Source organism: Inquilinus ginsengisoli (assembly GCF_050434925.1).
Lineage (GTDB): Bacteria > Pseudomonadota > Alphaproteobacteria > DSM-16000 > Inquilinaceae > Inquilinus > Inquilinus ginsengisoli_B.
The window spans coordinates 4470589-4527259 of the sequence record NZ_JBNDJK010000001.1 but is presented as its reverse complement, the minus strand read 5'-3'; the positions used below and the strand labels follow the sequence as shown (position 1 = coordinate 4527259).

The 56671-nt window shown below is 69.6% G+C and carries 52 protein-coding genes and 1 riboswitch (2 of these 53 running past the window's edge); of the genes, 28 read left to right on the top strand and 24 right to left on the bottom strand.

Translation table 11 applies throughout. The features are described 5' to 3' along the window. The 9 genes from uvrB to QFZ27_RS21580 form a co-directional block, all read left to right on the top strand. Nucleotides 1-1046, top strand: partial view of an excinuclease ABC subunit UvrB gene (gene uvrB / locus QFZ27_RS21620; protein WP_429228507.1) — the end only. The gene continues 1195 nt to the left of window position 1, outside the view; only the last 1046 of its 2241 coding nucleotides appear in the window; its start codon lies beyond the left edge, outside the window; its stop codon occupies nt 1044-1046. Between the two features lie 4 nt (nt 1047-1050). Further along, entirely contained in the window at nt 1051-1848 is a 798-nt protein-coding gene (locus tag QFZ27_RS21615; RefSeq protein WP_429228506.1) for an SDR family oxidoreductase, read from the top strand. Nucleotides 1849-2358: 510 nt separating this feature from the next. Continuing rightward, the gene (uvrC, locus tag QFZ27_RS21610; protein WP_429228505.1) at nt 2359-4302 is read left to right on the top strand and encodes an excinuclease ABC subunit UvrC; all 1944 of its coding nucleotides are present in this window, start codon (nt 2359-2361) and stop codon (nt 4300-4302) included. Nucleotides 4303-4350: 48 nt separating this feature from the next. Continuing rightward, the gene (gene pgsA / locus QFZ27_RS21605; protein ID WP_429228504.1) at nt 4351-4968 is read left to right on the top strand and encodes a CDP-diacylglycerol--glycerol-3-phosphate 3-phosphatidyltransferase; all 618 of its coding nucleotides are present in this window, start codon (nt 4351-4353) and stop codon (nt 4966-4968) included. 7 nt (nt 4969-4975) lie between these two features. Further along, nucleotides 4976-5476 carry a molybdopterin-guanine dinucleotide biosynthesis protein B gene (mobB, locus tag QFZ27_RS21600; protein ID WP_429228503.1) on the top strand — a complete coding sequence of 167 codons (501 nt, stop codon included), beginning with the start codon at nt 4976-4978 and terminating at the stop codon, nt 5474-5476. Further along, the gene (locus QFZ27_RS21595; RefSeq protein ID WP_429228502.1) at nt 5476-6732 is read left to right on the top strand and encodes a molybdopterin molybdotransferase MoeA; all 1257 of its coding nucleotides are present in this window, start codon (nt 5476-5478) and stop codon (nt 6730-6732) included. The genes mobB and QFZ27_RS21595 overlap by 1 nt, the downstream gene beginning before the upstream one ends. A gap of 183 nt (nt 6733-6915) precedes the next feature. After that, nucleotides 6916-7167: a molybdopterin converting factor subunit 1 gene (moaD, locus tag QFZ27_RS21590; protein ID WP_429228501.1), complete on the top strand. Its 252-nt coding sequence runs from the start codon at nt 6916-6918 to the stop codon at nt 7165-7167. A gap of 1 nt (nt 7168) precedes the next feature. Continuing rightward, nucleotides 7169-7618 (top strand): molybdopterin synthase catalytic subunit MoaE, encoded by a 450-nt coding sequence (gene moaE / locus QFZ27_RS21585; RefSeq protein ID WP_429228500.1) that lies wholly within the window; start codon nt 7169-7171, stop codon nt 7616-7618. Between the two features lie 105 nt (nt 7619-7723). After that, nucleotides 7724-9130, top strand: coding sequence for an MFS transporter (locus tag QFZ27_RS21580; protein WP_429228499.1), 1407 nt, complete (start codon nt 7724-7726; stop codon nt 9128-9130). Here the strand turns inward: QFZ27_RS21580 and QFZ27_RS21575 are convergent. After that, nucleotides 9127-10260 (bottom strand): ABC transporter substrate-binding protein, encoded by a 1134-nt coding sequence (locus QFZ27_RS21575; RefSeq protein WP_429228498.1) that lies wholly within the window; start codon nt 10258-10260, stop codon nt 9127-9129. The two genes, QFZ27_RS21580 and QFZ27_RS21575, sit on opposite strands and share 4 nt — an antisense overlap. Before the next feature lie 123 nt (nt 10261-10383). On the opposite strand from QFZ27_RS21575, the gene QFZ27_RS21570 reads away from it, so the two are divergent. Beyond that, on the top strand, nt 10384-12543 hold the full coding sequence (locus QFZ27_RS21570) for a TonB-dependent siderophore receptor (protein ID WP_429228496.1): 2160 nt from the start codon (nt 10384-10386) through the stop codon (nt 12541-12543). 172 nt (nt 12544-12715) lie between these two features. Here the strand turns inward: QFZ27_RS21570 and QFZ27_RS21565 are convergent, their stop codons facing one another. Next, the gene (locus QFZ27_RS21565; RefSeq protein WP_429228495.1) at nt 12716-13609 is read right to left on the bottom strand and encodes a branched-chain amino acid aminotransferase; all 894 of its coding nucleotides are present in this window, start codon (nt 13607-13609) and stop codon (nt 12716-12718) included. A 77-nt stretch (nt 13610-13686) separates the two neighbouring features. Here QFZ27_RS21565 and QFZ27_RS21560 point away from each other — a divergent pair, with 77 nt between their 5' ends. Genes QFZ27_RS21560 through QFZ27_RS21545 form a run of 4 tightly spaced genes read left to right on the top strand, consistent with a single transcriptional unit; the run spans nt 13687 to nt 16663 of the window. Next, nucleotides 13687-14202 carry a MarR family winged helix-turn-helix transcriptional regulator gene (locus QFZ27_RS21560; protein ID WP_429228494.1) on the top strand — a complete coding sequence of 172 codons (516 nt, stop codon included), beginning with the start codon at nt 13687-13689 and terminating at the stop codon, nt 14200-14202. Nucleotides 14203-14208: 6 nt separating this feature from the next. Further along, entirely contained in the window at nt 14209-14907 is a 699-nt protein-coding gene (locus tag QFZ27_RS21555) for a response regulator (protein ID WP_429228493.1), read from the top strand. Next, a complete protein-coding gene (locus QFZ27_RS21550) occupies nt 14904-16262 on the top strand; it encodes an ATP-binding protein (protein ID WP_429228492.1) in 1359 nt (452 codons plus the stop codon). The genes QFZ27_RS21555 and QFZ27_RS21550 overlap by 4 nt, the downstream gene beginning before the upstream one ends. A gap of 17 nt (nt 16263-16279) precedes the next feature. Then, on the top strand, nt 16280-16663 hold the full coding sequence (locus QFZ27_RS21545; RefSeq protein WP_429228491.1) for a VOC family protein: 384 nt from the start codon (nt 16280-16282) through the stop codon (nt 16661-16663). Nucleotides 16664-16907: 244 nt separating this feature from the next. Here the strand turns inward: QFZ27_RS21545 and QFZ27_RS21540 are convergent, their stop codons facing one another. The 6 genes from QFZ27_RS21540 to QFZ27_RS21515 form a co-directional block, all read right to left on the bottom strand. Next, the gene (locus QFZ27_RS21540) at nt 16908-18125 is read right to left on the bottom strand and encodes a serine hydrolase domain-containing protein (protein ID WP_429228490.1); all 1218 of its coding nucleotides are present in this window, start codon (nt 18123-18125) and stop codon (nt 16908-16910) included. 75 nt (nt 18126-18200) lie between these two features. Then, on the bottom strand, nt 18201-24143 hold the full coding sequence (locus QFZ27_RS21535; protein WP_429228489.1) for a hypothetical protein: 5943 nt from the start codon (nt 24141-24143) through the stop codon (nt 18201-18203). 312 nt (nt 24144-24455) lie between these two features. After that, nucleotides 24456-26054 (bottom strand): D-alanyl-D-alanine carboxypeptidase/D-alanyl-D-alanine-endopeptidase, encoded by a 1599-nt coding sequence (locus tag QFZ27_RS21530; RefSeq protein WP_429228488.1) that lies wholly within the window; start codon nt 26052-26054, stop codon nt 24456-24458. A 44-nt stretch (nt 26055-26098) separates the two neighbouring features. Continuing rightward, a complete protein-coding gene (gene dacB, locus QFZ27_RS21525) occupies nt 26099-27673 on the bottom strand; it encodes a D-alanyl-D-alanine carboxypeptidase/D-alanyl-D-alanine endopeptidase (protein ID WP_429228487.1) in 1575 nt (524 codons plus the stop codon). 46 nt (nt 27674-27719) lie between these two features. Next, entirely contained in the window at nt 27720-29375 is a 1656-nt protein-coding gene (locus QFZ27_RS21520) for a ShlB/FhaC/HecB family hemolysin secretion/activation protein (protein WP_429228486.1), read from the bottom strand. 641 nt (nt 29376-30016) lie between these two features. Further along, nucleotides 30017-31216: an ROK family protein gene (locus tag QFZ27_RS21515; protein WP_429228485.1), complete on the bottom strand. Its 1200-nt coding sequence runs from the start codon at nt 31214-31216 to the stop codon at nt 30017-30019. A gap of 156 nt (nt 31217-31372) precedes the next feature. On the opposite strand from QFZ27_RS21515, the gene QFZ27_RS21510 reads away from it, so the two are divergent. The 5 genes from QFZ27_RS21510 to QFZ27_RS21490 all read left to right on the top strand — a co-directional run bounded on the left by QFZ27_RS21510 (nt 31373) and on the right by QFZ27_RS21490 (nt 36321). Beyond that, nucleotides 31373-32386, top strand: a complete 1014-nt coding sequence (locus tag QFZ27_RS21510) for a substrate-binding domain-containing protein (RefSeq protein ID WP_429228484.1) — start codon at nt 31373-31375, stop codon at nt 32384-32386. 62 nt (nt 32387-32448) lie between these two features. Continuing rightward, complete coding sequence (locus tag QFZ27_RS21505; RefSeq protein WP_429228483.1) at nt 32449-33441, top strand: ABC transporter permease; 993 nt, start codon at nt 32449-32451, stop codon at nt 33439-33441. After that, on the top strand, nt 33438-34244 hold the full coding sequence (locus QFZ27_RS21500; RefSeq protein ID WP_429228482.1) for an ATP-binding cassette domain-containing protein: 807 nt from the start codon (nt 33438-33440) through the stop codon (nt 34242-34244). The genes QFZ27_RS21505 and QFZ27_RS21500 overlap by 4 nt, the downstream gene beginning before the upstream one ends. A gap of 37 nt (nt 34245-34281) precedes the next feature. Next, nucleotides 34282-35304 (top strand): hypothetical protein, encoded by a 1023-nt coding sequence (locus QFZ27_RS21495; protein ID WP_429228481.1) that lies wholly within the window; start codon nt 34282-34284, stop codon nt 35302-35304. A gap of 3 nt (nt 35305-35307) precedes the next feature. After that, nucleotides 35308-36321, top strand: a complete 1014-nt coding sequence (locus QFZ27_RS21490; RefSeq protein WP_429228480.1) for a carbohydrate kinase family protein — start codon at nt 35308-35310, stop codon at nt 36319-36321. 138 nt (nt 36322-36459) lie between these two features. On the opposite strand, the gene QFZ27_RS21485 is transcribed toward QFZ27_RS21490, so the two are convergent. The 7 genes from QFZ27_RS21485 to proC form a co-directional block, all read right to left on the bottom strand. Beyond that, a complete protein-coding gene (locus QFZ27_RS21485; protein ID WP_429228479.1) occupies nt 36460-37731 on the bottom strand; it encodes a serine hydroxymethyltransferase in 1272 nt (423 codons plus the stop codon). Between the two features lie 53 nt (nt 37732-37784). Further along, nucleotides 37785-37868: riboswitch (ZMP/ZTP riboswitch) on the bottom strand. A 62-nt stretch (nt 37869-37930) separates the two neighbouring features. Beyond that, the gene (locus tag QFZ27_RS21480; RefSeq protein WP_429228478.1) at nt 37931-38266 is read right to left on the bottom strand and encodes a tRNA-binding protein; all 336 of its coding nucleotides are present in this window, start codon (nt 38264-38266) and stop codon (nt 37931-37933) included. Nucleotides 38267-38363: 97 nt separating this feature from the next. Next, the gene (locus QFZ27_RS21475; protein ID WP_429228477.1) at nt 38364-38798 is read right to left on the bottom strand and encodes a phasin family protein; all 435 of its coding nucleotides are present in this window, start codon (nt 38796-38798) and stop codon (nt 38364-38366) included. Between the two features lie 110 nt (nt 38799-38908). Next, nucleotides 38909-39550 (bottom strand): TetR/AcrR family transcriptional regulator, encoded by a 642-nt coding sequence (locus tag QFZ27_RS21470; protein ID WP_429228476.1) that lies wholly within the window; start codon nt 39548-39550, stop codon nt 38909-38911. Nucleotides 39551-39665: 115 nt separating this feature from the next. After that, the gene (locus tag QFZ27_RS21465; RefSeq protein ID WP_429228475.1) at nt 39666-40037 is read right to left on the bottom strand and encodes a VOC family protein; all 372 of its coding nucleotides are present in this window, start codon (nt 40035-40037) and stop codon (nt 39666-39668) included. Further along, nucleotides 40034-40528, bottom strand: coding sequence for a YbaK/EbsC family protein (locus tag QFZ27_RS21460; protein ID WP_429228474.1), 495 nt, complete (start codon nt 40526-40528; stop codon nt 40034-40036). Before QFZ27_RS21460 ends, QFZ27_RS21465 begins: the two co-directional genes overlap by 4 nt. Further along, entirely contained in the window at nt 40528-41322 is a 795-nt protein-coding gene (gene proC, locus QFZ27_RS21455) for a pyrroline-5-carboxylate reductase (protein WP_429228473.1), read from the bottom strand. The genes QFZ27_RS21460 and proC overlap by 1 nt, the downstream gene beginning before the upstream one ends. Before the next feature lie 212 nt (nt 41323-41534). On the opposite strand from proC, the gene QFZ27_RS21450 reads away from it, so the two are divergent. Further along, complete coding sequence (locus QFZ27_RS21450) at nt 41535-42029, top strand: superantigen-like protein SSL4 (protein WP_429228472.1); 495 nt, start codon at nt 41535-41537, stop codon at nt 42027-42029. 4 nt (nt 42030-42033) lie between these two features. On the opposite strand, the gene QFZ27_RS21445 is transcribed toward QFZ27_RS21450, so the two are convergent. Next, on the bottom strand, nt 42034-42402 hold the full coding sequence (locus QFZ27_RS21445; protein WP_429228471.1) for an antibiotic biosynthesis monooxygenase family protein: 369 nt from the start codon (nt 42400-42402) through the stop codon (nt 42034-42036). 100 nt (nt 42403-42502) lie between these two features. Between QFZ27_RS21445 and QFZ27_RS21440 the strand changes: the two genes are divergently transcribed. The 3 genes from QFZ27_RS21440 (at nt 42503) to QFZ27_RS21430 (ending at nt 44856) form a co-directional block, all read left to right on the top strand. Continuing rightward, entirely contained in the window at nt 42503-42973 is a 471-nt protein-coding gene (locus QFZ27_RS21440; RefSeq protein WP_429228469.1) for a MarR family winged helix-turn-helix transcriptional regulator, read from the top strand. 261 nt (nt 42974-43234) lie between these two features. Further along, a complete protein-coding gene (locus QFZ27_RS21435; protein WP_429228468.1) occupies nt 43235-44287 on the top strand; it encodes a catalase family peroxidase in 1053 nt (350 codons plus the stop codon). Then, nucleotides 44284-44856 carry a cytochrome b gene (locus tag QFZ27_RS21430; protein ID WP_429228467.1) on the top strand — a complete coding sequence of 191 codons (573 nt, stop codon included), beginning with the start codon at nt 44284-44286 and terminating at the stop codon, nt 44854-44856. Before QFZ27_RS21435 ends, QFZ27_RS21430 begins: the two co-directional genes overlap by 4 nt. A 19-nt stretch (nt 44857-44875) precedes the next feature. Here the strand turns inward: QFZ27_RS21430 and QFZ27_RS21425 are convergent, their stop codons facing one another. The 6 genes from QFZ27_RS21425 to QFZ27_RS21400 form a co-directional block, all read right to left on the bottom strand. Continuing rightward, the gene (locus QFZ27_RS21425) at nt 44876-45907 is read right to left on the bottom strand and encodes an aldo/keto reductase (protein WP_429228466.1); all 1032 of its coding nucleotides are present in this window, start codon (nt 45905-45907) and stop codon (nt 44876-44878) included. 205 nt (nt 45908-46112) lie between these two features. Then, nucleotides 46113-46694, bottom strand: coding sequence for a dienelactone hydrolase family protein (locus tag QFZ27_RS21420; protein ID WP_429228465.1), 582 nt, complete (start codon nt 46692-46694; stop codon nt 46113-46115). A 39-nt stretch (nt 46695-46733) separates the two neighbouring features. Next, the gene (locus tag QFZ27_RS21415) at nt 46734-47198 is read right to left on the bottom strand and encodes a cupin domain-containing protein (protein WP_429228464.1); all 465 of its coding nucleotides are present in this window, start codon (nt 47196-47198) and stop codon (nt 46734-46736) included. Nucleotides 47199-47298: 100 nt separating this feature from the next. Then, entirely contained in the window at nt 47299-48591 is a 1293-nt protein-coding gene (locus QFZ27_RS21410) for a DUF445 domain-containing protein (RefSeq protein ID WP_429228463.1), read from the bottom strand. Between the two features lie 404 nt (nt 48592-48995). Further along, nucleotides 48996-49505, bottom strand: coding sequence for a type III secretion system chaperone family protein (locus QFZ27_RS21405; RefSeq protein WP_429228461.1), 510 nt, complete (start codon nt 49503-49505; stop codon nt 48996-48998). Between the two features lie 181 nt (nt 49506-49686). Continuing rightward, nucleotides 49687-50067, bottom strand: a complete 381-nt coding sequence (locus QFZ27_RS21400) for an accessory factor UbiK family protein (protein WP_429228460.1) — start codon at nt 50065-50067, stop codon at nt 49687-49689. Nucleotides 50068-50189: 122 nt separating this feature from the next. Here QFZ27_RS21400 and lgt point away from each other — a divergent pair, with 122 nt between their 5' ends. From lgt to QFZ27_RS21375, 5 genes are all read left to right on the top strand, one after another. Further along, on the top strand, nt 50190-51023 hold the full coding sequence (gene lgt, locus QFZ27_RS21395) for a prolipoprotein diacylglyceryl transferase (RefSeq protein ID WP_429228459.1): 834 nt from the start codon (nt 50190-50192) through the stop codon (nt 51021-51023). After that, entirely contained in the window at nt 51020-52102 is a 1083-nt protein-coding gene (locus tag QFZ27_RS21390) for a class I SAM-dependent methyltransferase (RefSeq protein ID WP_429228458.1), read from the top strand. Before lgt ends, QFZ27_RS21390 begins: the two co-directional genes overlap by 4 nt. A gap of 52 nt (nt 52103-52154) precedes the next feature. Further along, nucleotides 52155-52910, top strand: coding sequence for a peptidoglycan editing factor PgeF (pgeF, locus tag QFZ27_RS21385; RefSeq protein WP_429228457.1), 756 nt, complete (start codon nt 52155-52157; stop codon nt 52908-52910). A gap of 188 nt (nt 52911-53098) precedes the next feature. Then, on the top strand, nt 53099-54031 hold the full coding sequence (locus QFZ27_RS21380) for a ribose-phosphate pyrophosphokinase (protein ID WP_429228456.1): 933 nt from the start codon (nt 53099-53101) through the stop codon (nt 54029-54031). A gap of 61 nt (nt 54032-54092) precedes the next feature. Continuing rightward, nucleotides 54093-55139 (top strand): cysteine hydrolase family protein, encoded by a 1047-nt coding sequence (locus tag QFZ27_RS21375; RefSeq protein ID WP_429228455.1) that lies wholly within the window; start codon nt 54093-54095, stop codon nt 55137-55139. A gap of 2 nt (nt 55140-55141) precedes the next feature. Here the strand turns inward: QFZ27_RS21375 and bioB are convergent, their stop codons facing one another. Next, complete coding sequence (gene bioB / locus QFZ27_RS21370) at nt 55142-56134, bottom strand: biotin synthase BioB (RefSeq protein ID WP_429228454.1); 993 nt, start codon at nt 56132-56134, stop codon at nt 55142-55144. After that, nucleotides 56131-56671, bottom strand: partial view of a biotin transporter BioY gene (locus tag QFZ27_RS21365; protein ID WP_429228453.1) — the 3' portion only. It continues 17 nt past the right edge of the window; 541 of the gene's 558 nt are visible here — the last part of the coding sequence; its start codon lies off the right edge, out of view; it ends in the stop codon at nt 56131-56133. Before QFZ27_RS21365 ends, bioB begins: the two co-directional genes overlap by 4 nt.

Here is a 56671-nt window from a genome sequence, read left to right as displayed (position 1 = left end):
GCCTGCCCTCCTGCCGCGACAACCGGCCGCTGAAGTTCGAGGAATGGGACGCGATGCGGCCGCAGAGCGTGTTCGTCTCCGCCACGCCAGGCCCCTGGGAGATGGAGCGCACCGGCGGCGTCTTCGCCGAGCAGGTGGTGCGGCCGACCGGGCTGATCGACCCGATCGTGCTGATCCGGCCGACCGCGACCCAGGTCGACGACGTCATGGCCGAATGCCGCGAGGTCATCGCCCGCGGCATGCGCATCCTGGTCACCACCCTGACCAAGAAGATGGCCGAGGCGCTGACCGAATACATGACCGAGGCCGGCATCAAGGTCCGCTACCTGCATTCCGACGTCGAGACGCTGGAGCGGATCGAGATCATCCGCGACCTGCGGCTGGGCGTGTTCGACGTGCTGGTCGGCATCAACCTGCTGCGCGAGGGGCTGGACCTGCCCGAGGTCGGGCTGGTCGCCATCCTCGACGCCGACAAGGAAGGCTTCCTGCGCAGCCGGACCTCGCTGATCCAGACCATCGGCCGCGCCGCCCGCAATATCGAGGGCCGCGCCATCCTCTATGCCGACACCATGACCGGCAGCCTGACCGCGGCGCTGGAGGAGACCAACCGCCGGCGCGAGAAGCAGCAGGCCTACAACGCCGCCCACGGCATCACGCCGGAGAGTGTGAAGAAGCAGATCGGCGACATCCTCGACAGCGTCTACGAGCGCGGCGACCGGGTCACCGTCTCGACCGGCGACAGCGGCGCCAAGCACCTGACCGGCAAGTCGCTGAAGGAGCATATCGGCGACCTGGAGAAGCGGATGCGCGAGGCCGCCGCCAACCTGGAGTTCGAGGAGGCCGCCCGGATCCGCGACGAGCTGCGCCGGCTGGAGGCGGCCGATATGGGCCTCGGCGCCGGGTCGGGAGACGGGGGCGCCGGCATCATCGTCCATGCCCGCGTCGGCTCGCATGGCCATGCCGCGGCGCTGGAAGGCGTGCCGCTCTCGATCGCCAAGCCGACCGAGCGGCCGCGCAAGGGCGGCCGGCGCCGCAAGGGACCGTGAGCCGATGAGCGAACGTCCCATGCCGCCGACCGGCAAGGCCGAGCCGCGAATCGCCGTGGTCACCGGCGCCGCCAAGCGGATCGGCCGCGCCATCGCGCTCGACCTCGCCCAGCATGGCTGGCGGGTCGCGATCACCTGGCACAGCTCCGCCGACGAGGCGGCGCAGACGGCGCGCGACATCGAGGCGGCCGGCACCCGGGGCTTGGCGATCCGGGCCGACCTGACCGACGAGGCCCAGGTCGAGGCGGTGATGCCGCAGGCGGCCGAGGCCCTCGGCGGTCCGGTGTCGCTGCTGGTCAACAACGCCTCGGCCTTCCGCATGGACACGGTAGCGACGGCGACGCGGGCGAGCTGGGACGAGCACGTCGAGACCAATCTGCGCGCCCCCCTGGTGCTGACCCAGGCGCTGGCCCGGCAGCTGCCGGCGGACTGGCCAGGCAACGTGATCAACATGCTCGACCAGCGGGTGTGGAACCCGACCCCCTATTTCCTGTCCTACACCGTGGCCAAGATCGGGCTGTGGACCCTGACCCGCACTCTGGCCCAGGCGCTGGCGCCGAAGATCCGGGTCAACGGCATCGGCCCCGGCCCGACGCTGAAGAGCGACCGCCAGAGCGAGGAGCATTTCGCCAGGCAATGGGACGCCGTGCCGCTGCGCCGGCCGACCGCGCCGCAGGAGATCTGCGACGCCATCCGCTTCATCCTGTCGGCCCCGGCGATGACCGGGCAGATGATCGCGCTGGACGGCGGCGAGCATCTCGGCTGGGCCCAGCCCAGCCGCGGCATCGTGCCGATGGAATGAGCAGCGGCTCGAGCCACGCCGGCATTCGCATCGAAATTATCCCAAACTTGAGAGCGATCCGCCTTGACCGGACATCCCTGGCCAAGGCAGCGACGCGATCCCTCCGCACTGCGCCCGGACGCCGCAGGGGACCGCTCTGCGGTAGCCGCTATAGCCTTGGATTTCCTGGCCTCGCCGCGTCGCTACGGCCGCAAGTTGTGCACAGGCGAAATCCGAATCGGAGACGTCCGCAATTTTCCGGCTCGCGCATGGTGTGTGATGCTTGTGTTTCAACTTGACTTGGAATTTATCTCGATTTCTCAGAAGCTTAGCGTTTTTGCACATTTTTTGAGCAACAACGATGACACTTAGGCTGCGCCTCGGTTGCCGCAGCCTCAGGGCCGGTTCCCCACAAAGTTATCCACCGATTCGGTGGATATCACCGAAGCGTCATCAGGCCGTTCCGCCGACTCGCCCGGGCGTTCACGATCCGGTCTTGAAGCGGCGCCCGGACCGGCCGACATTGCCGCCATGAGCGACACCGTCACCGATCTTCCGCCCGATGGCCCACCCGGCGGCCCGCCACCCGAGCGCCCGAAGCCCGCGGGCCGTGCGAAGGCTCGGGCGCACAGCGTCGCCGACGGGGTCGCCGTGATCCAGGCGCATCTGCGCACCCTGCCCAGCTCGCCCGGTGTCTACCGGATGCTCGACGAGGCCGGCAACGCCCTCTATGTCGGCAAGGCGCGCAACCTGAAGAAGCGGGTCTTCGCCTATACCCAGACCGGCAAGCAGCCGGCGCGCCTGCTGCGCATGATCGCCGACACGGTCGCCATGGAATTCGTGGTGACCCGGTCCGAGGTCGAGGCGCTGCTGCTCGAAGCCAACCTGATCAAGCGGCTGAAGCCCCGCTTCAACGTGGTGATGCGGGACGACAAGACCTTCCCGCACATTATGATCTCGGGCGACCACACCTTCCCGCGCATCGCCAAGCATCGCGGCGCCACGGGCCCGAGCGGCCAGTTCTTCGGCCCCTTCGCCTCGGCCGGGTCGGTCAACCGCACCATCACCGCGCTGCAGCGCGCCTTCCTGCTGCGCAACTGCTCGGATTCGATCTTCGCCACCCGCAGCCGGCCCTGCCTGCAGTACCAGATCAAGCGCTGCACCGGTCCCTGCGTCGGCTATGTCACCGAATCGCAATATGCGGAACAGGTGGCGAGCGCGGTCGACTTCCTGAGCGGCCGCAGCCAGGGCGTGCAGGCCCGCTTCGCCGAGCAGATGATGGCGGCCAGCGAGCGGCTGGATTTCGAGCAGGCGGCGCGCTGGCGCGACCGCATCCGGGCCCTGACCAATGTCCAGTCGCATCAGGACATCAATGTCGAGGGCATCGGCGACGCCGACGCGCTGGCGATCCACGAGGCCGGCGGCCACAGCTGCATCCAGGTCTATTTCTTCCGCGGCGGCCGCAACTACGGCACCCGCGCTTATTTCCCGAGCCATGACAAGTCGGCGGAGCGGGCCGAGATCCTGGCCGCCTTCCTGAGCCAGTTCTACGACAGCCATCCGCCGCCGCCCCTGGTCCTGCTCAGCGACGAGGTCGCCGAGTGCGAGCTGCTGGCGGAGGCCCTGACCCTGAAGGCCGACCGCAAGGTCGAGATCGCGGTGCCGAAGCGCGGCGACAAGCGCCGGCTGATCGAGCATGCGCTGAACAACGCCCGCGAGGCGCTGGGCCGCCGCATGGCCGAGAGCGCATCCCAGGCGGTGCTGCTGGAAGGCGTGGCCCGGGCGTTCGGCCTGGACGCACCGCCGCGGCGGGTCGAGGTCTACGACAACAGCCATCTGGGCGGCACCAACGCGCTCGGCGCCATGATCGTCGCCGGGCCGGACGGCTTCATCAAATCCGCCTACCGCAAGTTCAACATCAAGGGCCCGGTCACGCCCGGCGACGACTACGCGATGATGCGCGAGGTGCTGACCCGCCGCTTCGCCCGCGCCCTGAAGGAAGACCCGGACCGCGAGCAGGAGGGCTGGCCCGACCTGGTGCTGATCGACGGCGGCCAGGGCCAGCTCGGCGTCGTCCGCGAGGTCTTCGCCGAGCTCGGCCTGACCGAGATCGCTTTGGTCTCGATCGCCAAGGGGCCGGACCGCGACGCCGGGCGGGAGCGCTTCTTCATGGCCGACCGGCCGCCCTTCAGCCTGGAGCCGAAGGACCCGGTGCTATACTTCCTGCAGCGGCTGCGGGACGAGGCCCACCGCTTCGTCATCGGCGGCCAGCGCACGCGCCGCGCGGGCGATATCACCCGCTCGCCGATCGACGAGATCCCGGGCATCGGCCCGCGCCGGAAGAAGGCGCTGCTGCTGCATTTTGGCTCAGCCCGCGCGGTCAGCCGCGCCAGCCGGCAGGATCTCGAGGCGGTCGACGGCATCAGCGAGGCGGTCGCGGGGCTGATCTACCGACATTTCCACCCCGACGCCTGAGGCACCTTGTGCTAGCGTTTGGAAGCCCCTGAAGTCAGTGTCGTCGCCATGGTTACCAGCCTGCCGAACCTTCTGACCTACTCGCGCATCGCGGCCATTCCCGTGCTGATCGCGCTGTTCTACGTGCCCGCCTCCTGGGCGTCGTGGACCTGTCTTGCGATCTACGCCGCCGCCGCCATCACCGACTATCTCGACGGCAAGCTGGCGCGGGCCTGGAACGAGACCTCGCCGATCGGCCGGCTGCTCGACCCGATCGCCGACAAGATGCTGGTCACCGCCGTGCTGTTCATGCTGGCCGCGTTCGGCCGGCTGCAGGGCTGGTCGATCATTCCGGCCGTGATCATCCTGCTGCGCGAGGTGCTGATCTCCGGCCTGCGCGAGTTCCTGGCCGGGATGAATGCACGTGGCCTGCCGGTCACCGCCCTGGCCAAGTGGAAGACCACGATCCAGATGCTGGCAATCGGCTTCCTGATCGTCGGCGACGCCGGCACCCGCGCCTTCGACGGCAGGGTGCCGGTGACCGAGATCGGCATCGCCGGGATCTGGGTGGCCGCGGTGCTGACCCTGGTGACCGGCTGGAGCTATCTGCGCGAAGGCGTGCGCCAGGCCATCACCGAGGACCCGCGCGGCCCGCCTCCGGCCAAGGCCGCCGGGACCTTCGGCTAGCGCCACAATGCGCGTCCTCGGCATCGCCGGCTGGAGCGGCAGCGGCAAAACCACGCTGCTGGCGAAGCTGATCCCCGCCCTGATCGGCCGCGGCCTGACCGTCTCCACGGTCAAGCACGCGCATCACGATTTCGATGTCGACCAGCCGGGCAAGGACAGCTGGCGGCACCGCGAGGCCGGGGCGACCGAGGTGCTGGTCTCCTCCGATCAGCGCTGGGCGCTGATGCACGAGCATCGCGGCGCCGCCGAGCCACCGCTGGCAGCGCTGCTGGCGAAGCTGCAGCCGGTCGACCTGGTGCTGGTCGAGGGTTTCAAGCGCGAATCCTATCCGAAGCTGGAGGTGTGGCGGGCCGGGACCGGCAAGACGCCGCTCCACCCCGAGGATCCGAGCATCGTCGCCGTGGTCAGCGACGGCCCGATCGCCGACCCCGCCCGGCAGCGGCTCGACATCGACGACATCGAGGCGATCGCCGATTTCGTCGCCGATTTCGCCCGCAAGGCCGGCTGATGGGCCGTCTCGCCGACGACTGCTTCGCCCTGGGCGACCGGCTGCTGTCGGTCGACGAGGCGGTGGCCGAGTTCCGCTCCCGCTTGGCCGTGGTCACGGAGGCTGAGAGCGTGCCGCTCGCCGCGGCGGAGAACCGGTTCCTGGCCGAGGATCTGGTGGCCGACCGGTCGGTGCCGCCGCACGCCAACGCCGCGGTCGACGGCTACGCCGTCCATTTCGGCGACCTGGCGCCCGGCGCCCCGACCACGCTGCCGGTGGCCGGCCGGGCCGCCGCGGGCCATCCGCTGGGCCGCCCCGGCCGGCGGGGCGAAGCGATCCGCATCTTCACCGGCGCGCCGCTGCCCGCCGGGCCGGACACGGTGGTGATGCAGGAGGACTGCTCGGCCGCCGGCGATTGCGTCACCCTCCCGCCCGGGCCGCGGCGCGGCGCCCATGTCCGGCCGGCCGGCGACGACATCCGTGCCGGCGACACCGTGCTGACCGCCGGGCGCCGGCTGGGTCCGGCCGAGATCGGCCTCGCCGCCTCACTCGGCCGCCCTGCCCTGCCCGTCCGCCGGACGCTGCGGGTGGCGGTGCTGTCGACCGGCGACGAGCTGCGCGCGCCGGGCACGCCGGTGGCCGAGGGCCAGATCTACGACGCCAACCGTTACCTGCTGATGGCGCTGCTGCGCCGGCTGGGCTGCGATGTCGCCGACTGTGGCATCGTGCCGGACCAAGCCGATGCGGTGCGCTCGGCGCTTACCGCCGCTGCGGCCGATGCGGATGCGATCGTCACCTCCGGTGGCGTTTCGGTCGGCGACGAGGACCACGTCAAGGCGGCGCTGGAGGCCGCGGGCGGCCGGCTGCATCACTGGCGACTGGCGATCAAGCCGGGCAAGCCGGTGGCGCTGGGCCAGATCGGCGGCGTGCCGCTGCTGGGCCTGCCGGGCAACCCGGTCGCGGCGATGGTCACCTTCCTGCTGGTAGCCCGGCCGCTGCTGCTGCATCTGGCCGGCGCCGAGCCAGTGCCGCTGCGCCGCTTCCCGGTCGCCGCCGGCTTCGCCCACGACAAGAAGCCGGGGCGGCGGGAGTTCCTCCGCGCCGTGCTGGAGACCGGCCCGTCCGGCGCACTGGTCGCCCACCGCCACGGCCGCGAGGGCGCCGGCATGCTGAGCTCACTTGCCGGCGCCGAAGGGCTGGTCGAGCTGCCGGAGGACGTGACTGCCGTGGCGCCGGGCGATCCGGTTGCCTATATCCCGTTGAGTACGTTGATCTGAGCGTTGGTTCTGCCGATAGGATCCATACCCAATGTCGTCATGGCGAGCCCCGGAGGGGCGTGGCCATCCAGCGGCCTAGTTCTTGAAAATGGGCCCCCTGGATCGCCACGTCGCTTCGCTCCTCGCGATGACGGTCCGGGGTCGGCGCGGACCGCACCAGCGAACCCTGATCTGAGAACCGGCATGAAGCTCCTGTATTTCGCCTGGGTCCGCAGCAAGATCGGCACAGCCGCCGAGACGGTGTCGCCGCCGGAATCGGTGCGCGATGTCGCCGGGCTGCTGGACTGGCTGCGCGCCCGCGGCGCCGGCTATGCCGATGCCCTGGCCAACCCGGCGGTGGTGCGGGTCGCGGTCAATCAGCGCTTCGCCAAGCCGGCCGACCCGGTGGCGCCGGGCGACGAGATCGGCATCTTCCCGCCGGTCACGGGGGGCTGAGATGGCGGTTCGCATCCAGGAGGCCGATTTCGATGCGGGCGCCGAAATGGCGGCGCTGTCGGACGGCCGCACCGATGTCGGCGGTGTCGCCTGCTTCGTCGGGCTGGTGCGCGACATCGCCGGCGGCGCCACGGTCACGGCGATGACGCTGGAGCATTATCCCGGCATGACCGAACGCCAGCTGGAGGAGATCGAGGCCGAGGCGCGCGGCCGCTGGCCGCTGCTGGAGGTGCGCATCGTCCACCGAATCGGCCGGCTGGGGCCGGGCGACCGGATCATGTTCTGCGGCGTCGCCTCGGCCCATCGCGGCGCCGCCTTCGAGGCATGCGCCTTCCTGATGGACTGGCTGAAGACCAAGGCCCCCTTCTGGAAGAAGGAGGAGACGCCGGAAGGCGAACGCTGGGTCGAGGCTCGCGCCGAGGACGACGAGGCCGCTTCGCGCTGGCGCTGACGGCCGTCGCCGATGGCAGTCCCTGACTGCTGTCCTGCCGATTCCCCGCTTCTCATCGTGCCGGCGGCGGTGTAGCCGGGCTGGAGCGAAGGGGGAAACGCAAGAATGGCGCAGGCATCGGCGCAACCGGCGACCGGCTGGGCGGATCTGCTCGCCGAAGGGCGGCTGCCGCAATTCGCCATGGTCTGCCTCGGCATCTGGCTGAACGCGGCCGATGCCCTGGTCACCGCCACCATCATGCCCAGCGTCGGCGCCGATCTGGGCGGCTATGCCTATTTCAGCTGGGCCACGGCCGGCTTCCTGGTCGGCGCCATCCTGGCCGGCGCCAGCGCCGGGCGGCTGTCGGAGCGGTTCGGGCTGCGCTGGGCCTCGGCCATCGCCGGCCTGGCCTTCGCGCTGGGCTGCGTGCTCAGCGCCGCCGCGCCCACCATCGGCATCTTCCTGGTCGGGCGGGTGCTGCAGGGCGTCGGCAGCGGCTGGGTCGCCGGCTTCTCGATGGTCGCGATCGCCGTCCTGTTCCCCGAACGCCACCTGGCCCGCATGTTTGCCGTCGCCTCCGGCATCTGGGGCATCGCCACCATCCTGGGGCCGCTGGTCGGCGGCCTGTTCGCCCAGGCGGGCGATTGGCGCGCCGTGTTCTGGCTGTTCACGGCGCAATCGTTGATCTTCGCCGCCGCCTCGCCCTGGCTGCTGAAAGGCACGGTCCGCAGCGGCGGCCAGCCGGGCGTTCCCTGGCTGCAGATCGGCGGGCTGGCGCTCGGTGTCGGTGCCATCGCCATGGCGGATGTCAGCCCGAACCCCGCGATCGCGTTGGCGCTGGTCGCCGCCGGCCTGGGCATCCTGGTGCTGGTGCTGCGGATCGACAGCCGCGCCCATATACGGCTCCTGCCGCGCCAAGCGGGAAACCTGCGCACGGTCTGCGGCACCGCCTATGCCGCCCTGTTCGCCATGATGGCGACCTCGATGGCGCTGAACGTCTACGGCCCCGCCATCCTGCAGACGCTGCACGGCCTGTCGCCGCTGTGGGCCGGCTATGTCGTGGCGGGAATGGCGCTGGCCTGGACCCTCGCCGCCTTCGTCGTCGCCGGCGCCACCGGCACGGGCGAGTTGCGCTGGCTGCTGCGCGGCGCTGGCTGCATCCTGGCCGGCGCGGTGCTGCTGGTGCTGGTGATGCGCGACGCGCCGCTGATCTGGGTCGTCGGCGCGTCCCTGCTGATGGGCGCGGGCTTCGGCTTCTCCTCCAGCCTGCTGAACCGGCGGCTGATCGGCGTGCTGGCCGATGACGACAGGGCGATCGGCAGCTCGGCCCTGATCGCGGTGCGCCAGACCGGCGGCGCGGTCGGCGCTGCCATCGCCGGGGCGACCGCGAACCTGGTCGGCTTCGGCTCGGGCCTGACGGTCGAGACCGCCCGGGCGGCGGCGCTGTGGGTGTTCGTCACCGCCCTGCCGCTGGCCCTGTTCGGCGCCTGGGCCGCCTGGCGGCTGACCGTGGCGGCCCGCCGCCCCGGCTAGCGCGATCCGTCGGCGGCCGGGTCGAGGCTGATCCACAGCGCACCCTCGAACGGCATGGCGGCGAAGCGGCTGTTGATCTCGGCCAGGGTGGCGGCGGGGTCGAGATCGCCGAAGATCTCCGGCCGCACCCAGCGCGCCACCGCCTCGACCGCCACGATGTTCAGCGGCACGGCATTGAAGAAGTTCCACAGCCCGTGGGTGCGGCCGTCGCGGGCCGCGAGGCCGGACAGGCCGGGCGTAGCAAGCACCGATGCGAGGCTCCGCCGGGCCGCTTCGGCCGGAACGCCGGGGCCGACAACGAAGCCGTGCGCATCCTCCGCCTGCGGCAGGCCGGTGGCGATGGTGACCTGCGGGTCCTGCCCGATCACATATTCGAGGCTGAGCACCCCGCCGCCGACATCCGGGAACCGATCCGCGGCGATGTTCCGGCCGCCGACCAGCGACACCAGCTCGCCCAGCCCGGTCTCACCGATCGCCCAGCAGCAGTCGTCCGGCTGCGGATAGGCATGCATGAGCACGGTCGGTCCCGGCTCCGGATGCGCCGCCATGCGCCGGCGGATGCGGTCCAGCCGCGCCTCCCAGAAATCGGCGAAGGCGTTGGCCCGGTCCTCGCGGCCGAGCACGCGGCCCAGCAGCCGCATGCCCGGCGCCGTGTTCGCCAGCGGCCGGTGGTTGAAATCGACCACCACCGCCGGCACCCCGGCCGCGGTCAACCGGTCCAGGATCTGGCGTCCCTGCTCGGTCTCGGCCTGCCAGGCGCCGAAGATCGCCAGATCCGCCCCGACCGTCAGCGCCTTTTCCAGCGAGAAGCTCTCGTCGGTGCCGCCGCCCACCACCGGCACTTCTGCCAAGCGCGGGAACTTCGCCAGGAAGGCGGCATAGAGACCGGGATCGTATTGCCGCGTGTCGTCGGCCCAGCCGGCCAGCAGCGACACCGGCTCGGGATCCAGCAATGCCAGCGCCACCAGGTTGATGCCCGCGCCCAGCAGCACCGCCCGCGGCTGATGCGGCACGGTCACCTGCCGGCCGGCGGCGTCGGTCACCGTCACCGGCCACTCCGCCCGGGCTGGCGAGGCGAGCAGGCAGGTCAGCAGCAGAAGGGCACAGGCCAGCGCCTTGGAGCGGTTCATGAATCGTCCTGGTCACGTTCCCAAAACGACCTAGACGAGAATGAGAATTAATGTCAATAAGCCGGCCGTTTGAATCCGGCGGGTTCTCAGCCGGGCTTCCCGTGACCGGAGCCGACCTTACCGATGCGACATCGACCAGGACCCCGCGCCTGCCTTCTGCTCGGGCTGCTTGCCACCACGGCGCTCGCGCCGAGACCGATCCTCGCCCAGGCCGAAACACAGGGGCCGGTCCCGGCCGCCGACACGGGAACCACCCTCGCCCCGATCGTGGTGCAGGGCAGCGCCGAGACGCCGACGACCGAGGTGCGGGGCTTCACTGCCACCACCAGCGCCAGCGCCACCAAGACCGACACGCCGCTGCTGGAGACGCCGCAATCGATCTCCGTCATCACCCGTGGGCAGCTGGATGCCCGCAACGTGCAGACCCTGCAGGAGGCCCTCGCCTATACCCCGGGCATACTGACCGGCCTCTACGGCTTCTCGCCGCGGCTCGATCAGTTCTGGATCCGCGGCTTCGACGCCGCCTATTTCGGCATCTTCCGCGACGGGCTGCGGCAGCCGACCGGCCAGGTCTTCGCCGGCATCCGCACCGAGCCCTACGGCCTGGCGGCGATCAACGTGCTGCGCGGCCCCGCCTCCGCCAATTACGGCCTGTCCTCGCCGGCCGGCCTGGTCGACCTGGTGACCAAGCGGCCGCCGGACCAGCCGCTGCGCGAGGCCGAGCTGCAATTCGGCAACCATGACCGCTATCAGGGCCAGTTCGACGTCGGCGGGCCGCTGGATGAGGAGAACCGCTTCTCGTGGCGCCTGACCGGGCTGTTCCGCGACAGCGACACCCAGATGCCGGCGGTGCCGGACGACCGCGCCTATATCGCGCCGGCCCTCACCTGGCGGCCGAACGAGGACACCACCGTGACCTTCCTCGGCGCCTACCAGAAGGACAAGAGCGGCGGCAGCCTGTTCAACCACTACTCGCCGGCCACGGGGCTGCTCGACATCCGCACCGCGGACCCGGCCTGGAACGACCTCGACATGGAGAGCGTCCGCGCCGGCTATCAGATCGAGCACCGGGTCGACGACGCCCTGACGCTGCGGCAGAGCTTCCGTTACGCCCATGTCGACGCCAACACCCGCTACGTCTACATCACCGGCCTCTCCGACGACGGCAACACCGTCTTCCGCCGCGCCGGGCAGGACCGCGAGAGCCTGGACACGGTGTCGGTCGACAACCAGGCGCAGTTGCGCTTCGACACCGGGCCGGTGCAGCACACCCTGCTGGCCGGGCTCGACTACACCTTCGCCGACACCACCAACATCGCCGGCGACGGCGCGGCCCCGGACCTCGACCTGACGACGCAGAACTACGGCAAGCAGCATATCGACATGCCGGCGGTCTATGCCCGCAGATCCCAGCAGCAGGATCAACTCGGCGTCTATCTGCAGGACCAGGTGCGCCTCGGCGGTTGGCTGCTGACGCTGAGCGGCCGGCACGACTGGGTCGACACCTCGACCAGGGAGCGCATCGCCGGCACCGAACAGGACGTCTCCGACAGCGCCTTCAGCGGCCGCGTCGGCCTGACCTATGTCACCGATTTCGGCCTCGCCCCCTATGTCGCCTACGCCACCTCGTTCAACCCGAATCTGGGCACGGATTTCCGAGGGCGCGCCTTCGAGCCGACCACGGCGGAGCAGATCGAGGCGGGCGTGAAATACCAGCCCGAGGGGCTGAGCAGCCTGATCACCGCCTCGGTGTTCCAGATCACCCAGGACAAGGGGCTGATTGCCGACGCCGGCAACATCAACTTCAAGGCCCAGCGCGGCGAGATCCGGGTCCGCGGCCTCGAGCTGGAGGGCCTGGCCGATCTCGGCGACGGCCTGAGCCTGCAGCTCGCCTACACCTATCTCGACCCGGAGGTCACCGAGGGCACCGCGGCGACCCAGGGCAAGGACCCGTCCGGCATCCCGAACCACATCGTCTCCGCCTGGGCCGACTACCGGGTGCCGGATGCGGTCGTGCCGGGGCTGAGCCTGGGCGCCGGCCTGCGCTATATCGGTTCGAGCTACCGCGACGACGACAACAGCACCGGCCGGAACGAGGCGGTGACGCTGTTCGACGCCGCGATCCGCTATGACCTGAGTGAGATCGAGTCGCGGCTGGACGGGGTGCAGCTGGCGGTCAACGCCACCAACCTGTTCGACCGCGACTATTCCACCTGCGCCCAGGGCTACTGCTACCAAGGCCAGGGGCAGACGGTGATCGGCAGCATCCGTTATCGGTGGTGAGGCGGGGTAGTGCCCCCCAAACTGTCATCGCCGGGCTTGACCCGGCGATCCAGGGGCCAGTCAGAGCGGCTTCAACATCTCTGGATGCCCGGGTCAAGCCCGGGCATGACAGGAAGAGCGGAAAGCGGAAAGGGCGCAGCTATCCAACCGCGCCCTTCGTCATTCCGTTAGCCTACGCAGCAGCGGCCTTCGGCTCCTTGCGGACCTCAGCCGAATAGGCGTCCATCACGGTCTTGCAGATCTGCGCCGGGGTGAAGCGGTGCGGGCCGATCTCGCCGACCGGGGTGATCTCGGCCGCGGTGCCGGTCAGGAACACCTCGGTCGCCTTGGCCAGCTCGTCCGGCTGGATGTGGCGCTCGATCACCTCGATGCCGTTGCGCCGCGCCAGATCGATCGCGGTCTGGCGGGTGAGGCCGTTCAGGAAGCAGTCGGCGGTCGGCGTGTGCAGCTTGCCGTCGATAGCGATGAAGACGTTGGCGCCGGTCGCCTCCGCGACATAGCCGCGATAGTCGTACATCAGCGCGTCCTGGTAGCCCGCCGCCTCGGCCTTGTGCTTGGCCAGGGTGCAGATCATGTACAGGCCCGCCGCCTTGGCGTGCACCGGGGCCGAGTCCGGCGACGGCCGGCGCCAGTCGGACAGGGTCAGGCGGATGCCCTTCATCTTGGCCTCGGCCGAGAAGTAGCTCGGCCATTCCCACACCGCGATGGCGACATGGATGGTGTTGGCCTGGGCCGAGACGCCCATCATCTCCGACCCGCGCCACGCCACCGGGCGGATATAGGCGTCGGTCAGGCCATTCTTCTCGAGGGTCAGCTTCTTGGCCGCATCCAGCTCCGCAGTGCTGTAGGGCAGCTTCATGCCCAGCGTGGCGGCGGAGAACTCCAGCCGCTTCGAATGCTCCGTGCCCCTGAAGATCCGGCCGTTGTAAGCCCGCTCCCCTTCGAATACAGAACTGGCGTAGTGTAGCCCGTGAGTCAGGACGTGGATGTTGGCGCTACGCCATTCGACCAGCTTGCCGTCCATCCATATCCAACCGTCACGGTCATGGAAGGGAGTCGTCGACATGATGGGCCTTTCCCGCATTGTCGTTTGTGTCGCCGTCGGACCGTGAGCGGTAACATTCGGGGTCAAAACAAGTCAACATGGCTGACATAAAATCGCCCGTAAACCCGCTCTTCCTCCGCGAGGAGGAGATCCGCCAAGGCATCGAACTGCTATTCTACGCCTATCGCGGCTTCACTGCCGAGCCCGACGCGCTGCTCGCAACCCTGGGTCTCGGCCGAGCCCATCACCGTGCGCTTTATTTCGTCGGACGGCATCCGGAGATCACGGTCAGTGCGCTGCTGGCCATCCTGCGCATCACCAAGCAGAGCCTGGGCCGGGTCCTGAACGACCTGGTCGAGCGCGGCTATGTCGAGCAGCAGCAGGGCCAGCGCGACCGGCGCCAGCGCCTGCTGACCCTGACTGACAAGGGGGCCGCGCTGGAGCGCCAGCTGTTCGAGAGCCAGCGCCGATTGATCGGCCAGGCCTACCGCAGTGCCGGGGCCGATGCTGTGGACGGCTTCCGCAAGGTGCTGGAGGGGTTGATCGCCCTGAGCGAGCCGGCGGCCCTGGACGAGGAGCCGGAGGCGCCGGCCCCCCGCGTCGCCAGCCGGTAGCCGCCCATGACCACGACCGCCGACGAGCCCGCCCACATCCTGGTCGTCGAGGACGACCGCCGGGTCCGCGAGCTGCTGCGCAAATACCTGATCGAGAACGGCTTCCTCGTCACCGCCGCGGTCGATGCGGCGGACGCACGGGAGAAGCTGGCGGCCATCGCCTTCGACCTCCTCGTGCTGGACGTGATGATGCCGGGCGAGACCGGGCTGCAGCTGACCGCCGATCTGCGCCAGCGCATGAGCACGCCGATCCTGCTGCTGACCGCCCGCGGCGAGCCGGAGGACCGCATCGCCGGGCTGGAGAGCGGCGCCGACGATTACCTGCCGAAGCCGTTCGAGCCGCGCGAGCTGGTGCTGCGCATCAACAGCATCCTGCGCCGCCTGGCGCCCCCGCCGCCGCGGGCCGCCGGCACCATCCGCCTCGGCGCCTTCACCTTCGACATCGAGCGCTGCGAATTGCTGCAGGAGGGCGAGCGCGTGCGCCTGACCACCGGCGAGGAGAACCTGCTGCGCATCCTGGCCCAGCATGCCGGCGAGACCGTGTCGCGCGAGGCCCTCACCGAATCCGGCACGATCGACGGCGGCGTTCGGGCGGTCGACGTGCAGGTGACGCGGCTTCGGCGTAAGATCGAGCCCGACCCGCGCCTGCCTCGCTATCTCCACACCGTGCGCGGCGAAGGCTATGTGCTGAGACCCGACGGATGATGCCCTCTCCCGCCCTGCGCCGGCTGTCCACACCCCTTGGGCTGCGGGCGCGGATCAAGCGGTTTCTGCCACGGACCCTGTTCGGGCGGGCGCTGGTGATCATCGTCACCCCGATGATCCTGGCCCAGGCGATCTCCACCTATGTCTTCTTCGGCCGGCACATCGACGTGATCACCACGACGATGGCCCGCACCGTCTCCGGCGAGATCGGCCTGACCATCGACGAGATCTCCGGCGGCATGTCGCCCATTGCCCGCGGCGCCGTGTTCCTGCGGGCGCAGCGCAACACCGGGCTGATCTACGGCTTCGATCCCGGCGTCGAGCTGGGGTCGACCAGCAGCGACGCGCTGGACGAAGGCCAGCGCGCCCTCTCCCGGGCCATGCGCGCGTCGCAGCCCTACGACTTCACCATCCGGTCCAACCGGGACGACGACACCGATGTCGTCCGCATGCAGCTGCCGGAGGGCGTGCTGACGGTGGAAGTGCCGTCGAAGCGGCTGTCCAGCTTCACCACCAACCTGTTCTACCTGTCGATGATCGGGTCGACGGTGATCCTGTCCGCCGTCGCCATCATCTTCATGCGCAACCAGCTGCGCCCGATCCGGCGCCTGGCGATCGCCGCCGACCGCTTCGGCAAGGGCCGCGACATGCCCGGGTTCCGGCCGCATGGGGCGGAGGAGATCCGCCAGGCCGCCGAGGCCTTCATCGAGATGCGCGACCGCATCCGCCGCCAGATCCAGCAGCGCACCGAGATGCTGGCCGGCGTCAGCCACGACCTGCGCACGCCGCTGACCCGGATGAAGCTGCAGCTCGCCATGCTCGGCGACGGGCCGGACATCGACGAGCTGCGCACCGATGTCGAGGAGATGCGGCAGATGATCGACGCCTACCTCGCCTTCGCCCGCGGCGAGGGCACCGAAGAGGCGACGCCGACCGACCTCGCCGCCTTCCTGGAGGAGGTGGTGGTGGCCGCCCGGCGGGAGGGCGCCGACATCGCCTTCGATGCGCCGGAGAGCCATATCCTGCCGCTGCGGCGCGAGGCGATGCGGCGCTGCCTGGCGAACCTGCTGTCCAATGCGCGGCGGCATGCGCAGCACATCCGGCTGTCCGTGGTCCAGGACGACACCGCCGTCGCCCTGGTGGTCGACGATGACGGCCCCGGCATCCCGCCGAAGCAGCGCGAGGAGGCGATGAAGCCCTTCGTCCGGCTGGACGAGTCGCGCAACCAGGAGACCGGCGGCACCGGCCTGGGTCTCGCCATCGCCCGCGACGTGGCGCGCCGGCATGGCGGCGACCTGGTGCTGTCGACCTCGCCGATGGGCGGGCTGCGCTGCACGGTGCGGCTGCCGCTCTGAGCCTCAGGAGGCGCCCGATGGGACGGCTGCGGGAGATCGTGTTCGAAAGCCGGTCGGCGCCTACCCTGGCCCGGTTCTGGGCTGCGGCGCTCGATGGCTATGCCGTGCGGCCCTATGATCAGACCGAGATCGACCGGCTAGCCGCGCTGGGCCTGACACCGGAGACCGATCCCGTCGTCCTGGTCGACGGGCCAGGGCCGAGCCTATGCTTCCACCAGGTGCCGATGCGCGACTACACCAACAACCGCGTCCACCTCGACATCGCCGCCGCCGACCGAGCAACCGAGGTCCGGCGCCTGCTGGCCCTCGGCGCCAGGCTCCAGCGCGAGGCCGAAGGCTACACGGTGCTGCTCGATCCGGAAGGCAACCAGTTCTGCGTCGCCGAGAAGCCGGCGGAGTAGCACCTGCGCAGCTGGGAGGCCGAATTCGACCCCTGAGCGGCGCTTCCAGCCAGAGCGCTCGAAGTGTTGTTTCGTCCCCATTGCCGACGTTGGGAGGACTTTCAGGCTCCTTCGAACCGGACTTCCGGCTCGACCAGGCTGGTCCAAAACCAGACCTTCGATCATAGGCAGTGCGTTGCCGGGCCAATCGGCTCGACGTCCCCCATCCATTCGAGAACCCCTCATATAACTCGCAATCTCGCATCTAGTCGGCTTTCGATGCCTTGACGATTTGGTAAAGGGCGGCGACAGCCTCGTTGAGTTTGCTGGTGCCCTCCGGCGGCTGACTGTTGGTCTGGACCGTGATCATCAAGTCCTCGGCGGCGATCCATACGTAAAGCGTCCGATAGCCGAGGGTCTCGCCTTGGTAGAACCACTGCGCGCCCATGGGGCCCAGGATGCGGTTGCCCAATCCCAGAGAGAAGCCGGCCGGATCATCATCGGAAACAGCGGCGATCGGTTCGCCCGTCTTCATCGAAACGAGCTGCATCCACTCCTGCTGCTGCTTCGGCGGCACCACCTTCCCGTGGAACACTGCGCGCATCCAGCGATCGACGTCGCGGGCGCTGGAAATCGCGCCGCCGGCTGCTTGTGCCCAGGAGGTGCTGGCCTCGCGCATGTCCCGTCCGATGATCGGCAGGTTCCACGATTCCTTGCAGCCAGGTTGGTAGTCGGCACACGCCTGGTTCTCGAAGTAGCCATGCGATAGCCGGTTGATCACCGATTCCGGGTAGGTCCCGGCTTCATAGAATGTCGAGTACAGACCATGCGGCTCGATGATGAGATCATGGACGAGGTCGCGATAGCGCTTGCCGCCGGCTTTTTCGGCGATCATCCCGGCGAGAACATAGTTGGTATTGGAATAGAAATAACCGCTGTTTTCTGAAAGGCGGTTGGTCGCGCTCGGATACGCGGCGGCGACAAGCTCTTTCATCGTGAAGTCCCGTTTGGGCTGGTCCGCCCAGGCACGGGACATCCATTCGGTCTCGGAGTAATTGGGAATGCCGCTCGTCATGTTGAGGAGGCGGCGGATGGTAACGTCCTGCCACGCCGGATACTCAGGCAGCCACTTGCCGAGCGGGTCGTCGATCGAGAGTTTTCCCGCCGCTTCGAGCTTGAGGATCACCGCGACGGCGAATGATTTCGACGTGCTCCCCATCTGATAGAGGGTGTCCTGGTCAACCGGGCCGGCGCCCGGGTCGCGGCCCACTGTCCCGGCGAAGGCTTCGATTGCCGGTCCGCCATCACCGAAGCTGATGTACGCGGCGATGCCGGTGACCTTTTCGATCGGCGCTCGCGCCTCCAGCCAGGCGGCGAGCGCAGACTGGACCTTCTCGACCTGGGTCGGCTCAGCCGCCAGACAGAGATTGGCAGCCAGGGCAATGCCGGCTCCCAAGAGGACCGAAAGCATTCCATTCTTCATCTCGCACTCCCGACTGTCGTCACGACGATGCTCCCAAAGGCCGCCATCTGCGCGCACCGGTTCCGGCGCAAGGGTTCAGAACCGGTAGGCCAACCGCCCCAGGCCGGCATGTGAGGCATAGCCGTCGCCGACCTCGGCGCCGTACTGGAGCCGGAAGTCCCAGCTCGTGCTGCTCAGCACCTCGGCGCCGAGAGTGAACTTGCCCAGCACGTCCGGGATGGGCGTCGTGGCGCGGAAGCCGCGGCTGCCCGGCTGATCGGCGAAGCGCGCTGTCGCCGCCCAGTCGCCATTGGCGTTGAGCTCGAGGCCGGCGCTCGCGAACGGACGCAGCACCACGGTCTCGCCGATGGCGATGCGCCCGCCCACGTCCACCGCGGGAATCGCCGTGAAGGCCGTGGCGCCCTCGGACTCGACGGCAAGGTCGAACGGGCCGGCCCCCGTCTCGGTGTAGCTGTTGCCATGCACATAGGTCAGGTGCAGGTCGAGGCGGGGCTGCACGTACCAGTCCGCGATCGGCGCCTGATAGGCGAGCCGCGCATGGGCGCCGACATGCCAGATGTTCGGCGAGGCATCGGCGGTCGCCCGGAAGCTGCCGGCTTCTACCGAACGCCGGCTGTCATACCAGCCATAGCCGAAGTCGAGCGCACCCGCGGCCTGCCACGGCCCGGTCTGGTAGCGGAGCGTCGCGCCGAGCAGCACGCTGTCGCCGCTGACCTGCGAGCTGCCGCCGTCGCCGCGGAAGCTGCTGCTCTCGTACCCGATCGATCCGCCGAGGAACCAGGCCGGTGCGATCTCGCGCTGGCCGCCGGCCTGCAGCGTCCAGGCGGTCGTGTGGTAGCCCAGCGCGTCGCGGGTGCTGTCCTGGTCGGTCACGCCGCCGAAGGCGCGCGACCAGACGCAGCTGGCCTCGTCCTGCGTCCGGCCGGCGCCCTCGAAGGTCGCGCATTCGTCCAGCATGTTGGTGACGAAACCCCGGCTCGAGCTGTAGCGGAGGGCTGCGACCGCCCCGACCGTCTGCCCGGAGAGGCTGTTCAGCGCCCGCGCGTAATCGCTTCCGTCCCCGACTCCGGCGAGCGCCGTGAAGCCGTCATCGAGCGCGGCGCCGTCGTCCCAGAGCCGCTGCAGATGCGCCGCCACCCGACGCTGGTTCCGGCCCAGCGCACCGGCCGCCGCGCTGAACTCCGCCACCGGCTGCACCTGCAGGCTGCCGCCGGATTGCTGCATGTCGAAGCGGTAGAGATGGGTGCGGCTGGCCGTGAAGCCCGGATCGACCGCCAGCCCCCCGGTTGCGCTCAGCACCGTCACGGGGCGGTTGGCGAGCGACACCGGATGCACCTCCACCACCCCGCCCAGGCGCGCATGGCCCTGCACGTCGAGGAGATCCGACGTGCCGGTGCTGTGGTTCGTCTCCACCACCAGATGGCCCGTCGCGCCCTGGACGAGGTCGCCTGTGACGGTCGTCCGGCCGATCGCCCCGGCGCCGCCGACCTGCAAGGTGCCGGCGTTGCGGAGCTGGCCGCCGTTCAGGTCGATGGCCGTGAACGCCTCGATCACGCCGCCGGGACGGTTGTCCACGACATTCCCGGCCCCGCCGTTGAAGACGATGTCGCCCGAGATCGTTCCCGTGTTCGCGACGTAGGTGTTGCCCGCCGCCGTGTCGGTCAGGATCGCCAGGCGATTGAGCGATGAGATGGTCCCCGCATTGTCGATCTCGTTCTCGGCGCCGCCCATCAGCCGAATGCCCGCCACGTCGCGCTGTGTGGGGTCTTGACCGCCGGGGAAGGCAGCGTCGGTCTGGCCGCCCTGAACGCTCGACTTGCCATCGATTGAAATCTGGATCTGGCCTGGCGACGATCCATCGCCATCGCTCTGGGCGAAGATGCCCGGCGACCCCGCCCCCGCCGCCGAGACGAGGCTGCCGGTGAGCGAGATCGCAATATCTCCGCCGCTGCCGGCGCCACCGGCGGTGCCGCGCGCCTGGATCTTGTCCTGGGAGCCGTTGGCGTTGTTATAGTTGACCAAGCCGCCACCGCCGCCGATGCTCTGGGCGAAGATGGCCGGGGCATAGTCGCCCGTGGTCTGGATGCGGGCGAGATTCGCACCGATCGAGATCTGTCCGCCATTGCCGGCGTTGGACGTCACGGCCGGCGCCGTGCCGGTCTGGTACAAGTGAACCGAGGACGGATCGCCGGCGAAGCCGCCGCCGCCGCCGATGCTCTGGGCAATGATGCCATAGGCGCCTTTGCCGGCTGTGAGAATCGCCGTGCCCGTTTCGAGATCAACGTCGACATTGCCGCCGTCGCCGGTGGCGCCGCCGGGCCCGCCCGGGCCGCCCCGCAGGATGACCTGCCCCCCGACGGCCATCCCGCCGCCACCCCCGATCGACTGCGCCAGGATGGCATGCGCGTCCAGGCCGGATGTGGTGATCGGGCCGCCCGTGGTGACGGCGACGTCCCCGCCGTCGCCGGCGATGCCGTTCCGGCCGCCCAGCGTCAACGTCAGCCCATGGACGTCGGCAAGACGCCCTTGCGGGTTGATGACGATCTTGGAGGGATCGAAGGTCTGGTCGGTGGTCATCGTCCGGACCAGCCCGCCGCCGCCGCCGACACTCTGGGCAAAGATGGCGATGCCGTGCTTGCCGGTGGTGGTGATCGCGCCGTCCGTCGTGACGCCGACGGTGCCGCCATCCCCTCCGGTGCCGCCATTGCCGCCGACCCCGACGGAGAGGCTCTTCAGCGAACCGCTGACGGTGCCGGCCAGCGATCCCTCGCCGCCGCCGCCGCCGATGCTGTGCGCCAGGATGCCGAACGCGGCCACGCCCTGCGTCAGGATGTGGCCGCCCGCCTGGTTGACGACCGTCACGGAACCGCCTTTGCCGCCGCCACCACCCGCGCCGCCCACCCCGATCGCGGTCTGGATCGGCGTGTCGTCGGCGGCGGCGCTGGTCGACGTTGCGCCGCCGCCGCTGCCGCCGCCGCCGCCGACGCTCTGCGCATAGATGCCGTCCGATTGGGCCCCATAGGTCGCGATTCCCCCGGTGTTGGTCGCATTGGCCGCGCCGCCGTCGCCCGCGGCCCCGCCGCTGCCGCCGACCGACACCGAGACGTTCATCTGCTTCGCGGTGCCGTTCTCCGGATCACCCGCCTGCGGCTGCGAGAAGATGCCGTTCAACTCGTCGTATGTCGCCTTGATCTCCTCGCCGATATGCCCGATCCGCAGGATGCCGTCGCCGAGATTGGTGACCGTCCGATTGAGGCCCAGGCCGCCTGCCAGGATGTCGAACAAGGCCTTCGCATTCGAGAAGTCGGGTGATCCGCCGGCGGTGGCGCCGCCTTTGCCGCCCTTGCCGCCGCCGCCGCCGATGCTCTGCACGGACAGGCCGATCGCATCGGTGCCGCGGGTCACGATGCTGCCGCCATTCGTGACCGTGGCGGTGTTGCCGTCTCCGCCCGCACCGCCGCTCCCGCCGACCCCGACGGCAAGGCTCAGCGTGCCGCCGCCGGCCGTCGCCACCCCACCCCCGCCGGCGCCGCCGCCCCCGCCGACGCTCTGGGCGAACACGCCATCGGACCCGTCGCCCACCGTCGTCACCGCGCCGGTGTTGGTGACGCCGACGGTGTCGGCGTGGCCGCCGGTGCCGCCGGTCCCGCCCACGCCGATAGAGGCGGCGAAGCTGCCCTTTGCCTTGCTCGCCGCCGACGAGGCATCACCGGCGCCGCCAGCCCCGCCGCCGCCGCCGACGCTCTGGGCAAACACGCCATAGGCATCCTGGCCCCGCGTGGCCACGAGACCGTCATTCCACACCGTCACCGCGCCGCCGGTCCCACCGGTGCCCCCGGCGCCGCCGACCGCCACCGCGAGCGAGATCGTGACGCCGGCCTGGGGGCCGCCGGAATAGGACGCCGCCGTGCTGTCGCCACCCGTGCCGCCGCCGCCGCCGACCGACTGCGCCATCACCCCGATGGCGCCGTCGCCGGCCGTGGCGATCAGCCCGTTACTGTCGAGTTCGACCTGGCCGCCGGTGTTGCCCGCCCCGCCCTGGCCGCCCGTCGCCACCGAGATCGAGATGGCGGGGACCTCCTTGCTCGGCGAGAGGTCGACCGCCCGTGCCGCCGCCGCCCCACCCGTTCCACCCCCGCCGCCGATGCTCTGGATCAGGATTCCGGTGGCATCCGCGCCATAGGTCGTGACCTGGCCGGTGTTGCTGACGGAAACGTTCCCCGCCGGGCCGCCGCTGCCGCCGCGGCCGCCGACCGCGACCGCCGCAGTCGGAAGGGCGTTGGCGGCAAAGGTGAACGCCGCGCCCCCCTTGCCGCCACCACCGCCGATGCTTTGCGCCTGGATGCCGGCCGCGTGATCGCCATAGCTGGTCATCAGCGACTTGTTGGTGACGTTGACCAAGCCGCCGCCGCCGCCGCCGCCGGCGTCGCCGCCGACCGTCATCGAAAAGAAGCCGACGCCCGTCGAGGCCGCGCTGCCGCCGGCCCCGCCGGACCCGCCGATGCTCTGGGCCAGGAGGCCCGCGCCGCCGAGCGTGCTGGTGGAGGCGAACACACCGTTCGTCAGCTCGACATTGACCGCTCCGCCATTGCCGCCGAGACCGCCATTGCCGCCGATGGCAACCTGGGTGCCGATCGAGATGTCGTTCGTGTCGCCACCCACGCCGCCGCCGCCGCCCACGCTTTGCGCCACCACCGCGATGGCGCCCTTGCCGGTGGCGACCACCGAGCCGCCGGGCGCCTGGACCAGGACCGCGCCGCCATCCCCGCCCGCAGCCCCGGCGCCGCCCTGGGCGAAGAAACTCGCATTGCCGCCATCGCCGCCGGCACCGCCGACACTCTGCACCAGCGCGCCATGGGCGAAAGCCCCCGAGGTCCGGACGCTGCCCATGCTCGCAGAGTTGCCGAGGGTCAGGGTGGCCCCACCGCCGGCGCCCGCGAATCCGCCGCCGCCCGCCTCGCCGATGCCACCCGCCCCCGCACCGGACCCACCGGCGCCGCCATTGGACTGGACCAGGACGCCCTGGCCGCCGCTCTGGCTGGAATAGGCGACCGAGCCGAGGATGGTGGCGCTGGCAGTCCCGCCATTCCCGCCATTCCCGCCGCTGCCGCCTTGCTCCTCAGCCGCGGAGTGCGCGGTTCCGCCGGCGCCGCCATCGCCGCCGATCGCCGAGACATAGAGTCCGGCACCCGCCGACAGGAACGGGCCCAGCGTGACGGTGACCCCGCCGCTGGTGAGCAACAGGCTGGCTGTGCCGCCATTGCCGCCCGCTCCGGCATTGCCGCCCGAGACCGAGAACGAGTCGGATGCATCGCCTCCGTCGCCTCCCGCCCCGCCCTCTGCGGTGGCAAGCAAGCCGAATTGCCTGGTCGTGACAGTGCCGCCCAGCCAGTTCAGCGACGCCGAGCCCGCCTGACCGCCATCGCCGCCATTGCCGGCTATGACATCGGCCAGCTGCCATGGGAAGCGGGAGGCGGCATTGCCCCCGTTTCCGCCCGAACCGCCGCTGGACAGCGCCGAAACGCCAGCGGTATACGCCTGGACCGATCCGCTTGCCGTGAGCGCGACCGAGCCGCCGGAACCGCCTAGACCGCCAAACCATCCGTTGTGAGACCCGGTTCCCTCATCGCTGGAATCCCCCCCCTTGCCGCCTTCGTTGCCTGCGGACCACACGTAGAGTCCATAGGTCGCCAGACCGGTCTGCGGATCCGGAACGAAGGTGCCATTGAACCCGACGGCAATATTGCCGCCCGCTCCGCCGGCGCCGCCATAGCCGCCCCGGTTTTCGTCCAGGCCGGCGAAGCCGCCTTGACCGCCGGCGCCTCCAACGCCGCCCGCGCTGGTGATGATTGCGCCGTAGGTCGCAAGGTTGGCGTCAGGGTTGCCCCCGCCGATGAGCGTCAGGGCCGTGTTGGTGCCGCTGATCTGCCCGCCGGCCTGGCCCGGACTGCCATCCTCGCCGTTTTCGTCATCGCCTCCATCGGGCCCGACGCAGCCGGAGAGACCCAGCGAGGTCACCCCATATGGCTTCAGCGGTGGATTGTTGCCGAAGCTCTGGTTCGAGAAGTTCGCCGTGACCGCAGGCGGCGGAGACGGGTTGCTGCTCGAGCTGCACTGCGCCTGCGCCGCGGCAGGGGCCGTGATCTGGGCGAAGGCGATGCCCCCGAGCGCCAGGGCGATCCATGACCCGGAGAGGCGCCCCGGACCCGGGCCGGCTTCTCCGACACCGCCCTTGGGATCCGCGAGACCGCCTTGCGATGTTGCGCAGGATCCGGCCGCCGTCCACCGCTCGATCATTATACCCCCCTCTTCTCGGCACCGGCGAACCGGTCAGTTGAGGTCGTAAAGGATCGCCGATATCTCGCCTTCGTCGCTGAACACTTCGATCACGTCGGCGATGCTGCCGATCGGCGCGACGTTGTTCACGTAGACGACATAGGCGAGCAGTCTTCCCGCCCTGGATTTCAGGTATCCGGCAAAGACCTGGGCCTTGAGCATGTCGCCCGCGACGGTCGTGCCGGTCTTCGCGAAGACACGCCCGATGGCCGGTGCAATGACCGGATTCGGCGGGTCGACGCCGATCGTTGCCAGCGAACCGTCGCGACCGAGGGCGGGAAGGGCGTCGAAATAGACCTCAGCGCCCTTCGTCTTCCGCATCGCCGCGAGGAGATCCGTCACGGCGGTGGGCGTCGCGCGGCTGTCGGGGCTGCCGCTGCCGTTGGTCGGGAAGTCGAAACCGTCGGGACGCAGCCCGTATTCGGCCATGAGCGCGGTCCGCTCGGCCGCGAGCGCGGTCCCGATCGTCCTCGCCCCCTTGGTCAGGCCGAACAGGACCAGGCTCAGATTGGCCCCGAGGTTGTGGCTGACCTTGAGGATCAGCCTGGCATAGTCCGAATAGGGCGGCGATGTCAGTCGCGCGACCTTCGCGAGCGGCCCGTACGCAGCGGCCGGTGGAAGCTTCGCGCTCGGGTTCGGACCTGTCGCCGCTGCCGCGACGGACACGCCGGCCCGGCCCAGCGCCTCGATGAACGCCGTCCGCGCGAAGGACGACGGATCGGCGATCGGAAAGGTCCGGACCAGGGTCGGCACACCGGGCAGGGCCGGTCTGTAGCCGACCGGTATCTGGCCCGTGACGAGTCCCACATGCGGGTCGTCTGGCGAAATCTCCAGGGAAATGTCCAGCGGCTCGCCGGAGGCGACGGTCCTCACCTGCGAGGTGACCGCGAAGGCCGCGGTCATCGGGCGCCAGTCGACCTTTGCCGCCTGTCCAGCTTCGGTCGGCAGGATCGTCACATCGATCAGGTTGTCGTTCAGGATGACCGGCGTGATCAGGACATTCCCGTTCGGCACGCGGAAATGGTCGAAGAGGCGGTCATCGACGACGACGTCGCCGGAAACGGCCCTGATTCCGGATTCGGCGACCTGCCGGGCGAGACCGTCGAGGCCGGACAGCGGGTCCGGCTCGGTGAGGATCGCCCCGCCGAGGGTGTTGGCCTCGGTATGGTCGAAATTGGTGAAGGCGACCTTGCCGTCGGCCATGGTCCGTCCGCCAAGGGTCAGGTCTCCGCTTGCGACGAGGACAAGGTCGCCGCGGAGGGTCCCGTCACGCGCCACCTCGCCCATGCGATAGACGGGCGTTTCGAAGCGATGGTCGATGCCCAGGGCATTCAGCGCGAGACCGACCGAGAACAGCTTCCGCACCGAACCCGTAAAGAAGAGAGAATCGGCACCGTAGGATGTCGTGGTCGCTCCGGTGGAGAGATCGATGGCCCGCAGGCCCCAGACCGCCCCGGAATAGCGCGGCGCGGCCATGATCGCGCGGATCGCCGCGGGAAGATCGCCTTGGGCCGCAGACGCTCCGATTGCGGGGCAGCACAGCAGCGCCGCGGCCGCCGGCGCGAAGACCAGGCCCCTTCGCAGCTTGTTCACAGGCGGTCTTTCCACCTCATCCTCCCATTCCTGCCTGCTGCGGGCTAATAGGCCTGCTGGATCGCGGCGACGATCAAAGCGATGTCGTGATCGGCGGCGATGAAATCCTCGATCGAGGCGAAGGGCGCGGTGTTCAGGAAGATGCCGAAGGCGAGCTTGCGGCCGCTCTTCGCCTCAATGTAGCCGACCTGGGTCTTGGCGACGATCAGCCCCTGATGGTCTCCGGGCGTGTAGGAGACCCGCGATCCGTCCTTGATCCGGACATGCCCGACCGCGGGGGTGCCGAGACCATTGGCCGCCTGGGTTCCATCCACCCCCAGGATCGCCATCCCGTCTCTGAGGAACCGCCCCCACGGCTCAGCGAGTATACGCACCAACAGGGTCGCCTCATCGGCGGCGGTCGTCCGGGCGCGGTCGTCGGAGCCTGCGCCGTCGAAGACATATGTGCTCTGCCGGGACACGCCGAGGCGGTCGAGAAGATCGAGCTCCTTGCCGATTCCCGCCGTGCAGTCGCGGCTGCCGGCCTTCACGGCGGCCAGGCACAGCATCAGGTTGGCGCCGCGATTGTAGCTGACCTTGAGAATGACCTTGACGAATTCGGAGAGCGGGGCCGAGACGTGCTCCGCCACCTTGTCGGCGGGAGAATAGGCCGCTGCGTCCGGCAGATTCCCGGCGGGATTGGGACCGAGCGGGCTGGCGGCGATCTTCACGCCTGCACGCTGCAGGGCCTCGATGAAGGCGGTCCGGGCGAATGCAGCCGGATCGGGCACGTGCCATATGTTCAAGGTGGGCGGAGCTCCGGCGGCGATCTCGCCGGTGATCCGGATCCGGCCGGGCGCCGACACCTCGACCGAGATGGGCTTCGGATCTCCGGCGACGGTCAGCACGTCGCCCACCACGTCGACAGCCGCGGTCCGGGGCCGCCAGTCGATCTTGGCGGGCTGGCCGGCGGGGCCGGCCGTCGTCACGATATCGATGACGTTTTCGTTCAGCCAGATTGGGGAGATGATGCCCTCAGACCAGCCGTCATAGGTCTCGAACAGCCGCCCATCGACGATGACGTCGCCTCTGACTTCGGCGATCCCCGAACTGCGAACCGCTTTCGCCAGACCGTTCAGCGCGGCGAGCGGATCGCTCCCCCGGACCAGGGCGCCCCCTGCGAATCCCGTATCCGCATAGTTGTGGTCGATTTCCGGAATGCTGTTGAAACCGAGCGTACCGTCCGGCTGCTCGCGCAGGCCGAAGCTGAAATCGCCGGACGCGACCAGGACCAGATCTCCGTCGAGCACACCTCCGGAAACGGGCCCGGCCTTGTAGACCGGGGTGCGGAACCGGTAGTCCGGACCGTACAGGTCGAGCGCGGTGGCCGTGCTGTACACCTTCATGATCGATCCGGGGACCAGCGACCGGTCGCCCGCCTGATCGATCAGCACGGCGCCCGTATCGAGATCGACCACGTGGATGCCCCAGCTCGTATGCGCATAGGCCGCTTTCGACTGGATGTCCCCGATCCGGGCGGAAACCGCCGCAGGCGGGGCGCCCGTGACCGGTGGAAGGGTGCCGGCATGCGCCCCGGCGCAGGCGACGGCGAGGACGACGACCGCGGCGAGCACCGCCATCGGCTTCGGGGGGATTCCGGACATCAGGCTGCTCCCTTCCGCACGGCTAGAACCGTGCTCCCACGGCAAAACGGAACATCGCACCGTCGACGTCGAGCTTCGGCTCGTCCTTGTAGGGCGCCGAGACATAGGCCATGGCGTTGAAGCGCTCGCCGATCACGGTCCGGATGCCGCCCCCGACCGAACCGAGCGAGGCGGCGTCGTAGTCCCTGTCGGGCGGATTCCAGACCGCACCATAGTCGACGAATCCGAACAGGCTGAGATCGGTCAGCCAGGCGATGCCGGTGTCGATCCGCTGCCGAAGCTCGAACGCCGCCGCTATGCCGTTATCTCCGGTGAGGGAGGCGCTGTCGAAGGCGCGGCTGTAAGGCTCGCCTCCCAGGTCGAAGCGGACCGCCGAGGGAAGCTCGGTGAAGGCGTGTTGCCACGCGAACTGCAGCTGTGCCGAGAGGGACTCCGTGATGTCGCGCGAGAGCGTGCCTTGCCCGAACACATAGGTGAAATCGTCGTTGTCGGTGTCCGAGCCGAGGCCGCTGAAGCCCTGGCCCAAGCCGGCCTCGGTGACGATGGCGATGCCGGCGACGGTCGTGTCGTAGGTGGCTGTCGCCGTCAGCCACCGGTTGCTCTCCCGCACCGCCGGATCGCCGTTGACGTCGACCGCGATATCCTTGCCGTTGATCGCGACATCGGCGACCAGGCTGTGATCGATCGCGCGGACGATCGCGTATCTCAGGAAGGCCTTGCCGAACGTGGTCTCGGCGTGGATGTCGTCGTCATCGTCCTCCGGATTCGACCAGACCTGGCCGAACTCGTACCCGGCGAAGAATCCCGACGGCCCGAGCGGGAACAACTGCCCGAACCGCAGGAAGACGAGCTCGTCCGGGTCGGCGGGATTCGTCACCGCCAGCGCTTCGGTGCCCTCGAACAATCCGAGAGCGTCGTTGAGGCGCGCGATGCCGGAAAGCTGCAGCGGCCCCGTGGCCGGCGTACCGAGATTGTCGAGACGGGCATCGAGCCCGAACCGTGTGGCGTCGACTTTCAGCACCAGCCGTCCGGCGGCCGGGTCATCCTCGACTTTGGAGATGTCGGCTTGCACCGTGACGCCGGGGATATCGGCGATGAGCAGCAGGGTGCGCTCCAGGCTGGAGATGCGGACCGGCCGCATCGCCACCATACGGTCGATATAGGGCCTCAGCCTCTCCTCGAGACCCGGGCGATCCGATTCGACGACAACATCGCGGATATAGGATTCGTAGACCTCGATACGGATGCGGCCAGTGGCGAAATCCTGTTGTGGAACCAGGGCCGCTCCGTAGTAATCGTTCTCGCGATAGACACGTTCGATCCCGTCGACCACCGTTTTCAGATCGGCCAGCGAAATCTCTCGTCCGATCAGATTCGTCCAGAGCGAGGAAAAGGCGGCCGGACCGAGCGTCTTGGCGCCTTCGAGATCGATGGCGCGGAGCGTGAAGCGGACGGTTCCGAGCTGCTCGATGGGCACTCCGGCGACCGGGGCGGCGTGCGTCACAGCGATGCTCGGAGGGCGTTGCGGCGGTGGCTCGAACCGGTCGATGACGGTTGTCTGCTCTCTGACGATGCGATCTGCGTCCTGCGCCTCTGCGCGAGCGACCAGAACCCCGAGCAGGTTGATGGCGCTCAGAACCAGCGTGATCGTGAGACGAAGCCGGCCCCCCCGATTCATCCCCATCCCCCCAAACGATCCATTCGAGCATTAAGTTGCTCGCGTTCCGATTGAGCGCCTTGCCACTAATAATTCCGAGCCTGTCGCAAATCAACAAAAATTGACGTAATCTTTAATCTTTGTATCCAACTAAGTATGTCTTCAAACTAGACATAGATGATCCGATCTTCGCCTCCACATTCTGGATCGATATTGACCATCCAGGGCCGCACACCGATCAATGCTGCTGCGCCGTAGAACAGCGTCGTATCCCGAGTTCCATCGAGGCCGAAAACAATCGTCTCAGAAAACCGATTCCACGTGAATACAATTTTATATCTTTTCCTGGAAAACGATCCTGGAAATCGGCTGGACCATCAAGGCAGGACAAGAAGCGGAAGGGAGGAGGAGTGGCGCACGACATCGATCTGGGGCTGCTGGCAATGGCAACGCTCCTGGGCGCAGCGACGTGCAAGGATCTCGCGGCAGCGTTTCGTTGCGTCACCCCGACGAATTCATTTGACGTTGAACATACCCGCAAACGGATACGAGGTCGCGCCCGCCCTCGTGAGTTTCGGCTTTACGAGGACTGGGTACAGGTCTTGGACCTCGAGCGTCCCGGCGCCCGGATCGCCGAGTGCTCCTGTGATGCCGACCCATCCTCAGGCCCTCCGCTCCGCGATCAGCCGGTCGACCGCCTGCGGCTGGAGCCGGGTGTCGATCACCAGCCGGGCCGCGCCCAGCAGGCCGGCCAGCTCGCCGGCACGGGCGGCGACGATGGTCAGGTCGCGTGTCGCCAGCGGCAGGCAGCGCTGGTAGACGAACTCGCGGACCCCGGCCAGCAGGTGCTCGCCCGCCTCGGACAGGGTGCCGCCGACCACGATGACGCTGGGGTTCAGCACGCTGACCACGTCGGCCGCCACCTCGCCCAGCACGCGGCCGGCCCGGCGCACCAGGCTGACCGCCTCCGGCCGGTTGCGGCCGACCAGATCCATCACGTCGCGCGCGTCCCGGGCTTCGAAGCCCTTGGCCCGCAGGTCGCGGGCGATCGCCCAGCCGGCCGCATAGGCCTCGACGCAGCCCAGCTTGCCGCAGCGGCACAGCGGCGCTTCGGCGTCGCGCAGCTGGATGTGGCCGATGTCGCCCGCGGCCCCGCGGGCGCCGCGATGCATCCGGCCCTCGGTGATGATGCCGCTGCCGATGCCGGTGCCGGCCTTGATGAAGACCAGCTGCCGCTCCTCCGGCCAGAACTGCCGGTGCTCGGTCAGGGTGCGCAGCCGGACGTCGTTCTCGGCCAGGACCGGCGCGGCGTAATCGCCGGCGAACCAGCCGGGGATGTCGAAATCGTCCCAGCCGGTCATCACCGAGGGCCCCATGACCCGTCCGGCGGCACGGTCGACCGGGGCCGGCAGGCACAGGCCGATGCCCAGCACGTCGGAGGCCGGCCGGCCGATTTCGGCCAGGAGCTCGCGGAACTGCCGCGCGATCCAGGTCAGGATCGGCACCGGCCCGCTACCGACCTCGAGGTCGCCGAGCCGCTCGGCCAGGACATTCGGTCCGAGATCGGTCGCCGCGACCCGGATCCGGCTCTCGCCGATATCGGCCGCCAGCACCACGCCGAAGCCTTCGTTCAGCTTGAGCACGCGCGCGGGGCGGCCGCCGCTGGCCTGGGTTTCCTCCGCCTCCTGCAGCAGCCCGGCCTCGAACAGCACGCCGAGGCGCTGGGTGATCGTCGCGCGGGAGAGATCGGAGATGCGCGCCAGGTCGGCCCGCGACCGCGCCTGGCCGGACAGGATCAGCGACAGCACATGGCCGGCACCGGCCGTGCCCATAGCGTGGATCTCGGAGCCTGACACGATCATCGTCCAGTAATGCTCTTTTTCAGGCGAAAGATCCAGATGATCGGATTGACTCCGATCAAAAGTCCGATTTATCGTGGCCGTCGCCGGTCAGTCGTCCGGCCAATGCGCAGGGCCGGCGCCGCAGAAGCGCCCGCCCGCAAACAGGAGGAAACCGCGATGATCCGATCGCAGAGGTCTGCGCTTGCTCCGAATCCCCGCCGCCTCGCCGGCCTGCTCGCCGCCGGCGCCATCGGGCTTGCCCTGGCCGCCGGCAGCACGGCGGCGATGGCTCAGGAGGCCATCGTCGGCCTGGTCACCAAGACCGAGGTCAACCCGTTCTTCGTCAAGATGCGCCAGGCCGCCGAGGCCGAGGCCACGGCCAAGGGCCTGAAGCTGATCGCCCGCGCCGGCAAGTTCGACGGCGACAATGAGGGCCAGGTGGCTGCGATCGAGGACCTGATCAGCGCCGGCGCCAAGGGCATCCTGATCACCCCGAACAACTCGACCGGCGTGCTCGGCGCGGTCAAGAAGGCGCGCGACGCCGGCATCCTGGTGATCGCGCTGGACACCGCGACCGACCCGGCGGACGCGGTCGACGCCACCTTCGCCACCGACAATTTCGAGGCCGGGGTGCAACAGGGCCAGTACGCCCGCAAGGCGCTGGGCGACAAGGCGCCGAAGCTGGCGATGCTGGACGGCACGCCGGGCGGCACGGTCGACACCTTCCGCCATGACGGCTTCCTGAAGGGCTTCGGCATCGCCGAGGGCGACGCCGTGATCGTCGGCAAGCAGAACACCAACGGCGCCCAGGACAAGGGCCAGACGGCGATGGAGAACCTGCTCTCCGCCCATCCCGACATCAACGTCGTCTACACCATCAACGAGCCCGCCGCCCAGGGCGCCTATGCCGCCATCCGCGCGGCCGGCAAGACCGACGATGTCGTCGTCACCTCGATCGACGGCGGCTGCCTCGGCGTCAAATACGTCAAGGACGGGCGCGTCGCGGCGACGGTGATGCAGTTCCCCTACAAGATGGCGCAGATGGGCGTCGACGCCGTGGCCGAGTACGCCAAGTCCGGCAAGAAGCCGAGCGGCTTCGTCAACACCGGCTCCTTCCTGATCACCGGCAAGCCGCTGCCGGGGCTGGAGTCGAAGGATCTCGAGTTCGGAGAGAAGAACTGCTGGGGCTGACCGCCGGCGCCACCGGGGCGGGCCGCACCAGGCCCGCCCATCCCCTCCCGAACGAGAGAGCGATGGCCCCTCCCCCCTCGTCCTGGCCCCTCTCGTCCTGGATTGCCCGGACGGCGCGGGTTCTGACCACCCCGCCGCTCGGCCCGCTGATCGTGCTGGTGGCCTTCGGCGCCGTGTTCACGGCGATGAGCGACCGCTTTCTGACCCCGAGCAACCTGTCGCTGATCGTCCAGCAATCGGTGATCATCGGCACGCTGGCGATCGGCCAGACCCTGGTGATCCTGACCGCCGGCATCGACCTGGCGACCGGCGCCATCGCCGTCCTGGGCACCATCGTCGCCGGCAAGCTGGTGGACGAGGGCTATGCCGCCCTGCCCTCGCTGCTGCTGGCGATCGGGCTGTGCAGCCTGGTCGGGCTGATCACCGGCACTCTGGTCAGCCGGCTTAAGCTGCCGCCCTTCATCGTCACGCTCGGCATGCTCGGCATCGTCACCGCCGCCACCCGCCTGTTCTCGGGCGGCGGCGCCTTCCCGGTGATGGACGACCTGCTGGCCTGGTCCGGCAACACGCTGCGCCTGAGCGGCGCCGTGATCACCTACGGCATGATCATCATGCTCGGGCTCTACGGGCTGGTCTGGTACATGCTGAACCAGACCGCCTGGGGCAAGCACATCTACGCCATCGGCAACAGCCCGGAGGCGGCGCGGCTGGTCGGAATTCCGGTGCAGCGGCGCCTGCTGTCGGTCTATCTGTTCGCGGCGTTCCTGTACGGCATCGGCGCCTGGCTGGCGCTGGGGCGGATCCCGAACGCCGACCCGAACGCGATGCAGAACGCCAATCTCGACAGCATCACCGCGGTGGTGATCGGCGGCACCAGCCTGTTCGGCGGCCGCGGCAGCCTGTTCGGCACGCTGATCGGCGTGCTGATCGTCGGCGTGCTGCGCAACGGCCTGACCCTGATCGGAATCGACCCGCTGTGGCAGGACCTGGTCACCGGCGTCCTGGTGATCACCGCGGTGGCGCTGGACCAGCTGTCGCGATGGAGGCGGGTATGACCGCGACCGTCCTGGAGGCCCGCGGCGTGGTCAAGCGCTACGGCCATGTCACGGCACTTGGCGGCGTCGATTTCGAGCTGCGCGACGGCGAGGTGCTGGCGGTGATCGGCGACAACGGCGCCGGCAAGTCGACCCTGATCAAGGTGCTGTCCGGCGCCATCACGCCGGATGAGGGCGAGGTGCTGCTGGACGGCCAGCCGGTGCGGTTCCACGGCCCGCTCGACGCCCGGCGACGCGGCATCGAGACGGTGTACCAGGACCTGGCGGTGGCCCCGGCGCTGGATATCGCCGCCAACCTCTATCTGGGGCGCGAGCTGCGCCGCCCCGGCCCGCTGGGCCGCTGGCTGCGGCTGCTGGACAAGCCGCGGATGCGCAGCGAGGCGCAGCGCCACATGGACGAGCTGCGCTTCCGCCTGCCCTCGATCACCCATGCGGTCGAAAGCCTGTCCGGCGGCCAGCGCCAGGGCGTTGCCGTGGCCCGCGCCGCGGTCTTCGCCCGCAAGCTGGTGATCATGGACGAGCCGACGGCGGCGCTGGGCGTGCGCGAGACCGGCCAAGTGCTGGATTTGATCCGCACGATTCGCGACCGAGGATTGCCCGTCGTCCTGATCAGCCACAACATGCCGAACGTGTTCGAGGTGGCCGACCGCATCCATGTGATGCGCCTGGGCCGCCGCGTCGCCGTGACCTCGCCGCAGCGCCACAGCATGGCCGAGGTGGTGGCGATCATGACCGGGGCGATGCCGGGCGACCAGCCCGTCCCGGGCCGTGAGCCCGCCCCGAATGCCGAGCCGGCCCAATGATTCCTTCCCTGACCCGCAGAAAGACGAGAGACCGAGCATGACCCGCCTGGACGAGAAGCTGGCCCGCATCCGCGCCGGACAGTACAAGCGCAGCGACTTCATCATCGCCGACGCCAAGGACGGCGACATGGGGCCGAGCCTGACCTCGACCGGCCCGAACCGCTCGCCGGACGGCAGCTGGACCCGCTACCGCACCCGCGACGAGTTCCTCGACACCATCCGCCAGGTGGTGGAGCAGGACATCGTCGACATCATGCTGGTCTCGGCCTCGAACCTGGAGCGGCTGGTCGAGAGCGGCACCTTCCGCAACAGCAAGGTCAAGCCGGCGATCCGCGCCAACGACACCACCGATGTCTGGGTGGTGCGCGGCTGCTCCTATCCCAAGCAGCCGTCGCGCCCGTTCCGCTCGGCCGTCCTGCCGCGGGTGATGCATGGCGGCCTGACCCCAGACCCGAAGGCGCCGGTCACCGGCACCGATCTCGGCCTCTACTCCGTCACCTTCAACAACGACCTCGACTCCGACATCCGGTCGCTGGAGGCCTTTGCCGAGTTCCGCGCCGACTGCGCCGCCAACGGCTTCAAATACTTCTTCGAGGTGTTCAACCCGAATGTCTCGAGCGGCATCGACCCGGAGCTGCAGCCGCACTACCTGAACGACTGCATCCTGCGCTGCCTGGCCGGGGTGATGAAGGCCGACCGGCCGCAATTCCTGAAGATCCCTTTCAACGGCCCGAAGGCGCTGGAGGAGCTGGCCGGCTTCGATTCCAGCCTGATCGTCGGCGTGCTCGGCGGCGGCGCCGGCACGACGCGGGACTGCTTCGAGCTGCTGCACCAGGCGGAGAAATACGGCGCCCGCGTCGCCCTGTTCGGCCGCAAGATCAACCTGGCGGAATCGCCGCTGGCGATGGTCAGCTTCATGCGCCAGGTGGCCGACGGCACGATCGCGCCGGAGGAGGCCGTGCGCGCCTATCACGGCGAGCTGCAGAAGCAGGGCATCACCCCGCTGCGGCCGCTGGCCGACGACGTGCAGACCACCGAAGCCGTCTTGAAGCAGGGCTGAGCCGTGGAGCGATCCGGCATCATCTGCGGCGGCACCATCTGCATCGACGTCAACAAGGTCATCGACCGGTTCCCGCCGCAGGAGCACGTCGCCAAGATCGTGGAGGAGACGCCGGATTCCGGCGGCCCGGGCTTCAACATGGCGATCGACCTCGCCCGCCTGGGCGCGCCCTTCCCGATCGAGGTGGTGGGCGTGGTCGGCGACGACGCCTATGGCGAGCTGGCGCTGCAGGTCTGCCGCGACCACGGCGTCGGCGCCGGCCGGATCGCGGTGCTGCCGGGCGGGCGCACCGCCTATACCGACGTGATGATCGTGGCCGAGGGCGGGCGGCGGACCTTCTTCTACCAGGAAGGGGTCAACGCCCTGCTCTCGCCCGGGCATTTCGACCTGGCGGGGTCGACCGCCAAGATCTTCCATGTCGGGTCCCCCGGGGTGCATGCCCGGATGGATGTGCCCCAGGGCAATGGCAACGGCTTCACCGAGGTGCTGGCCCGCGCCCGCGCCTCGGGCCACCGCACCAATCTGGAGCTGGTCGGGGTGGCCGGCGACCGGTTGCGCGAGCTGACGGTGCCCTGCCTGCCGTTTCTCGACAGCATCATCATCAACGAGCTGGAGGCGACGGCGCTGACCGGCGTCGAGACCCATCGCGACGGCCGGCCCGACTGGGCGCTGGTCGAGGCGGCGGCCGCGGCGCTGATCCGGATGGGCGTGTCCACCCTGGCGGTGGTGCATTTCCCGGAAGGCGTGGTCGCCGCCGACCGCGACGGCCGGCTGTGGCGCCAGGGCGCGGCCTGGGTGCCGCCGGAATCGGTCAAGAGCACCAACGGCGCCGGCGACGCCCTGGCCTCCGGCGTCATGCTGGGGCTGCACGAAGGCTGGCCGGTGGAGAAAGGCCTGCGGCTCGGCGTCTGCGTCGCGGCGCTCAGCCTCGGCTCGTACAGCACGTCGCGGGCAATCCCGTCGGCGGAAGAGTGCTTCGCCTATGGGGAAAGGGCGGGGTTCAAGCCGACGGTGTAAACCCCGCCCTTCCCGTCTTTCTTTGTCATCCTCGGGCTTGACCCGAGGATCCAGGGGCCGCCAGGACGGTCCTCGACGGCTCCTGGATTGCCGGGTCAAGCCCGGCAATGACAATGAAAAGAAAGGCGCCCCTTCCCCTCAACCCGGGATCGGGAAGCGCCTCGCGAAGTCGCGCACCGCATTCGCCAGCGCCGGCTCCGGCCGGGCGCCGGTGACCGCGTCGACGATCAGGTCGGCCAGGGCCTTCATCTGGCCCTCGCGCATACCCCGCGTGGTAACCGCCGGCGTGCCGAGCCGCAGCCCGGACGGGCGCAGCGGCGGCCGCGTGTCATCCGGCACCACCTGCTTGTTCGAGACCAGCCCGATCCGGTCCAGGCGCTGCTGCGCCTCGTCACCGTCGATGCCGAAGCTCTCAGCCACATCGACCACCATCAGGTGGTTGTCGGTGCCGCCGGTCACCAGTTGCGCACCGCGGCCCTGCAGCGCCGCCGCCAGCGCCTCGGCGTTGTCGAGCACGCGCCGGGCATAGGCCCGGAACTCCTCCTGTGCCGCCAGGTGCAGCGCCGTGGCCAGGGCCGCGACGTGGTCCATATGCGGGCCGCCCTGCAGCCCTGGGAACACCGCCTGGTCGATCGCCTTGCGGAACGGCTCGCAGCACAGGATCAGCCCGCCGCGCGGCCCGCGCAGGGTCTTGTGCGTGGTGGTGGTGACAACGTCGAAGCCCGCCGCCAGCGGGTTCGGCAGCGCCCGGCCGGCGATCAGCCCGCCGATATGCGAGACATCGGCCATGGTGATGGCCCCGACCTCGTCCGCGATCGCCTTGAAGGCGGCATAGTCGATGTCGCGCGGGTAGGAGGAGAAGCCGGTGATCAGCAGCTTCGGCCGCTCGCGCCGCGCGGTCTCGCGGATGGCGTCGAAGTCGAAGCCGCCGCCGGCGACGGTGCCGTAGCGGACAAAGCGGAAGATCCGGCCCATGGCCGAGACCGGGGCGCCATGGGTCAGGTGACCGCCATGCGACAGGTCCATCGCCAGGATGGTGTCGCCCGGGGCGAGCAGGCCGAAATACACCGCCTGGTTCATCGGCGACCCGGACAGTGGCTGGACATTGGCATGCTCGGCGCCGAACAGCGCGCGGGCGCGGCCCTGGGCCAGCTCCTCGATCTCATCGGCATGGAGGTTGCCGCCATAGTAGCGCCGGCGCGGCTGGCCCTCGGCATATTTGTCGGCGAAGACCGAGCCGAGCAGCGGTCGCAGCTCGGGGAAGGCATGGTTCTCGGACGCGATCAGGGTCAGGCCCTGGTGCTGCCGGCGCTCCTCGCGATCGAGGATGGCGGCGGTCTCCGGATCGGCGGCGGCAAGCCTGGCGCGCGGATCGAGATCGACCGGATCGGGCTGGTGCTGGTATTCCATGGGGATTGCTCCGTTTCGATGCCTGGACACGAATCGCCCGACCAGCTTGCAAGGAAGGCTGCCCAGGCGAGCGGCATCGAAACGGTCCTCCAGGCTCCCTCGGGGTGCTCCCCGTCTCGCCAGTCACGTGGAGGGTATGGCTGATCCTGCGATCGAGGGAATGATCGGCGGGACGCACCGCCGCGTCAACTGCGGAGAGCTAGTACAGCCGCCCACCATTCGGCACCGGGCGCTCGATCGCGGCCAGCACGACATTGCCCTCGGCATCGGGGAAGCCCAGCACCAGGATCTCGGAGATGAAGCGGCCGATCTGCTTCGGCGGGAAGTTCACCACCGCCGCGACCTGGCGGCCGAGCAGCGTCTCGGGTGTGTACAGCGCGACCAACTGGGCCGAGCTGCGCTTCCGGCCGATCTCCGGCCCCAGGTCGACGGTCAGCTTGTAGGCCGGCTTGCGCGCCTCGGGATACGGCTCCACGGCCACGATGGTGCCGACCCGGATATCGACCTTGGCGAAATCGTCGTAGCTGATCGTCATTCTGCCCTCCGCGAACCGGCGGCACCCTGCCGCGCCGGCACCCGGATGGCAAGAAGGCCGCCCGGAGGCGGCCTTCTTTACGTCGGGATAAGAGCGTTCAGCGCTTGGTCGTCGGGGCCTTCAGCACGCCCTTCAGCTCGTCGAAGCTGGCGCTGACGCGCTTGCTGACGATCTCGGCGGCCTCGGTGTTCGACTTGGCCAGGAGCTCGGCCAGCTCCTTCATATCGGAGATCGCCTTCTCGAAGGCGGTCTTCGCCAGCTCGGTCTGCTTGGCCAGCTTCTCCTCGGGCGCCCCGGCGGAGACGGCGGTCGAGAACTGGCTCTGCAGCTCGGCCATGTTCTGGCGCAGGATCTCGCCCTGGCGGCGAGCGAAGGCCTGCAGGCCCTCGGCCGCGGTACGGTTGGCGGCGGTCAGCGCCTCGATGTTCTTGCGCTGGGCCTGCAGCACGGCGTCGAGGTCGACACCCGGCACCTTGAATTCGCCCAGCATCTTGGTGAAGTCGACGTCCCAGACCGGCGGCACCTTGCTCATGGCCTACTCCCGATATGCACAAGAAAGCAGCAGCTTACACCGAGCGACCGCATTGCAAAAGGAAATTGTGCACTGCAGCAAAGATGTCATCCAGCGCAACCGACTGTCATCTAGTGCAGCGTCGGCTCCTGACCGGCCGAGGCCGCCGGCTCGGCCGGCTGCTCGGCCCGGCGCTCGCCGCGACGGCGGCCGAAGGTGTTCTCCCACTGCTCGGCTTGGCGCAGCCGCTGGTCCAGCGCTTTCATGGTGCGGTCGAGCTCCGGCGAATCATCCTGCTCCCAGGCCCGCAGCACCAGGCCATAGACCAGGCACAGCGCCTGCACCCGCGCCCGGCCGAGCAGACCGGCAGTCGAGATGCCGGCCGATTGCAGCGTCCAGCGCATCGACAGCTCCAGCTGCCGCGCCTGCAGCAAACTGGTCAACGGGTCGCGCCGCAGGTCGCTCAGGATCGCCTTGACCCCGGCGCGATGCGCCGACACCACGTCGAAGCGGCGCATCATCAGGTCGAACAGCCGGTCGCGTGGGCTCTCATCGGCGCTCGGCAGGCCTTCGGACAGCACCGCCTGGTCGATCATCCGGCTGAACCCGGCCAGCAGGGCCGGCTTGGTCGGGCAATGGCGGTACAGCGCCGACATCGGCACCCGCGCCGCCTGGGCGACGTCCGCCAGGCTCAGTGCGCGCCAACCCTTCTCCGCCGCCAGGTCGATCGCGGTGGTGACGATGTGGTTCGCAATATCGGCCTTCTTCGCCATGGTCCCGGCCCTCGCGCGCTCGGCCTTGCGGCCCCCCGGAACGGCCGGCCCCGAACGGAGCCCGCCGCAATCGGTTCCCAATCTAGCGCAATTCGGCGCGAAGGCGAGCCGGTGCTTACTGGCAGACAGCCTCAAGCTTATGGCCGTCCGGGTCGAACACGAAGGCGGCGTAATAGCTAGGCCCGTAATGCGGCCGCAGCCCGGGTGCGCCGGCGTCGCGCCCGCCCTGGGCCAGGGCGGCGGCGTGGAAGCGGTCGACCGCCTCGCGCGTCGGCGCGTCGAAGGCCAGGTGGAAGCCGGGCCCCGGCGGCACCACCGGCTGCTTCTGCCGCTTCAGGGCAAGCTTGTCGTTGCCGCCGGGCGGCCCGTAGCCGGCGGCGGTAGCGTCGGCCCACACCCGCACCATGCCCACCGGCGCCAGCACTGCATCGTAGAACCGGATGGCCCGGTCCAGGTCGAACACACCCAGGGACAGGTGCCCGATCACGGCGCCCGCTTCGCGATGTCCGCGACCACGCCGCCGGTCAGCGCAACCAGCTGCTCCGGCGTGAGCGCGAAGACCGAGTTCGGGGTCCCGGCCGCGGCCCAGATCAACGGCAGCGCCAGCAGGTCGCGGTCGATCACCACATGCGGCGGTGTGGCATGGCCGACCGGGGCGACGCCGCCGATGGCGAAGCCGGTGGCGTCGCGCACGAAGCCGGCATCGGCGCGCTCGATCTTCAAGCCATCGATGCGCTCGCCCAGCGCTGTAGCCACCGTCGCCTCATCGACCCGATTGACACCGCTGGCGATCACCAGCACCGGCCGGTTGCTGCCGCGCGCCCGAAACACTAGCGACTTCGCGATCTGCGCCACTTCGCAGCCGATCGCCGCCGCCGCATCGGCCGAGGTGCGGGTCGATGCGTCGAACACCCGGATCTCGGGGTTGTGCCCCGCCGCCGCCAGCGCCGCGGCGACCCGCTCGCTGCTGCTGGCCATCAGGCCAGCTCGCGGCCGCGCTGCGTCGCCGCGGCGACGGCCTTGGTCATCAGCGGCTGCAGCCCGTCCGGCGCCATCAGCACGTCGAGCGCCGCCTGGGTGGTGCCCTTCGGGCTGGTCACGGCGATCCGCAGATCGGCCGCGCTTTCGGTCGCGGTGCCGGCCAAGGCGCCGGCGCCGACCACGGTCTGCCGCGACAGCTGCATGGCTAGATCCGCCGGCAGCCCGGCGGCGCGGCCAGCCTCGGCCAGGGTCTCGATCAAGTAGAAAACATAGGCCGGACCGCTGCCGGAGACGCCGGTGACCGCGTCCATCAGCGCATCGTCGTCGATCCAGGCGGTCTGCCCGGCGGCCCGCATCAGGCTCTCGGCCCGCCTGCGCTGGTCCGGCGTCACCGCGGCGTTGGCCACCAGGACGGAGATGCCCTGGCCGATGGCCGCGGGGGTGTTCGGCATGGCGCGGACCACTGCGGCCTCGGCCCCCAGCCCCTGCTCGAGATACGCGAGCGTGCGGCCGGCGGCGATCGACAGGAACAGCGTGCCCGGCCGGGCGAAGCGGCGATAGGCCGGCAGCGCCTCGGGCATCATCTGCGGCTTCACCGCCAGCACCACCACCTCGGGCGCCAGATCGGGCGGCAGACCGGCGGCGTCGCGGACATGGTGCAGCCGCGGATCGGCGAGGCCGAGATCCGCCGGCTCCACCGCCCAGATCCGGTCGGCGGCGTTGCCGGCCAGCCAGCCCTTGACCAGCGCGCTTCCCATCCGGCCGCAGCCGACCAGCAAGAGATCGGACACCCCGTCGCTCCTCGTTCCATCGAGACGCGCCATCATGGCGCCGCCGCGGACGGGCGCAAGGTTCTTCGCAGCCCCGGCGCGCACCAGATGCCGGAACATGGACGGATGTTCTGCATTTCTTAAGCTGCGGAGATCCCGGCTTTGCCCGAGATTGAGGCTCACAGTTCCCGTCGCCGGGTCATCGCCCGACGCCGAAGTTGGAGAGCGAAGCCATGGTCACCCTTCCCCGCGCGGCTGCCGCGCTTCTCGCCGGCCTGGTGGCCGCGTCGCCCGCCTGGGCCCAGACCACCGTGATCCAGCCCACCATGCCGCCCTCGGCGACCGTGCCCCCGACGACGGTTCCGGAGACGGCGATGCCCTATCCGGTGCCGCCGGGCACCCAGGTCGAAGAACCGCGCCGGGCGCCGGTCGCGCCCGACCCGCGCCATCCCGCCGTATCGGCGACGGCAGGCGGAGCGGCCCCGACCGATCCGCGCGAATACGCGACCAGCACGCCCATCACCGTGACCGGCCGGATCGACGGCGTCTCCCACCGCAACGGCGTCACCTCGTTCCGCCTGCAGACCCCGACCGAGGCCTGGACCGTAGTCGTGCCACCGGACCAGCCCGCTAAGGTCGCCAGCGGCCGCCGGGTCACCGTGGTCGGCTTCCCGCATGTCGAGATCCGCAACCAGCTGCTGGCCCAGAGCGTCACGGCCGGAAGTTAGCCGGCTAGGCGACGCAGATGCCGGGCACCGCGACCGTCTGGAACAGGTGCGGCGACGCCACCGCCGAGGCCGGATAGGCCGACAGCTTCGCCCGGAACTCCGGATGCATGAAGGCGGCCCGGAAGTCGGCGGTGGATTCCCAGACGGCGTAGTTGAAAAAGGTCGGGCTGTCGCCGATGGCGCGGTGCAGCTGGGTCGAGATGAAGCCCGGCTGCCGCTTCATCACCGCCGCATCGGCCTGCCACGCCTGGAGGAACGCCGGCTCGTCGGCCTGGTCCAGCGTGAACACATTGACCAGCACGACCGGCGAGGCGTCGACTGCGATCTGGCGGTCGATCGGAAAGGCCGGGTCGAGGGGACGCATCTGCGGCATGACAAGCTCCGTTCGATGTGGTTGCATGGTGTCAAATTGGCACGGCGACGCCAATAAACTATATTGACATCATATTGTCAATATCACTCTATGGTGACATATGAACCAGACGGAGCTAACTCCGGCAGGAACTGCCCTGACCGATCTCATTCTCGACCTGTTCAGGCTCAACAGCCGGGTGGTGAATGCGGGCGACCGGCTGGTCGCCGGGCTTGGCCTGACCAGCGCCCGCTGGCAGATCCTCGGCACCATCATCGCGGCGGACCGGCCGCAGCCGGTGGCATGGCTGGCGCGCGACCTCGGGGCCAACCGCCAGAACGTCCAGCGCATCGTCAACGATCTGCAGAGCGAGGGCCTGGTGGAATTCCAGCCCAACCCGCATCATCGGCGGGCGCAGCTGGTGGTGCTGACCGACAAGGGAAGGGCGACCTTCGACGCCGCCATGCGGCTGCAGGCCCCCTGGGTCAACAGGCTGGCCGAGGGACTCCCGGTTGAGGACATCGCGACGACGCACGGCGTCATGACGGCGCTGCGCCGGACGCTGGAAGCCGACGCCCGCGAGCCGGACTGACCTATTCCTAGGTATGGGGCGCCCTGATCGCATGTGCGATAATGCGGGCGGGCTGGTTCCGCTATCGTCTCAATGCACAGCGGCTCTCCCCCCGACACCGCTGATGTTAACGCCCGCCACTGTCCCTGCCCCCCCGACAGTGGCGGGCGCCCTCTTCCCGAAGACGAGAGTTCGAGCCGAGCAACATTCCCGCTCTCCTTCCCAAACGGAGGCGCGATATCCTCGGATCGAACTCCCGAGTCCCTGCACAACGAGGCTGGAATGCCACAACGATCGCCCGGGCGCTCCGCCCTCGGGTCGCTGGTCCTGATCGCAGCCATCGTCGGCGCCGGCGGCGCGGCCTTCGCCTATACGGCGGGCTGGTTCTCGCCCCAGCGCCTGACCCCGGACAAGCTGGTGGCGGCGCTGGCGCCGCCCGGCGGCGCGGCGCCCGGCCATCGCCGCAACCACGCCAAGGGCATCTGCTTCACCGGCGTCTTTGAGTCCAACGGCGCCGGGGCAGAGCTTTCGAAGGCCCAGGTCTTCGCCAAGGGCCAATACCCGGCTCTCGGGCGTCTCAACCTCGCCACGCCCAATCCGAACGCCGCGGATGCGACGGTCCGCGTGCGCGGCATCGGGCTGCAGATCTCGACGCCGGACGGCCAGGAATGGCGCAGTGCCATGATCGATCCGCCGGTTTTCGCGGTGGCGACGCCGCAGGCCTTCTACGAGCTGCTGACCGCCTCCGGCAGCAAGGACCCGGAGGCGATGAAGAGCTTCGCCGCGGCCCATCCGGAATTCGGCGCCTTCGTTGCCTGGGCACAGAGCGCGCCCTGGACCGGCAGCTTTGCCGAAGACCGGTTCAACAGCCTGAACAGCTTCATCTTCACCGACGGTTCCGGCACCGACCACACGGTGCGCTGGTCGCTGCTGCCGGCGGCGCAGCCGGTGGCTGTGCCACCGGAGGAGCTGGCGAAGCTCGGCCCCGACTTCCTCGACCAGGATATCGTCCAGCGCGTCGCCGCCGGGCCGCAGCGCTGGACCCTGGCGGTGACGGTCGCGAACCCGGGCGACCCGACCGCGGACCCGACCAAGGCCTGGCCGGCGGACCGCCGCACCGTCGAGGCCGGCACCCTGGTGGTGCAGAAGATCGAGGCCGAGCCGGACGGCCCCTGCCGCGACATCAACTTCGACCCGACCGTGCTGCCCGACGGCATCCGCACCTCGGACGACCCGTTCCCGGCCGCGCGGTCGGCCGCCTATGCCAAGTCCTACGATCTCCGCACGGCGGAAGAGCAGGCCTATCCGCGAACCGAGACCGGAGCCAAGCCATGACCGGCCGCCGCCATTTCACCGCCTCGCAGCGCCTGGTGCACTGGCTGATGGCGATCTGCATCCTGGCCATGCTGTTCATCGGCGTCGGCATGGTGTCCACCGTGATGCCGAAGCATCTGGTGCTGGTGGCGATCCACAAGCCGCTCGGCATCGCCATCCTGGTGCTGGTGCTGATCCGACTGGGGCTGCGCCTGCGCTACGGCGCGCCGGCGCTGCCGGCCGACATGCCGGAGCCGATGAAGCTCGCCGCGCATCTGTCGCACATCGCCTTCTATCTGCTGATGATCGGCATGCCGCTGATCGGCTGGGGCATGCTGTCCGCCGCGGCCTACCCGGTCGTGCTGTTCCCGGGCGTCACTCTCCCGCCGATCCTGCCGCAGAGCGCCAGCCTGCACGCGCTGCTGTGGACCGCGCATGTTTACCTGGCCTTCGCCTTCTTCGCGCTGATCCTGCTGCATGTCGCGGCGGCGCTGCACCACGCCCTGGTGCGGCGTGACGGCGTGTTCGAGGCCATGGCCGCCGGGCCAGGCCGAGACGAGGCCGCTCCGTCCAAACGACGGATCGCCTGAACGGAGCGTTGCCGCGGGGTCAGCGCCCGCCTTCGATCTTCCGGCGGCGCTGGTTGATGCCGCCGGTGCCATAGGGATACTCCGCCACCTCCGGCCGGCTCGCCACGTCGAGCGTGGCGATCTCGTCGGCGGTGAGCACCAGAGTCGCCGCGCCGAGGTTGTCGGCGAGCTGCTGCCGCGTGCGAACGCCCAGAATCACCGACGTGACCGCCGGCTGCGCCGCGACCCAGGCCAGCGCCACCTGCGCCATGCCGACCCCGCGCGCCTTGGCGATGTCCTCGACCGCTCCGATCACCGCCCAGGTGGTCGCTTTGGCGTTGCGGGCGTCATAGGCCTCCATGCCGCGCTGCGGGTTCTCGCCCAGCCGTGTGGCGCCGGTCGGCATCTGGTCGCGCTTGTATTTCCCCGACAGCCAGCCGCCGCCGAGGGGCGACCACGGCAGCAGCCCGATGCCGGCGTCGACTGCCGCCGGCACGATCTCATGCTCGATGTCGCGGACCAGCAGGTTGTATTGCGGCTGCAGCGTCACCGGCGGCGCATAGCCGTTGGCCTTGGCCAGCCACACCGCTTTGGTCAGCTGCCAGCCGAGGAAGTTCGAGAAGCCGTAATAGGCGATCTTGCCGTTGCGCACCGAATCGTCGAGGAAGCGCAGCGTCTCCGCCAGCGGCGTCAGCGCGTCCCAGGCGTGCATCTGGTAGAGGTCGACCTGCTCGCCCCCCAGGCGCCGCAGCGAGGCGTCGAGCGCCGCCCCGAGATGCTTGCGCGACAGGCCCAGATCGTTGGGCCCCTGCCCCATCGGGAACCGGCCCTTGGTGGCGATCACGAGGTCCTGGGCGATGCCGGGCCGGCTCTTCAGCCAGCGGCCGATGATCTCCTCCGACACGCCGGCGCTGTAGACATCGGCGGTGTCGAGGAAATTGCCGCCGGCCTCGACATAGTCGTTCATCAGCGCGAAGGATGTGGCCTCGTCGGACTCCTTGCCGAAGGTCATGGTGCCGAGGCAGTAGGCCGTCACCACCGCGCCGCTGTTGCCGAGCTTGCGATACTCCATGGTCTTCCTCCCGTGGGAATGTCGAGGGCGAGCGCCCGAGCCATGGCCGGGAGCCGCTGTCTTCTGGAGAGCAATCGAACAGGGAGTCCGGTTGGCCGCCTGCCGCGCTGCCTGGATCCGAAGCCAGAATGGGACGCCCGGTTAGATCGGACAAATAGATTGTGCAGATCCGATTGATCGGATTCTCAGCACAATGGCGGCGAAATCAGACCCGCCCCAGAAACCCGAGCACCCGCCGGGTGAGCAGCGCGGCCGCCCCTGCGTCGTAGGACGGCAGCGAGCTATCGGCGAAATAATGCTGGTCTCCCGGATACAGGAACAGCTCGGCATCCTCGACCTTGGCGACGATCTCGCGGGCGGCCTCGACGTCGCCCTCGCCGACGAAGAACGGGTCGGCATCCATGCCATGGATCTGCACCGGGACACCGTTCGGCCAGGGCCCGACGGCCCAGTCGCCGCTGATCGGCAGGCAGGAGTAGAACAGCAGGGCGCCGCGCGCCCCGGGCCGGGTCTGGGCCAGCTTCTGCGCCGGCAGCACGCCGAAGGAGAAGCCGGCATAGACCAGCCCGGGCGGCAGGTCGCCGGCGAGGCGGACGCCACGCTCCCGCAGCTCGTCGAAGCCGACCTGGTGGATATGGGCCATCCCCTCTTCGATGCTGCCGAAGGTGCGTCCGTCGAACAGGTCGGGCGTGTGCACGGTGTGGCCGGCGGCCCGCAGGGCGTCGGCGAAGGCGTGCACGCCGGGGGTCAGCCCCTGGGCGTGGTGGAACAGCAGGACCTCGGTCATGGACAACCTCCGGGTCTCGGGTTGAGTGGATAAGATTCGCTACCGCGGCTCTGTATAGGGCGTGCCGTCCTTGTGCAGAAACCGGCCATCAGTGCTGGGACTCATCATGTCGATGTCGGAGCAGGTGATCACGTCGGTCGGCGAGCGCGTGCCGACCTCGAGATAGACTGCCATCGTGGCCGACCGGTTGATCATGTGGTGGCCGTTGCCGGAGTTCTTCGGAAAGGCCGCGCAATCGCCGGCGCGCAGCACCGTCTCGCCGCCATCCTCGATCAGGACGAGCTCGCCCTCGAGCACATAGACGAGCTCGTCCTCCTCCGAATGCCAATGGCGTTGGCTCGACCAGTTGCCGGGGGGCAGGCGCATCAGATTGACCCCGACATCCGTCAACCCGCCGGCATCGCCCAGCCGCTGCCGGACGCGGTCGGCGCAGGGAGCGTCGAAGGGTGCCGGATAGCCCGTGCCTTTGCGCTCCGGCACGGCGGCGATGTCGATCTTGGGCATGGCGTCGTCCCCGCGAGCGCTGGTCCGCCCGCACTGTCGGGCAAAGCACAGCCGGGAGACAAGGCGAGAAAGCCCGCCGCGCGCATCGCTGAATCTCCCGCTAACCGAACAGCCGCGACACCAGAAAGATCGCGCAGCCGACCAGCGCCCCGACGATCGTGCCGTTCATCCGGATGTACTGCAGATCGCTGCCGACCACGAGCTCGAGCCGATCGGTCAGCGTGCGCGTGTCCCAGCCGCGCACCACCTCGGCGATGAAGCCACCGAGCTTGCGCCGCCAGGAGACGAGCTGGAGCGCGAGCCGCCGGACCACGGCATCGACATGCGCCTGCATGGCCCCGTCGGCGGCCAGGGCCCGGCCCACCAGGGCGATGCCGTGCTCGAGCGCGGCGCGCGTCTTCGACGCCGGATCGGCCAGGTCCTCCAGCGCCGTCCGCGACAGCTGGCCCCAGATCGAGGCGAGCCAGGCCTGCACCTCCGGGCTGTCGAGGATCCGGTTCTTCGAGGCGTTGATCTGGTCGCGCCGGGCCGGCGAGCGCAACAACTCCTCGATCAGGCCGCCCAGCGCCTCGCGGAACTTGAGCCGCGCCTCGCTGTCCGGCCGGCGCAGATCGCCCAGCAGGTCGGCAATGGCCGAGACGATCGCGGCGGCGATCCGGCGGTCGACCGTCTTCGGAACCCACCAGCGGCTGCGGGCCTCCACCAGCCGGTCGATCTGCCCCCGGTTCTCCTCCAGCCAGTCGACGCCGATGCCGATCGCCCGCTCGAACAGGATGTCGGCTTCACCGCTGGCCGTCGCCAGATCGACCATGCGGCCGAGAATCGGCGCCAGGTCGGCGCGCCGAAGCTGCTCGCCCAGCGTGCGGTTGGCGAAATCCTGCAGGTCGTGGTCCTCCAGCGACCGGATCAGGCCGGGCAGCGCGCCGGCGACCAGCCCGGCGATCACCGGTGCGGTGCCCGGCGCCGCCAGCCAGGCGGCGAAGCGCTGCCCGACCTGGCCGTCAGCGAGCTTCCGCAGCAGGATCTCCTCGGTCAGGAAGTTCCGCTCGATGAAGCGGCCGAGGGTGCGCGCGATCCGGTCCTTGCTGTTCGGGATAATGGCGGTGTGGGGGATCGGCAGGCCGAGCGGGCGGCGGAACAGGGCGGTCACCGCGAACCAGTCCGCGATGCCGCCGACGATCCCGGCCTCGGCGCCGGCGCGCAGGAGCAGCATGGCGAAGCCGGGCCCCGCGTCCAGATGCGTGCCGACGAAGACCACTCCCATCGTGGCGAGCAGCCCGGTCGCGAGCCGGCGGTTGCGCCGCAGACGGCGGCGCGCCGCCCCCTCCGCCCGGCCGGACGCGAAGGGCGGGACGACGGACAAGACGGGCTGCGGCTGCAGGCCAGAGGCCATGTCTCGGCCTTCCTCTCTCTCGGAACGATGCGCGGATCCGCCAGTCCGGATTCGCCGCTTCGGTCAAAACTCGTGATGCCGAGCCCTGTTCCAGCGCCTCCATCAGCAAGGCTGATGTGCCGGTCAAGTCGCCATGGCCAAAGCCATGCGCGTTGCCTCTCCCGCCTGGCGAGACCTGTTCGGAATCTCCATTCCGTCATCCCGCGAAAGCGGGGATCTGGTCACGCTTCGACCGGAACGAAATTCCCGCTTTCGCGGGATGACGGCAACGGGATGGATTGCTGTTCTGAGACGGCCCCGCTTGGCGGGAGAGGCAATGCACCGTCCCTCGGCTCTCCGCCGCCACGAAAAAGCCCGGCCTCTCGCGAAGCCGGGCTCGTCGTCTTGTCTGTCGGACAGTCGGCTCAGGCTTCGCCGACCGTGTCCAGGATCGCGGCGGAGACCGCCTCGCCGACGCTCTTGCCGCCCCGGAGGATGAACTGGAAGGCCGGGTAGAAGCGCTCGCATTCGGTCAGCGCGATGTCGACCAGGTCCTCGAGCTGCTCCTGGCTCGCCGCCTGGGCGCCGCGCAGCAGCGTGGTGTGCCGGAACATCGGCGTCAGCTCCTCGGAGTCGACGTCGAAATGGCCGAGCCACATCCGCTCGTTGATGATGCCGAGCAGCTCCGCCACGTCGCGGCGCTTCTTCTCCGGCACCTTCAGGTCGAACTGGCAGGAGAACTGCATGGCGCTGATCTCCTCTTGCCAGAAGAAGAACAGGCGATAGCTGCACCACCGGCCGGCGACCTCGGCCAGCATCTCCTCGTTGCTGGCCCGCTCGAAGCTCCAATCATTGGCGCCGATGATCTCCTCGAGCGTGTCGAGGGGGTTTTGGGTGAAGGCGGCTTCCTCGAAGGTCTGGGACGCTGTGGTCATGATCCTCCGCTCCCGTACCGCGGCGATACGCACCGGTGGCGCTCGCGCTCGGCCAATACCCAATGTGTAGTGGTGTTAACCATTACAGCCTTTCCAAGACGACGGTCGCACAAGGGCTTGATGGGCGCAATCGATATGCTCCGCCGTCGCGATAAAAGTTGTGGATGATTTGTGACGAAATTCAGTTCACGACCTTGGCGCGGGGCCTGCGGCCCTTCGGCGCAGGGGTGGCGGCCGGCGTGGTCTCGGCCTTGTGGGCGGGCTTGGCGGCTGCGCGTTTCGCCGCAGGCTTCGGCGTCACGGGCTTTGCCGCCGCCGGCTTGGCTGCGGCCTCCAGCGCCGCCACCCGGGCGGCCAGAAGCTCCTGCTCCTCGCGCGCCCGCTGGGCCAGGGCGCGGACGATCTCGAACTCCTCGCGGGTGACCACGTCGAGCCGCGCCAGGATGTGCTCGAACTGCTCGCGCAGGCGGGTCCTCGCCTCCTCGCGCACGCCGGCAACGGCACCGAAGGCTCCGGTCGCGACGCGGACCAGATCGTCGATCAGCTTGGTGTCGAAGGGCATGTCAGGCGGTATCCGGAACAACTCATCATCATCGGACAATATGGCGGCCGGTTCCCCGCGTTGCAACACGCTGGACCGCGCGCCTATAAGGGCACGCTTCGCCACCCGGAACGGGAACACACATGGGCTGGTTCGATCCGGTCGCCCTGCAGATCGGCCCCATCGCGATCCGCTGGTATGCGCTCGCCTACATCGCCGGCTTCATTCTCGGCTGGCGCTACGCGCTGTGGCTGACCCGCCGCACCGCATTGCCGCCGGACCGAACGGCGTTGGACGACTTCCTGACCTGGGCGGTGGTCGGCACCATCCTGGGCGGCCGGCTCGGCTATGTCCTGTTCTACAATCTCGACGAATACCTGGCCGACCCGCTGTCGATCCTGGAGATCTGGCATGGCGGCATGTCCTTCCATGGCGGCTTCCTCGGGGTCGCCGCCGCGATCATCCTGTTCGCCCGCAGCCGAGGCTTCTCGCCCCTGCTGCTGGGCGACGTGGTCGCCGCCGCCGCGCCGATCGGGCTGCTCTTCGGCCGCATCGCCAATTTCGTGAACGGCGAGCTGTGGGGCCGCGTGGTCACCCAGCCCTGGGTCACCTGGGGGTTCGTCTTCCCGAATGGCGGGCCGGCGCCGCGACACCCCAGCCAGCTGTACGAGGCCGGGCTGGAAGGGCTGGTGCTGTTCCTGATCCTGCTGCCGCTCGCCGCCAGCGCCCGCATCCGGGCCAGGCCGGGCATCATTCTGGGCGCCTTCATCGCCTGGTACGGCCTGTCGCGCTTCCTGGTCGAGTTCGTGCGCGAGCCGGATGCCCAGCTGGGCTATCTGATGGGCACCGACTGGTTCACGCGGGGCCAGCAGCTGTCGATCCCGATGATCCTGATCGGCCTCGCCGTGGTGCTGTGGGCCGCGCGCCGGCCGGCGGTCGAGGCCCCGGCCCCGGCCGCCTCGTCACCGGCCGCGTGACCGCGCTGCTCGACCTGCTGCGCCGCCACATCGCCGTCGATGGCCCGCTGACGGTGGCGCAGTACATGGCCGAGGCGCTCGGCCATCCCCGGCACGGCTATTACGTCAAGCAGGACCCGCTGGGCGCGGCCGGCGACTTCACCACCGCGCCGGAGATCAGCCAGGTCTTCGGCGAGCTGGTCGGGCTGTGGTGCGCCGATCTGTGGCAGCGGATGGGCGCGCCAGACCCGGTGCTGCTGGTCGAGCTCGGCCCCGGACGCGGCACGCTGATGCAGGACGCGCTGCGCGCCGTCGGCCGCGCCGCGCCCGGCTTCCGCGCCGCGCTGCGGCTGCATCTGGTCGAGACCAGCCCGGCCCTGCGTGCGGCGCAGGCGATGCGGCTGGCCGATGCCAACCCGGTCTGGCTGGACCGGTTGGCCGATCTGGCCGAAGGGCCGGCGCTGGTGGTCGCCAACGAGTTCTTCGACGCCCTGCCGATCCGGCAATGGCAGCGCGGCGCCAAAGGCTGGCACGAGCGCCTCGTCGGCTGGGACGAGGAGGCCGGCCGGCTGCGCTGGGAGCTGTCGGCCCGCGCCGATCCGGGGCTGGCGCTGATCCCGGAGGCGGTACGGGACGCGCCGGAGGGATCGATCGCCGAAGCCTGCCCGGCCGGGCTGTCACACGCCGCCCTCCTCGGGCGACGCCTGGCGCAGCAGGGCGGCGCCGCGCTGATCGTCGATTATGGCCCGGCCCGCAGCGCGCCCGGCGACAGCTTCCAGGCGGTGCGGCGCCATGCCTTCGCCGACCCGCTGGAGGCGCCGGGCGACGCCGACCTGACCGCCCATGTAGACTTCCAGTCCCTGGCCCAGGCGGCGACCCAAGCCGGAGCCACTGCCCACGGCCCGGTGACGCAAGGCGCGTTCCTGGAGACGCTTGGGCTGCGCCCCCGCGCGGCGCAATTGCAGAAGGCCTCCCCGGCCCGCGCCGCCGAGATCGACGCCGCGGTCGCCCGGCTGGCCGGTCCGCAGCAGATGGGCACGCTGTTCAAGGCCCTGGCCCTGACCGCGCCGGGTCTCGGTACGCCGGCAGGATTTCCCTGACTCGGCCGGCGATGCTATTCCGTTGCCGTCCGAATCGGCCGGAGCCTGCACCGTGATCACCGTCGACGCCCTCGCCCTGCCCGGCATCGGCCACGGCTTCTTCCCGCGCACCGGCGGCGTCAGCGAGGGCATCTTCGCCTCGCGCAACTGCGGCTTCGGCTCCGGCGACCGGCGCGAGGCGGTGGCCGAGAATCGCGACCGCTGCCGGCGCGAGCTCGGCCCGGCCGAGACGCTCCTGACCGTCTATCAGGTGCACAGCCCCAACGTCGTGACCGTCACCGAGCGCTGGACGCCGGAGACGTCGCCCCAGGCCGATGCCATGGTCACCGACCGCCCCGGCCTGGCGCTCGGCATCCTGACCGCCGACTGCGCCCCGATCCTGTTCGCCGATGCCGAGGCCGGGGTGATCGGCGCCGCCCATGCCGGCTGGAAGGGCGCGCTCGGCGGCGTCACCGACGCCACCGTCGCGGCGATGCGGGCCCTGGGCGCGGTGCCGGAGCGGATCGCGGCGACCGTCGGCCCCTGCATCGGCCCGGACAGCTACGAGGTCGGCCCCGAATTCCGCGATCGGTTCCTGACCGAGGATCCGGACAGCGCCGGCTTCTTCCATACCCCCGGCGCGCGGCCGCATTTCGACCTGCCGGGCTATGTCGCCCAGCGCCTGCGCCGCGCCGGCCTCCGCGACCTCACGGTCACCGGGCTGGACACGTTGGCGCGCGAGGACCAGTTCTTCAGCTACCGCCGCACCACCTTGCGCAAGGAGCCGGATTACGGCCGGCAGATCTCGGCGATCCTGCTGACGGGCTGACAGCCATGCCGCACCTGATCACCCTGTTCCTGTTCATCATCGTGGCGCTGCTCGGCGGCTGCGTGCTGATGCTGATGTGACAATTCGGGGTCAGGGTTGCGTGAAGTCCGTTTACACCCCGGTGCGCGCGGGATATACGCAGCCGCATCCGGCCCCGGCCACCGCCCGAGACCACCGAGCCGCCCCGCATGAAAATCATCGCCTGCAACAGCAATCGCCCGCTCTGCGAGGCGATCGCCGCCTATTTGCAAATCCCGTTGACCAAGGCTCAGATCCGGCGCTTCGCCGATATGGAGGTCTTCGTCGAGATCCTCGAGAACGTCCGCGGGGAGGACGTGTTCGTGATCCAGCCGACCAGCTTCCCGGCCAATGACAACCTGATGGAGATGCTGGTCACCATCGACGCGCTGCGCCGCGGCTCGGCCCGTCGGATCACCGCGGTGATGCCCTATTACGGCTATGCCCGGCAGGACCGCAAGACCGGCGGGCGCACGCCGATCTCGGCCAAGCTGGTGGCCAACCTGATCACCCGCGCCGGCGCCGACCGGGTGCTGACCCTCGACCTGCATGCCGACCAGATCCAGGGCTTCTTCGACATCCCGTTGGACAACCTGGTGGCCGCGCCGGTGTTCGTGAAGGACATCCGCAGCCGCTTCCCCGGCGACAATCTGGCCATCGTCTCGCCCGATGTCGGCGGCGTGGTCCGCGCCCGCTTGGTGGCGCAGCGCCTGGGCGCCGACCTCGCCATCATCGACAAGCGGCGCGAGCGCGCCGGGATGTCGGAGGTGATGAACGTGATCGGCGACATCGACGGCCGCCGCTGCATCCTGATCGACGACATCGCCGACAGCGCCGGCACGCTGTGCAACGCCGCCGTCGCGCTGATCGAGCGCGGCGCGGCCGAGGTCTTCGCCTATATCAGCCACGGCGTGCTCTCGGGCGGCGCTGTCGCCCGCGTCGGCGCCTCGCCGATCAAGGAGATGGTGACGACCGACAGCATCCTCGCCACCGAGGCGGTGCGGCTGAGCCACAATGTCCGCCAGCTGACCATCGCGCCCCTGCTGGCCGAGGCGATCCTTCGCATCGCCGAAGAGAAGTCGGTCTCCAGCCTGTTCCAGTGAGGCCTCTCTCGGGCCGATGCCCTGCTATGCTGCCCTCACGGGCGATAGGCATCGGGACACCATGAGCACGACACCGGAGCTTCCTCCCTTCTTCGATCCGGCCCGGGCCGGAGACTGGTCGTACCGGTCCGATCCCGATACTTTGCGCGCCACGGCCGAGACATGGCGCGGCAAGGTCGAGACGGTCGGCGACCGGCGCACCGACCTGCTGCTGATCGACCTACAGCGCGACTTCTGCCTGCCGCAGGGTGCGCTCTATGTCGGCGGCCGGTCCGGGCGCGGCGCAGTCGAGGACACGGCGCGGATCGCCGCCTTCATCCACCGCAACCTCGGCGCCCTCGACCGGATCGTCCCGACCTTCGACACCCACACGCCGCTGCAGATCTTCCACCGCTCGTTCTGGATCGACGCCGACGGCCGCCCGTCCGAGCCCTTCACCGTGATCACCGAGGAGATGCTGGCCGACGGCACGCTGCGGCCGAGCCAGGGCGTCCTTGCGCTGCTGCCGGCCGACGTCGCGGCAGAGGGTTGGGTCGAGCGGCAGTTGCTGCACTATGTCCGCAGCCTGGCGCGGCAGGGCCGCAACGCGCTGATCATCTGGCCCGACCACTGTCTGATCGGGTCGGAGGGCCACGCCATGCCGGGGCTGGTCCAGGAGGCCTGGCTGTTCCACGCCATGCTGCGCGGCGCGCCGACGCCGGTCATCATCAAGGGCGACGATCCCTGGAGCGAGAGCTATTCCGCCTTCGCGCCCGAGGTGCCGGACCGCTGGGACGGCGGCCGGCTGGTGCGGCCACAGGACGATTCGGCGCTGCTGGAGCTGCTGCTCGCCGACCGGATCGTGGTCGCCGGCCAAGCCGCCAGCCATTGCGTGCGCTGGTCGGTCGACGACCTGCTCGATCGGATGCGGGCGCTCGACCCGGCCCTGCCGCGCCGGGTCTTCGTGCTGCGCGACTGCATGTCGGCGGTGGTCGGGCTCGACGCCGAGGGCCGGCCGATCCCGGCGCTCGACTTCACCGCGCAGGCCGAGGAGACCTTCGCCCGCTGGGCGGAACTCGGCGTCCACATCGTCGAGTCCGGCCAGCCGATGGCGGAGTGGCCGCGATAGGTTCAGGCCAGCGCCAGTCCGCCCGTCACCGCCCTGAGCCCGAGCTTGGCCAGCAGCCGGGCGTCACGATCCGGGCCGGGATTGGCCGTGGTCAGCAGCACCTCGCCGAGGAAGATCGAGTTGGCACCGGCGACGATGCACAGCGCCTGCAGCTCGTCGCTCATGGTCTGCCGGCCGGCCGAGAGCCGCAGCACACTGCGCGGCAGCAGGATCCGCGCCACCGCGACGAGCCGGACGAAGCCGATCGGGTCGGGCGTCTCCGCCGTTGCCATCACCGGGGTCCCGGCCACCTCGTTCCAAAGGTTCAGCGGCACGCTTTCCGGATGCGGGTCCATCCCGGCCAGGAGCAGCAGCAGGCCCAGCCGGTCGTCTACCGCCTCGCCCATGCCGACGATGCCACCACAGCAGACCTTGATGCCGGCGGCGCGGACATGGCCCAACGTCTCCAGCCGGTCCCGCAGCGTCCGGGTGGTGATGATCCGGCCGTAGAATTCGGGGGAGGTGTCGACGTTATGGCTGTAGTAGTCGAGCCCCGCCGCCTTCAGCCGGTCCGCTTGCGGCCGGGTCAGCATGCCGAGGGTGACGCAGGTCGACATGCCGAGCGCCTTGACCCCCGCCACCATGTCGCAGACCCGGTCGAGGTCGCGGTCCTTCGGGCTGCGCCAGGCCGCGCCCATGCAGAAGCGCCCCGCCCCGGCGGCCTTGGCCTGGGCCGCCCGGTCCACCACTGCCCCGGCCTCCATCAGCCGCCTGGCCTTGACCCCGGTGTCGTAGCGGGCGCTCTGCGAGCAGTAGCCGCAATCCTCCGGGCAGCCGCCGGTCTTGATGCTGAGCAGGCTGGCGGTCTCGACCTCCACCGGATCGAAGCTTTGGCGATGGACCAACTGGGAACGGTGCAGCAGCTCCGGAAACGGCAGGCCGTACAGCGCCTCGGCCTCGGCCCGCGTCCAGTCGAACCTGATCGCGGGCCTGGGACCGGCGTCAGTCGCCGTCACGCGGCCCGCCGAAGACGGCGCAGGGCGACGGCCACGGAAGCGGCCAGCAGCACCTTCAGCGCGTCGCCGAGCAGGAAAGGCGCGACGCCGGCGGAGATCACGGCCGACCAGCCGGTGAACTGCGCCAGCCAGAGGCAGCCGAGGAGATAAATCGCGCCCAGCCCGGCCAGCATCGGCACGACGGTGGCGACCAGATCGCCGGGGCGGCGCCGGATCCACTCGCCGGCCAGGAAGGCGGCGACGACGAAGCCCAGCAGATAGCCGCCGGTCGGGCCGACCAGCGGTGCCAGCCCGCCGCTGCCGCCCGCCAGGACCGGCAGTCCGACCGCCGCTTCCGCCAGGAACGTTGCGACCATCGCCGCCGCCAGACGCCCGCCGGCCAGCCCGGCCAGGAGGAAGGTGGCGCAGACCTGCATGGTCATCGGCACCGGCCAGAACGGGATCTGGATCTGGCCACTGAGCGCCATCAGCAGGCTGCCGCCGATGATGGCGGCAGGGATGCGCCAGCCGGCCAGGACGGGCGCGGACAGCGGTGTC

Coding starts and splice junctions, on each gene's coding strand:
- QFZ27_RS21500 (WP_429228482.1), top strand. CDS start 33,438: ATGACCGCGACCGTCCTGGAGGCCCGCGGCGTGGTCAAGCGCTACGGC.
- QFZ27_RS21550 (WP_429228492.1), top strand. CDS start 14,904: ATGATGCCCTCTCCCGCCCTGCGCCGGCTGTCCACACCCCTTGGGCTG.
- QFZ27_RS21445 (WP_429228471.1), bottom strand. CDS start 42,402: ATGCCGCAGATGCGTCCCCTCGACCCGGCCTTTCCGATCGACCGCCAG.
- QFZ27_RS21540 (WP_429228490.1), bottom strand. CDS start 18,125: ATGAAGAATGGAATGCTTTCGGTCCTCTTGGGAGCCGGCATTGCCCTG.
- QFZ27_RS21410 (WP_429228463.1), bottom strand. CDS start 48,591: ATGGCCTCTGGCCTGCAGCCGCAGCCCGTCTTGTCCGTCGTCCCGCCC.
- QFZ27_RS21505 (WP_429228483.1), top strand. CDS start 32,449: ATGGCCCCTCCCCCCTCGTCCTGGCCCCTCTCGTCCTGGATTGCCCGG.
- QFZ27_RS21450 (WP_429228472.1), top strand. CDS start 41,535: ATGGTCACCCTTCCCCGCGCGGCTGCCGCGCTTCTCGCCGGCCTGGTG.
- QFZ27_RS21475 (WP_429228477.1), bottom strand. CDS start 38,798: ATGAGCAAGGTGCCGCCGGTCTGGGACGTCGACTTCACCAAGATGCTG.
- QFZ27_RS21460 (WP_429228474.1), bottom strand. CDS start 40,528: ATGGCCAGCAGCAGCGAGCGGGTCGCCGCGGCGCTGGCGGCGGCGGGG.
- QFZ27_RS21440 (WP_429228469.1), top strand. CDS start 42,503: ATGAACCAGACGGAGCTAACTCCGGCAGGAACTGCCCTGACCGATCTC.
- uvrC (WP_429228505.1), top strand. CDS start 2,359: ATGAGCGACACCGTCACCGATCTTCCGCCCGATGGCCCACCCGGCGGC.
- QFZ27_RS21485 (WP_429228479.1), bottom strand. CDS start 37,731: ATGGAATACCAGCACCAGCCCGATCCGGTCGATCTCGATCCGCGCGCC.
- QFZ27_RS21580 (WP_429228499.1), top strand. CDS start 7,724: ATGGCGCAGGCATCGGCGCAACCGGCGACCGGCTGGGCGGATCTGCTC.
- QFZ27_RS21575 (WP_429228498.1), bottom strand. CDS start 10,260: ATGAACCGCTCCAAGGCGCTGGCCTGTGCCCTTCTGCTGCTGACCTGC.
- QFZ27_RS21495 (WP_429228481.1), top strand. CDS start 34,282: ATGACCCGCCTGGACGAGAAGCTGGCCCGCATCCGCGCCGGACAGTAC.
- QFZ27_RS21430 (WP_429228467.1), top strand. CDS start 44,284: ATGACCGGCCGCCGCCATTTCACCGCCTCGCAGCGCCTGGTGCACTGG.
- QFZ27_RS21415 (WP_429228464.1), bottom strand. CDS start 47,198: ATGCCCAAGATCGACATCGCCGCCGTGCCGGAGCGCAAAGGCACGGGC.
- QFZ27_RS21560 (WP_429228494.1), top strand. CDS start 13,687: ATGGCTGACATAAAATCGCCCGTAAACCCGCTCTTCCTCCGCGAGGAG.
- QFZ27_RS21545 (WP_429228491.1), top strand. CDS start 16,280: ATGGGACGGCTGCGGGAGATCGTGTTCGAAAGCCGGTCGGCGCCTACC.
- QFZ27_RS21420 (WP_429228465.1), bottom strand. CDS start 46,694: ATGACCGAGGTCCTGCTGTTCCACCACGCCCAGGGGCTGACCCCCGGC.
- QFZ27_RS21375 (WP_429228455.1), top strand. CDS start 54,093: ATGAGCACGACACCGGAGCTTCCTCCCTTCTTCGATCCGGCCCGGGCC.
- QFZ27_RS21405 (WP_429228461.1), bottom strand. CDS start 49,505: ATGACCACAGCGTCCCAGACCTTCGAGGAAGCCGCCTTCACCCAAAAC.
- moaE (WP_429228500.1), top strand. CDS start 7,169: ATGGCGGTTCGCATCCAGGAGGCCGATTTCGATGCGGGCGCCGAAATG.
- QFZ27_RS21565 (WP_429228495.1), bottom strand. CDS start 13,609: ATGTCGACGACTCCCTTCCATGACCGTGACGGTTGGATATGGATGGAC.
- dacB (WP_429228487.1), bottom strand. CDS start 27,673: ATGGCGGTGCTCGCCGCGGTCGTCGTCCTCGCCGTCGCCTGCGCCGGG.
- QFZ27_RS21595 (WP_429228502.1), top strand. CDS start 5,476: ATGGGCCGTCTCGCCGACGACTGCTTCGCCCTGGGCGACCGGCTGCTG.
- QFZ27_RS21380 (WP_429228456.1), top strand. CDS start 53,099: ATGAAAATCATCGCCTGCAACAGCAATCGCCCGCTCTGCGAGGCGATC.
- QFZ27_RS21570 (WP_429228496.1), top strand. CDS start 10,384: ATGCGACATCGACCAGGACCCCGCGCCTGCCTTCTGCTCGGGCTGCTT.
- QFZ27_RS21435 (WP_429228468.1), top strand. CDS start 43,235: ATGCCACAACGATCGCCCGGGCGCTCCGCCCTCGGGTCGCTGGTCCTG.
- QFZ27_RS21515 (WP_429228485.1), bottom strand. CDS start 31,216: ATGATCGTGTCAGGCTCCGAGATCCACGCTATGGGCACGGCCGGTGCC.
- QFZ27_RS21520 (WP_429228486.1), bottom strand. CDS start 29,375: ATGAATCGGGGGGGCCGGCTTCGTCTCACGATCACGCTGGTTCTGAGC.
- moaD (WP_429228501.1), top strand. CDS start 6,916: ATGAAGCTCCTGTATTTCGCCTGGGTCCGCAGCAAGATCGGCACAGCC.
- QFZ27_RS21425 (WP_429228466.1), bottom strand. CDS start 45,907: ATGGAGTATCGCAAGCTCGGCAACAGCGGCGCGGTGGTGACGGCCTAC.
- QFZ27_RS21400 (WP_429228460.1), bottom strand. CDS start 50,067: ATGCCCTTCGACACCAAGCTGATCGACGATCTGGTCCGCGTCGCGACC.
- QFZ27_RS21555 (WP_429228493.1), top strand. CDS start 14,209: ATGACCACGACCGCCGACGAGCCCGCCCACATCCTGGTCGTCGAGGAC.
- lgt (WP_429228459.1), top strand. CDS start 50,190: ATGGGCTGGTTCGATCCGGTCGCCCTGCAGATCGGCCCCATCGCGATC.
- QFZ27_RS21480 (WP_429228478.1), bottom strand. CDS start 38,266: ATGACGATCAGCTACGACGATTTCGCCAAGGTCGATATCCGGGTCGGC.
- pgsA (WP_429228504.1), top strand. CDS start 4,351: ATGGTTACCAGCCTGCCGAACCTTCTGACCTACTCGCGCATCGCGGCC.
- QFZ27_RS21470 (WP_429228476.1), bottom strand. CDS start 39,550: ATGGCGAAGAAGGCCGATATTGCGAACCACATCGTCACCACCGCGATC.
- QFZ27_RS21510 (WP_429228484.1), top strand. CDS start 31,373: ATGATCCGATCGCAGAGGTCTGCGCTTGCTCCGAATCCCCGCCGCCTC.
- QFZ27_RS21615 (WP_429228506.1), top strand. CDS start 1,051: ATGAGCGAACGTCCCATGCCGCCGACCGGCAAGGCCGAGCCGCGAATC.
- mobB (WP_429228503.1), top strand. CDS start 4,976: ATGCGCGTCCTCGGCATCGCCGGCTGGAGCGGCAGCGGCAAAACCACG.